Source organism: Parabacteroides sp. AM58-2XD, assembly GCF_003463685.1.
GTDB classification, from domain to species: Bacteria; Bacteroidota; Bacteroidia; order Bacteroidales; family Tannerellaceae; genus Parabacteroides; species Parabacteroides segnis.
The window spans coordinates 1-45,837 of sequence record NZ_QSDP01000050.1 but is presented as its reverse complement, the minus strand read 5'-3'; the positions used below and the strand labels follow the sequence as shown (position 1 = coordinate 45,837).

The following is a 45,837-nucleotide window of genomic DNA, read 5'->3' as shown; positions in this document are numbered from 1 at the left end:
AGTTACAAGGAGTAACTCTTTCCCCTCTGGAGAGGGGATAAGGGTAGGTGTTAAATTTAGTCTTATAACTGACATTAACACACCCCCTGCCCCCTCTCGAGAGGGGAAAAGTTACTCTTAATCTGGTAAACATGAAAAACAACAACAGTTATATTTTTGGTATCACCCTCGTTGCTACCCTCGGAGGGTTATTATTCGGATATGACACGGCAGTTATCTCCGGAACAGTAGAATCACTACGGAAATTTTTTATTGAACCTTACGGATTACCGCTCGACCAGGCCAATTCGCTGGAAGGGTTTGTTGTCAGCAGTGCGCTGATCGGTTGTATCCTGGGTGCCTCTTTTGCCGGATGGGTCAGCCAGCGTTACGGACGTAAGCCGACGTTGATCGTGGCGTCTATTCTTTTCCTGCTTTCGGCTATCGGTTCGGCCTGGCCCGAATTCGGTCTGGGATTACCTGGAAGCGGAGATCATACTTACATGTATTTATTTGTGGCTTACCGTATTCTTGGCGGTATCGGGGTCGGTCTGGCTTCGATGGTTTCGCCGATGTACATTGCCGAGGTTGCTCCGGCAGACCGTCGTGGTAACCTGGTTTCGTGGAACCAGTTTGCGATCATCTTCGGTATGCTGGTCGTTTATTTTGTGAATTACACGATTGCGTTGCAGGGCGATGCTTCCTGGTTGCACACGGTTGGATGGAGATGGATGTTCGCTTCTGAAATTATTCCTGCCGTATTCTTCTTTACCCTGCTGATGTTTGTTCCTGAAACGCCCCGTTACCTGGTAATGCGTGGAAAGACGGAAAAGGCATTGACCATCCTCGACCGCCTGATGGGAAAAGACGAAGCCGTGAAAGAACTGGGTGACATAAAAGAGAGTTTCAAGGAAAAAGCACCCTCCATGCGTCCTTACTTCCGTTTTATGGGAGCATGGCTCGTTTTGTTCCTGTTGGCTTACGGGGCATTGGAACTGGCGGGAAATACAAGTGCACTGGAGATCGCCTTGATCGGTAGTTTCTTCGTTTCGCTGGCGTTCCCGATTCGTTCTTACGGGGTACTTATTATTATGGTAGGTATTTTGCTGTCCGGATTTCAGCAGTTTGTCGGTATCAACGTGGTGCTTTATTATGCACCGGAGATTTTTAAGACGATGGGAGCCGCTACCGATGCCGCTTTGTTGCAGCAGATTGTGGTAGGGGCCGTGAACCTGTCGTTCACTGTGCTGGCAATCTTTACGGTCGATAAGTTTGGCCGCCGTCCGTTGATGATTATCGGTGCGTTGGTGATGGCTGTTTCCATGATTATCCTGGGAACAACATTCTATACACACTCTGTCGGCATAGGCTCGTTGGTTTGTATGCTGGTGTATACTGCCGGTTTCGCTATGTCATGGGGACCTGTTTGCTGGGTATTGCTGGCGGAAATCTTCCCGAACTCGATCCGTTCGACGGTGATGAGTATTGCCGTTGCCGGACAGTGGATTGCCAACTTCCTCGTATCGTGGACTTTCCCGATGCTTGACAAGAACCAGTACCTGACGGAAACGTTTAATCACGGTGTCGCTTACTGGATTTACGGCCTGATGGGTATCCTTGCCGCTGCCTTTATCTGGAAATTCGTTCCCGAAACGAAAGGTAAGACATTGGAACAGATGGAACAGTACTGGAAGAGATAATTTATTTTCCATATGAATAGAGGGGCTGTCATATCTTTTGGCGGCCTCTTTTTGTTTTCTCTTGCATAATCTTATCATCTGTTTTACCGCTTTTTTGTACATTTGTCTGCGTTAAAAAAGACTTTTAGTATGCCTATTATAAAACGGATCCTGATCTGGTGCAGGAATATCCTTCTATTCCTGTTTATATCCAGCATCCTGGCGGTGGTGGCCTATAAATTCATTCCTGTTTATTATACGCCGTTGATGCTGACACGGCTGTACGACCAGTATAAATCGGGGAAGCCTTTCAAACTCGAACATACGTGGGTTCCGCTGTCGAAGATAGCCCAACCGTTGGTGCAGGCCGTGGTCGCTTCCGAGGATAATCTGTTTCTCGACCACAACGGCTTTGATATCGAACAGATACAGAAGGCACGTGATGAGGCGGAGAAAGGAAAGCGTGTGCGTGGCGCCAGCACCATATCCCAGCAGACAGCCAAGAATGTCTTCCTGCTTCCAACGAAAAGTTATATACGAAAAGGTATCGAAGTCTATTTCACCCTGTTGATAGAATGGATATGGGGTAAAGAAAGGATTATGGAAGTCTATCTCAATTCGATTGAGATGGGAGACGGCATCTACGGAGCGGAGGCGGTAGCCAAAGTCCATTTTAAGAAGCAGGCCTATCAGCTGACCCGTGAAGAAGCGGCTTTGGTCGCTGCGTCCCTGCCGAATCCCCGTAAGTTTAATTCCGGCAAACCTTCCCCTTATATGTTGAAGCGGCAAGGGCAGATTCTTTCCTTGATGGGTAAGCTGCTAAAGATACAAATGGGTTACGGAGCCGGTGAAATAGAAAACACAAACAAAAAGATAAAAAAGAGAAAAAAATGGAGAGCTTCACTTTTCACGACCTCGGACGTATCGCTTATACCGACGCTTTAAAGGTTCAGACGGAAGCGTTTGAGACACTGCTGCATGCCAAAGTGTGGGGCGGACAAGGAGAGAATAAACTGTTTTTCTGCGAACATGAGCCGGTGCTGACAATCGGTAAGAGCGGGAAAGACACAAACTTGCTGATCCCTGCCGAACTGCTGCAGCTGCGGGGCATTTCCTTCTTTCATACGAATCGGGGCGGGGATATCACCTATCATGGTCCCGGACAGATCACCGGTTATCCGGTATTCGACCTCGAACACTGGCAACTGGGACTGAAACAGTATATCCATACTTTGGAAGAAGTCATTATCCACTTCCTGTCTCTCTACGGGATAAAAGGAGAACGGCTGGAAGGGGCGACCGGGGTCTGGATCGACCCGCTGGTAAAAGGCCGTGCCCGTAAGATATGTGCCATCGGGGTGAAGAGCAGCCGGTATGTCACTATGCACGGTTTTGCGCTGAACATCAATACGGATTTAAGCTATTTCTCCCTGATTAATCCTTGTGGCTTCACAGATAAAGGCGTCACTTCGCTGGAAAAGGAATTAGGCGAAAAGCAGGATTTCGAACTAGCTAAAACACAACTTCATTCATTATTCTCAGAACTGTTTCCCTGATGGATTATAAAATACATTTCGCTCCTTTGCAAGGATATACCGATGCCGTGTACCGGGAAGTCCATCACCGTATATTCGGTGGGGTGGAGAATTATTACACCCCTTTTGTGCGTGTGGAGAAAGACGGTTTCCGTAACAAAGATATCCGTGATATCGCTCCGGAAAGAAATTCGGAAACACCGGTGATTCCCCAACTGATTGCTGCTACTCCCGGTGAATTCCGCCGTTTGGCTGCATTGTTCCGGGAAAAGGGATACCGGCAGGCGGATATCAATATGGGGTGTCCTTTCCCTATGCAGGCGCGTTTGCACCGGGGGGCGGGGATTCTTCCTTTTGTAGAAGAGGCGGAGGCTTTGTTGCAGACGATCCGGGAGTTCCCGGAGATGAGCTTTTCGGTTAAACTCCGGTTGGGCTGGAATGCCCCGGATGAGGTCTTTGCCTTGCTTCCGGTTATGAACTCTCTGCCTCTGGCTCATGTTACTTTGCATCCCCGGATAGGCACGCAACAATACAAAGGGAATGTGGATACAGACAGTTTCGCCCGTTTCTATGAGGTATGCAGGCATCCGCTTTTTTATAACGGAGATTTGAACAGCCTGGAAGATATAGACCGGATTCTCTGCCGGTTTCCCCGTCTGGCAGGTGTGATGTCGGGGCGTGGCCTGTTATCCTCTCCCTGGCTGGCTGCGGAATATGCAGCAGGCAACAGTTTTACGGATGAAGAAAAGAAAGCTAAACTGCTTCATTTCCACACGTTGTTGTTTGAAAAATACAGCAGTGCGCTTGAAGGAGGCGACCATCAGATACTGGCCAAAATGAAAACCCTTTGGGATTACCTGTTGCCGGAGGCTGAGAAACGTCTGCGGAAGAAGATACTGAAAAGCAACCAACTGCCTACTTATCTCCAGGCCGTGAAGGAGTTGTTACAATAGTTGAATCAGCCTTCGCCGGCGCGATTGTATCGGCAGGGGCAAGCGGGATAATCGGTAATAACTTCCTTCTCCGGCGGAAAAACTCGGAGAGATGGGAGAAGTCTTTCTTGAACATGACACCTACGCCCTGAGTTGTTAACGCTCCGTTGAGGTATTTGTACATATCATTTGCATGATTGTATGCTTTCAGGCGGATTTCTCCGCTGGGAGTTAACTTGTATTCCAGGTCGAACTCACCGACAAAATCATTCTTTTGCTGATACGTATTGTTCCTGTATCCGAAACTGCCGTTGAACAGCAGGCGGTTGTCGAGCAATTGGCTGGAAAGTAACATTTCCACTTCCGTATCCTGTATGCCGTCTTCGCTGGTACGGATATTCGTTCCGATCTGTACCTTGTCGGTCAGGCTGTTCAGAATACTTGAAATCTGGGATGAGATGGCAGAAGAAGCTACTGCACTGAACTCGCTCGAACGGTAAGCATTCTGAGAATAGTCGGGTGTGTAGAACTTATTCAATACCAGCAAATAGATGATCTGACGCGTCATCATATCTTCGGTATCGACCAATGCCTTCATCTGTCGTTCTATCTCTTCGTTGGTGCCGGGCAGTTCCAGGTCGAATGAGATTGCCGGACTGCGCAACATACCATCCAGGTTAAGCACGCAGTTGACGGGGACGTTGGTTCGGGGACTTTCCCTGGCAAGCCCTTCATCCAGATCACGCAAGTTGGCTGTCAGGTTATAAATAGCATTTATATGCATCGTCGCATCGAAAGGATCGCCACGGAAGTCGATTGCACTGCCTTCACGTATCTTAAAGTCTTTATGGATAATCTGCTGTAAGCTGAAATTATAGTTACCGCTGACGATTCCCATGTTGCCATACATGCGTAAGTCCGTTTTTGTCCCGTATTCTATCTGCATGCTTCCGCTGCAATTACCGGTTATTTTGTCGCCGGCAATCGGTCCATAATCAGTTCGATTTTGGCATCGGGGGTGATATCGAGCAGGAAGTTCATGCGCATTTCGGCCCCTTCCTCTTCTTCATTGTTTACAATCTTCAGGGAATCCCGCGATAATGTTCCGTTGGCCAGATCTTTCAATTGTTTTTTATCTACAAAAGTGATAAAGTCATAGTCGGCAGCAGTAGTGTTGTTGATGAAGTCGAGGGTAATGGACGTCTTAGGATCGCTCCGCATATTGATATCGAAGTTGATTAGCTTGTCATTTCCTTTGATGGAAGCCGAACCACTACCGAAAACGGTACCGTAGATCAGTGGATTCAGTTTGCGGGTAGCGTTGAATACCAGCATATTCTTTGTCTTGACATTCACGTCGAAGCTGACATCTTTGAAGTGGTTATGATAGACGCTCATGTTGACGGTACCCGGATTACCGAACTCGTCGTGAACCGTCAGGTCGCGCATATTTATGGAACCGGCATCCATGTAGATGGAGTCGGAGAATGTATAATACGTATTGGTATATTCGATACCCAGGCCACCGTCCAGCACGTATGCGTCGCCCTCTACGGTCAGCGCTTTGAACGGGCCGTGCAGGTGGACGTTTCCGAATCCCCGTCCTTTCATGTTTTTGGCAACCTTTTCCACAAAAGGATGGAGGAATCCCAGGTTGATATCGTTGGCATCAAAGAACAGGGAGAGTCCGGCATTTTGTCCGACGGGGAAGATATAGCCGCTTACGTCGGTCCATGTCGTATCGTTTTTATAGATGCTACCCAGCATTAGGATACCTTTCTGGGCATCGTCCCACTCGCTGAACAGATTTAGCCGGCCGAGGGGAGTCTGGTTAAATGAAAAGTCATTTATTTCAAGGTCGGTGTTCAGCATGCGACTTCCGTAAAGGTCGCAGATATTGAATGTACCCGTTGCTTTCCCAGCAAACTGTAATACCGGAATGTTCAGTATATCGAATATATAACTGAGTTCAACCTGTTTCAGAGCCATTAAAAGGGTATCTGCCGGATTTTTGGAGATACTCCCGTCCAGCAACAACGATTGTTTTTCGTTGCCTACCCTGAATTTATGGATATCTATTTTACCGTCGGATATTCTGATATCGACGGATGGATGATCCATAGAGAATCGTTCAGCACCAGCTGGCTCTCTTTCACGGCAATATCGGTCCGTAGCATGGCAGGCTTCTTCTCCTGTTCCTCTTCCGTAAAGAGGCGGAAGCCGAAAGTTCGGCACGAAATTCTTTTTCCTTGTTGTTTGCCCATCCGATCAGCGTATTGATCCGGTTATCCTTGGCATCCACTTTCAGATCGAGGTAGTTGCGAAGTCCTTTCTGGTTGTAGTTGATCGCTTTTAATAGCAGATTGATGTTTTCCTGCGGGTTGTCGCATGTCAGATAGCCGGATTCGAACATGGACTTTCCCAGTCTGAACTTGGGGAGGAAGGCTTCGATGCGGAATTTGTTATACAGGTTGTTGTAATGTCCCGTGATACGTGCCTGGTTTACTACTGTTACCGGCAATTTGAGTGTTTCGGATATCTTCTCCGTATTTTCCACAGTCAGCAACAGCGAGAAATTGTTTTCTTCTACCTGCTGCTTTTTCTGCGTGGCATTGATAAGCGCCGGAATATATCCTTTGAAGGTATTCATGAAACTCGGGATGATCGTTTTGAACGAGTAAGCACCCGTCACTTCCCCGTTCAGAATGTCGGACGAGATCGTCAGATGGCGATCCAGCGAATGACCGGAGGCCGTTACCTGAAACTTTTTCAGGAAAAAGCTGCTGGGCGCTGTGATGAAGGAAAGACTGTCTATCGTGATGTTCCCCTCCAGGTTATCTATATTGTTACCGGTGAAGTCGGCGTTCAGGGATAACGAGATGTCCGGCGATTCGTATTTATCGATCAGGTGGAGGCTGTCCGGGCGGAAATGTTCCAGATTGGCGGTGAAGTTGAACATGGAGTTCTTTCCTTCGTGGCGGAACATACCCTCTGCATATAACTTACCGTTCGGATCGTTCACCTGTACCATCCCGTCAAAGCTGTTTTTCTTGAAATTTCCGGATAACTGAATATCTTCGTATTTGTATTTCTTGTATTCGAATTCGTCGATATTTGCTTTGATATTACCAAAGAAACTGCTGTTTTTATGCCGTTTGGCATCGACCGATATGTTCAGCTTGGCGTTACCGTAAGGGTTGCCTTCGTCGAAAAGTTCGTTCAGAAGCAGTCCGGAGGTGGAAACATGTCCTTTCAGGTAGGCTGTGATATTATTTTCTTTATCACTACCGAATATCATATCGGTTTGTACGGAGCCGATAGCCGAAGAGAACTTTCCGAAAGCCACCAGGTTATCGAAGAAGCCGGATATCTCTCCGGTAAAGTTGATTGTGCCCAGTCTGATAACCGGATCGGGCAGGACGACCGGTTTTTTATTGAAATTGTTTATCAGTCCGCTCAGTCCGTCGGTGGTAATATACATTTTGTTCACCTGTCCGAAGATATAGGCATCTTCCGGGTGGCTGATTCCTTTCAGGTCCATTTTCCCGATAAACAGCATCTTGTCGCTGTATCGTAATGTCAACTGTTTCAGGTTGATATTGTTGATGGCTCCGGAGGCTTCGGCCGAAAGTTCGATGGTTTCGGTGAAATTACTAAAGGCCGGAACGAAAGACGAAAGGTCTTTCAGGCAGATTTGCGACGGAGATATGTTCAGTGCCAGCGGCGCATGGTTCAGCAGCTCGGAAGCATTGCTGATTTCGCGCATGTCTATCCTGGCCTTGCTTATTTTCAAATCGGTTTCCGGCAACTTGATTTCGAAGTTATTGATAAACGTGCTGTCGCGGTTGCCGATGATATTCATCGAGAGTTTGTTCAACGTAAAGCCGGATGCCTCATCGAAACTCATCTTTTTGATGTTCGCGTTGAGACTGTCCTTATTGAACGCTTTCATGGAAATCTTGGCACTCAGGTTCTTGATGTCCACATGTTTGGCGTTGAACTTACCGGGCGTTTGCGCCTCGCTCTCCACATCGAACCGGAAATTCCCGCGGCGTATCAGGATGGAGTTGAAGCGCAGGTCGATATTCGGATTCTTCTTCATCGTATCTTTGCTGGCGAAAGCGTCGATAACGAACTGGAGGTTCAACGGACTGTCGGGAGTCTTTTTATTGAGATTGACCGAAAAGCCGAATAACCGGACCGTAGAGAATACAAATTTACCTTTGAGCAATGGGAGGACTTCGAAACCGACAGCCACATGATTTGCCTCGAATAAGGTCTTACCTGCCTTGTCTTCCAGGTATAAGTTGTCGAGTACCACGCGGTTGAACCACTCGATATTTACATTTCCTATCTTTACGGGCACACCGAGATGGCTGGATAATTCTGTCGATGCAATGCCGGAAACCTGAGATTGGATATAAGGTATCTTCAATAAAATGAAAGGCATTGCATAGAATATCCAGAACAAAACAAGTAGGGTAATGATTATGTATTTTAGTCCTCTGATATCTTTACTATATTTTAAACGCAAATCTACAACAATATCGCGATAGATTTCATTAAATTTGCACAAAAAAACGAGAGAAGAGTATGAGTGTAACAATATTGGGGATAGAATCATCCTGTGATGATACTTCCTCTTCCGTAATACGCGACGGCGTGATGCTGTCGAACGTGATAGCCAGCCAGGCCGTTCACGAGGCTTATGGCGGTGTCGTTCCTGAACTGGCTTCGCGGGCACACCAGCAGAATATTATTCCGGTGGTTGCCGAAGCCATCAAACGGGCCGGTATCGATAAATCGGAACTGAGCGCTGTCGCTTTTACACGAGGGCCGGGATTGATGGGTTCCCTGTTGGTCGGGACCTCTTTTGCCAAAGGATTTGCCGCCTCTCTGGATATCCCGATGATCGAGATTAACCATTTGCAGGCCCATGTGCTTGCCCATTTCATCAAGGAAACGCCGGAAGATGATCATGCGCCTTCTTTCCCTTTCCTTTGTTTGCTGGTGTCGGGTGGCAATTCGCAAATCATCAAGGTGAACGCATATAACGACATGGAGGTGATAGGCCAGACAATAGACGACGCGGCCGGCGAAGCCTTCGACAAATGTGCCAAGGTGATGGGATTGGGTTATCCCGGTGGTCCGGTGGTGAACCGTCTGGCCAACGAAGGAAATCCGAAAGCCTTCGCTTTCAGTAAACCGCATATTCCGGGATACGATTACAGCTTCAGCGGGTTGAAAACCTCTTTCCTTTATACGTTGAGGGATCGGTTGCAGGAAGATCCCGATTTTATCGAAAAGAACAAACAAGACCTCTGTGCTTCCTTACAGTCTACAGTGATCGATATCCTGATGGATAAGTTGCGCAAGGCAGCGAAAGACCTGAATATAAAAGAGGTGGCGGTGGCCGGAGGTGTATCGGCAAACTCCGGTTTGCGTGATGCTTTCCTGGATCATGCCAAGCGGTATGGTTGGAAGGTACATATCCCGAAGTTTGCGTTTACAACAGACAACGCGGCGATGGTCGCCATTACAGGTTATTATAAATACCTCGATAAGGATTTCTGCCCGATGGATGCAGTTCCTTTCTCAAGGGTTGTTATTTAAAGAAGAATACAAAGGTTGGAAGAAATATACTATCATACTATCATATTTCGATATAAGTAGTTGTATACATGTTTGTTATAGTATGATAGTAGCTGTTTTCAACTATCATTTATCTATCATACTACTATCATTTCCTGCTTAAAAAATGGGATAGACAGTATGCTGTTTTCACTAAGTATATAGCTAAAAGACAGACAGATAGTGACAAAAGTTGTTCGACACCCGGGTCTTGAAACCTTTGACACCCGGGTGTAGGCATCGTCGAGATGGGGGTGTAAAAAGGGGGGAAATGGGCATCCCGGCAACAAAAAGTCTGTGTTCGAGTGAAATTAAGTCATAGTTTTGGGATAAAAAGGTAGTAATCTGACGAATTATAAGATGCCATAGGCGGTTGTAACAAACGCCTTTGTCGGGTTAAAAAGACTGTCCGTTGGTTAAAATAGAGTTAAAATGATGGTTACATGATAGATAAATGATAGTATAAAAACGTACTGTCATAGTTTAAATGATTGCTATATAGTTATTTATATGTCGTAATGACAGTATGATAGTATATTCCGTGAAAACCTCTTGCGTTGAGAGGGATAATTCTATTTTAGAAAGAATTGAGTTGTCTATTTATAATGACTGGTTGTAACTGCTTCCCCTCTTGAGAGGGGGTAGGGGGTGTGTTAAAGCCAGTCAATAAAAACAGACCTTGTTACAGGTTTATTTGCCGTCTGCTTCAGCTGACGGATTGGTAAATTATCTATTTCTCCGGACTTTAGTCACATTTCTTACAAGTTTCTATCTAAGAGAAATGTGGCTGAAGCCAAAAATGAGAAACAACTTTTAAACCGTCAGCTGAAGCAGACGGCAAATGGACCTGTAATAGTCAAGTAACTCTGATTATGATAGTTGATAGGTGGGGATATGACACACCCCCTTCCCCCTCTCGAGAGGGGAATCAGTTACAACCAGCTACTATAAACAGACTCGTTTCTGATAATTATTAAAACATTTAAACCTGATAATAAAACGATATGAATAATAATAATTCGCTCAGCAAACAACTTGGCGAACTTTTGCGTTCGAAAGGTTTGGTAATGGGTACGGCGGAAAGCTGTACGGGCGGACGTATTGCCAATATGGTTACCCTGGTGGCTGGTAGTTCCGATTATTTTGTCGGAGGCGTTGTTTCTTATAGCAACGAGGTGAAACATAATGTGCTTGGAGTTTCGGAAGACAGTTTGCGTCTTTACGGTGCTGTGAGCCGTGAAGTGGTGGAACAGATGGCGCAGGGAGCTATCCGTACATTGGGATGCGATTGCTCGGTGGCGACGTCGGGAGTTGCCGGACCAGGCGGGGGAAGTCCCGAAAAACCCGTAGGAACGGTCTGGATCGCTGCCGCTTTGAAGGAACAGGCCGTTTCGCATTGTTATCATTTCGGTACGGTGCGGGCCGAAAACATACAGTCGGCAGCCGATGCCGCTTTGACAATGTTACTGGAACTTTTACAGAAGTCCGATGGATAAATTCATAGAACAACAGCGATTGATCTATCCGATGTCGGACGAAGCCATCCGGCTTCTGATCGATGAGATGGACGAGGTTTCTTTCCCGAAGGGCGATCTTCTTATCAGGGAGGGCGACCGTGATCCGTTTGTGTGGTTCGTCAGGAAGGGATTGATCCGTTCATATGTCGAAAGGGAAACGAAAGACATCACATTATGGTTCGCTTCGGATGGCGAAATGATAAATTTCGTTTACCGGGATATTGCCGCTTATAATATCGAGATGGTGGAAGATTCGGACTTGCTCCGTATCCCTGCCCGCAGGCTGGAAGAACTTTTCGAGCAGTCGCACGACATAGCTGTCTGGGGACTCAAACTGCTTGATTATTATCTTCGGGAGTATGAAAATTATTTTATTAATGATAGTTGGAGTGATGCCCGCGAGCAATACGAAGCCTTGTTGCGCAGCAATCCCGAACTTTTCCAGCGAGTACCTCTCAAGCATATTGCTTCTTATCTCCAGATCACTCCTCAATCGTTGAGCCGTATTCGTTCTTCTTCTAAATAAAAAGAGCGGACCGAAATTATCCTATGGTAATTTTTCTCTGAAAAGACCTCCCTACCTTTGCAGCCGGAAACCAAAAGTGAGTTGATTTATGAATAAAGACAAAGCTCTCTTCCGCCAGGAAAGGGAGAAATTATTGTTGACAGGTGAGATTCCCCGCTTATTTATGAAGTATGCACTTCCCGGTGTTGCGGGATTGTTGTTCTTGGGTATACAATCTGTGATCGACGGGATTGTGTTGGGACGTTTCGTAGGAGCCAATGCGCTTGCCAGTGTGAATCTGGTTTTGCCGTGTTACAGTTTGATTTCGGCATTTGCAATCGTGATGGGTATCGGGGGGCAAACCCTCGTCAGTATCAGCCTCGGAAGAGGGGATAAGCAGGAGGCTAATAACGCTTTGCGCTCAGTATTCGTGTTTTTGCTGGGGATGTCCGTGGTGGTGAGCCTGGTTATTTTTCTGTCAGCAGGAAAGATTGCTTCTTTTTTGGGGGCGAACGAAGTGTTGTTACCCGATGCGGTACATTATATACGGGTGCTCGTTCCTTTCTTCCCGCTGCTGTGTGCGATGTTTTTCGGTGACTACATAATCAAGGCGATGGGGCATCCGTTGTATGCGACCTCTGTTATGGGGATGACTGTGGTTCTGAATATTGTTCTGGACCTCGTGTTTGTTGCCGTTCTGGGGTGGGGCGTTATGGGAGCCGGACTGGCTACCGGTATTGCTTTTACGATGGGAGCCTGTTTTAACGTGCCCCGTTTGTTTTCACGTCATGAAGTGGTTGCCGTGCAGCGTGGACGCTATGACCAGCGGCTGGTATGGAATGCCTTCTATAACGGTTCGTCCGAAGGTATGTCGGAGTTGTCGGTGGCGATTACGGTATTTCTTTTCAATATTACCATGATGAGGTATCTGGGAGAGAGTGGGGTGGCTGCATTTACGGCAATCAATTATATATTGTTTATCGGAACGACCGTATTCCTTGGTATATCGGATGGGATCATTCCTATTATCGGGTATAATTACGGGGCCGGACAACAGGAACGTATCAAATCGATCCTGAAATTGGCGGCGCAGACTAATTCGCTGATCGGGATCGGTTTGTTTTTGCTGTTGTTGCTGTTTGGCGAGCAGGTGATCGGACTCTTTTTCAAGGATCATGGGAGCGAGGCTTTTGAGATTGCTTCGAGGGGTGTTTCGATTTATTGTTTCGCTTTCTTGTTGTGTGGACTGAATATATTGGCTTCCAGCTATTTTACGGCGATAGGGAATGCTAAGATATCTATTATTATCTCAGCTTTGAGAGGACTCGTATTTGTGGGAATCGGCATACTTGTCCTCCCTGCTGTGTTCGGTATCGATGCCATCTGGTATGATGTACCGATCGCTGAGATATGTACCTTGTCCGTTTCTTTCTGGCTGGTACGTAGGTCGTTATTTAATAATCGGAGCAATTAGCCGGTATCCTTTTTCATTCGGATGCAATCCGTCGGAGAAGAGGGATTCGTCTATCTTTCCGTTGGGTAGGAGCAAGGCTGGCCCTGCATCGCCGAACAGGCAGTTTTCCTCCTCGGCCATCGTCCGGATATTCCGGTTGATGTTTTTCACCCAGTCCTCATGTTCGCGACGGGGAAGGATACCCATTACCTGGATCGTTGCTTTCGGCTGGCGGTTATGAACGGCTGTGATAAGGAATCGTAGACCTTCTACAATGTCTTCGTCCGTACTGGAACTCATGTTGTTTGTTCCGATCATCAGGACGACCTTCTCTGCTTCGTAACCGTCCAGTTCATCGTGGTAGATACGCCAGAGTGCGTTTTCGATGCGGTCGTAACCATATCCCAGGTTCTGGAAATCGGCGGCTGCCATGTATTTCTTCCAACTTTCCGGACCTCTGCTTATCGGACCGGCTGGTTCGCCTCCCCAGAAATGCGTAATTGAATTGCCTATGATAACGGCTTTGGGAGGGTGCTGCTTGATATGGCTTATTATTTCGCGATGGCGTTTTTGCCATTCGTAATTGTTCGGTTCGCGGCGTTGGGTTACCGGTTGGCAGGTAGGGCGGTTACCTTCCGGGATACGGAGTATTTCACGTACTTTCTTTTCTACGGCTGTTGCCTGAGCCTGTGCGCCCAGGTCGGAGGGGTGTACGTAATCTACCCAGGCGTCCGGCGAGTAATCGAGCTCGTCGTGTGTCAGGTAGTAGAGGTCTTTCACACCTTCCGATTGTAGTATTTCGAACCCTTTTTGCGAACCTCTGTTGAGGCGGGTATATAGTTCATATTGTCCCTTGTCGGTCGGTGCATTGCTATATCCGGCGTGTTCGACAAGCAGGATGGGAGCGTTGCGGGTCGCCCTGATTTGTTTTACGGCGGCAACGACCAGGTCTGTAACTTCCTGTTCGGTGTTTGGTGTCAGGTTAGGCAGGCAATCCAGGATATATATACGTGCATCCTGCTCTATGATGTAGTTCAGCACTTCCTTTTCCAGTTTCCCGTTTCCGGAAAATCCCAGGTTGATAAGCGGATAGCCCAGCGAACGTTGCAGGATATTGGCCCAGGCCATAGCCGGACGGGAGGAACAGGCTCCTTGTGCGATGGAGGTACCATAGAGTACGACCGGCTTTTCCGGCGATTGCGGGATAAAGGTCAGTTCGCTGTCTTCGGGAGTGCCGATCTCCATCCATTCTACCGTATTATATAAAGGTAAGTAAAGACGGTATTCAAACCCACGGTTATGATAGCTGTCCTGACCTAAATTCCTGTAACTGTATGTTATGGTATCTCCGAAAGAATAGTTTCCGAAACAAAAGCCCCATTTCCCGTCGCTGTCAATACTGTACAGGTCAACGCCGGATACACCGGTACTTTGCATGTGCGGCATATTCAATCCGCCACTCACTTTGTAGCGGACGGTGATCTGTGGGGCATTACTATAAAAGTGGATCGCTAACCCGGCCGAGTTGCGGGAGAGGTTCCATACGGCAGGTCTTATTTCCTTCTCTGCCCGGTCAGGCAGGCGGACATATTTGTAACCTATTTCATCAGGCCAGCCCTGGTTTTGTACTACAGGAAAACCTGCATCCATCGGATTCTGCCATTTCCATTGTGCCCCGGCAGAAAGGCATGCCATACAGAAAAATAGTAGACAAAAGAGTCTTTTCATGGTCGTTATTATGTGTTTATGTTACTTTTTGATACGATATTGACAAAGATAAAACAATTTCAGGAATTCTATTTTTATTTATTCATGTATATTTGCCAGAGTTAAACAAAAAGTAAAAATACCATGAAAGTACAAGCACTGCTCGTATTCCTTCTAGCCGGAAGCATGTCGTTGATGGCTCAGAAGAGTTATCAGTTACAATCGCCGGACAGAAAACTGCAAACGGTAGTTACCGTAGGTGATAATGTAGAATTTTCCCTGACTCATGACGGGACAGAGGTCCTGGTACCATCTGCAATCTCCATGACTTTACAGAATGGAGAAGTTTTGGGAGTAAAACCGAAAGTATCGAAAGTAACCAAAGGGTCGGTAGACAAAGTGATCCCTTCTCCTTTCTATAAGAAGACGGAAGTAAGCGATATCTATAATGAAATGACGATTTCTTTCCGTGGAGATTACAGTATTGCCTTCCGCTTATATAACGATGGACTGGCTTATCGTTTCATTACCCGTAAGAAAGGGGAAATTGTCGTTGCAGACGAAGCGGCAACCTATAACTTCTCGACAGACCATAAGACATTTTCTGCTTATGTGAACAGTACGAAGCCGACATTCGAAGAACAGTTCTCCAACTCGTTTGAACAACCTTATGTGAATGAAGTTATCACCAAACTGAACGACAAGCGTTTGATGATCCTCCCTTATCTGGTGGATCTGGGTAACGGAAAGAAACTATGTATCACCGAAGCCGATTTGGAAGACTATCCGGGTATGTTCCTGAACAATGCAACAGATAAGCCCTCTCTGAAATCTGTGCATGCCCCTTATCCGAAGGTAAAACAGCAGGGGGGACATAACCGCCTTCAGATGCTGGTCAAGGAACGTGAAAATTTTATAGCTAAAACTAAAGGAAACCGTTCGTTCCCGTGGCGCGTATTTGTCGTTTCTGAAAATGACAAGCAACTGGTCGATTGCGATATGGTGTATCGCCTGGCTTCTCCTTCCCGTGTAAGTGATGTTTCCTGGATCAAACCGGGTAAGGTTGCCTGGGACTGGTGGAACGACTGGAACATTTACGGAGTGGACTTCCGTGCCGGCATCAATAACGATACTTATAAGTATTATATTGACTTCGCTTCCGAACATGGCATCGAATATGTAATTCTGGATGAGGGCTGGGCTGTTAACCTGGAAGCAGATTTGCTGAAAGTCATCCCGGAAATTAATATGGAAGAAATCGTATCGTATGCCAAATCGAAGAATGTGGATATTATCCTTTGGGCAGGCTTTTATGCTTTCGACCGTGATATGGAGAATGTGGTGAAGCATTATGCGGATATGGGTGTCAAAGGTTTCAAGGTCGACTTTATGGATCGTGATGATCAGGAGGTGATTAATTTTTTGTATCGCTCGGCAGAAACTTGTGCCAGATATAAGATGTTGGTTGATTTCCATGGCGTATGTAAACCGACCGGTTTGCAGCGTACTTATCCGAACGTAATCAATTATGAAGGGGTGAATGGTTTGGAACAATTGAAATGGTCGCCTGCCTCTTACGATATGGTTACTTACGACGTAACATTCCCGTTCATCCGTATGGTTGCCGGTCCGGTGGATTATACACAGGGGGCTATGCGGAATGCAACCCGTGCCAACTATCGTCCGGTCAACTCCGAACCGATGAGCCAGGGTACCCGTTGCCGCCAGCTGCTACTTATGTGATTTTCGAATCGCCTCTGAATATGCTTTGTGATAATCCGACCAATTATATGCGTGAAAAAGAATGTACCGAGTTTATCGCAAACATCCCGACCGTTTGGAACGAAACACAGGTGCTCGATGCAAAAGTATCCGAATATATCGCTATAGCCCGCCAGCACGACGATATCTGGTATCTGGGTACCCTGACTAATTGGGAACCGCGTGAGATGGAACTGGATCTTTCTTTCCTGGGCGACGGCAATTACAAACTGGAACTTTTCAAAGACGGTATCAATGCCGACCGTGCCGCCTGTGATTATAAAAAAGAAATCATCCCGGTTCCCGCCGACCGTAAACTGAAGATCAAAATGGCTCCGGGCGGCGGATATGCTGCAAAGATCTATAAATAACCGACTTCCCGGTGCATGGAATAAGCGTTCGAACCGTCCGCATAATAATTGTTTATTGTGCGGACCGGTTCGAATTTGTTTTTTTGGTAAAGACGGAGCGCTGCCGGATTTGAGACGTTTACTTCGAGCGTAATCTTTGGATGATTATGCTGTCTGGCAAATTCGATCGTTTTGTCTATCAGGTGCTGCCCCAGCTTCTGTCTTCTGAAACCGGGATGTACGGCTAAAGATAGATGCGCAGATTGGGGGTATGATCGTTTTGCAAGAGAGAAACATAGGCTACTATTCTCTCTTGGTATTCAACGATATAAAACATTCCTTTAGCTTTTGTGATCAGATAGACGAATTGTTTTTTGGAGAAACTGTCCGGACCGAAACAAGATGTCTCTATTCTCATAATCCCGTCCAGGTCTGCCCGGGTTGCCTGCCTGGTTATAATCTCCTGTTCCATCTTTTAGAAGTGTTTCATATCTAACATACGTCCGAAGTGATTCAGTATCCTGTAATACAGGTCATCGCCCAGTACAGCGTCTTCGATACCGTGGTCGATACTCGGATTATCGTTGATCTCGATAACCATGGCGCGGTCGTTGACCATTTTCATATCGACTCCGTATAATCCTTTTCCGATAAATGAAGTCGCTTTGACCGCCGTGTCGAGTACTTTACGGGGAACCTGATAAATAGGAATGGTATCGACCAGTCCGCACCGGCTTCTTCCCGAATCATAATGACAGTAGATTTGCCAGTGTCCTTTGGCCATATAATATTTGCAGGCAAACAACGGCTCACCGTTCAGGATGCCGATCCGCCAGTCGAACTCAGTCGGAGTAAATTCCTGGGCGAGGAGGATGGACGACTTTTCAAACAGCAGGTCGAGTGCTGCTTCCAGTTCCGCTTCGTTGGTTACCTTCTTCATCCCGAAAGAGAAAGAACCATCCGGAATTTTCAGGATGAACGGTGATCCTAACTGACTGCTGATCTGTTCGAATGTATTTTCGTTTGACTTGAATATCAGCATCGAGAGGGGAGCCGGTATCTTTTCCTTTTCAAATAATTCATTCAGGAATACTTTATTTGTGCACCGTATGATGGATAACGGATCGTCTATCACGACCATTCCGTTCTGCCTTGCCAATTGCGAAAGCCGGAAGGTGTAATGGTTCAGTGATGTCGTCGTACGTATAAATAATGCATCGAACTCCATCAGGCGGGTGGCATCTTCTTCCGTGATCAGTTCGGCATGTATATCCATCTTTTTGGCTACTTCCAACAGTTTGTTTATGGCCTGTTTGTTGCTGGGCGGGAACTTTTCCTCCGGATCGTATAATACAGCCAGGCTATACCGGGCGGATTTAACGGTTTGAGGCGCACGCCATACCTTTTTGTTGAAACGGTCGAGCGCTTCAGCGAAGAAACTTTGTTCTTCATCGTTCAGTTGTTCCAATGACAAGAGTTGAATGGATTCGATCTGGTTCTTAACCCGGGTATTAAAACTGATCCTAAGGAGGGGAGCAGGATAGTTTTCGAAGATGAACCGGGCAATTTTCTCCAGCCCTTTTTCCTGGCAAGTTCCGAAATAGAGGTTCAGATACCAGATATTATCGGTAATATTGTTTTTCTGTATCCATTGATAACAGAGCTTCTGTAAGTTCCGGTCCATGCGGACACCCGCCCCGGCTTCCAGCTTATTGATGATATCTACTCCGGGAATCACCTTGTGTCCTCGGGTTTGAGCCAGTAATGAACAGTAATATCCTTCGGAATTATAACTGTAGTCATTACTGAGGTTGATGACAAATTTACTCCCCTTTTCTTTTTGGAGAGATTTGTTTTTTAAATAATCGGAAACAGTTAAGATACTGCTTGTCTTGTAATACGGTTTCCAATCATTCAGACTGTCTAAAAGAATCAGCACATTATTCATATTGAATATTAAAATGAGTGCGCAAAATAGACAAATAAATCAATCTGTAATGCGAATAATCATTAATTATTAAAAGCACTTTTTGCTGATTGAGTCTCAGGGGGGTGTTTCCTGTCACATTTAACTTCCAATCACGTTGCTCATGTTGTTAAACATCTTGATTTTTACGGTTTGGATGTAGAAATGTTTACTTTTGTTGAAACATAAATATTATAATAATGGAAATAGATGAGTTGAACGCAGAGATAGAGAAGATGGAGAAGTCTATCGCTAATGCAAAGAAGAAAGTAGAATCATGTGAAAAGAAGAGAAAAAAGCTTTTGCAAGAGGTCTATAATAACAAGTATTTGCGGCTTTCAGAATTACAAATTTGTTATGTAAGAGAAATATACCGTTTGGATCTTGATAGGTATGACGTTATTGATTTTAAAGGCTTTTATGCTGGATTTAGATATGGTATATTTGAATATGAAAATTCTGATGAATATACAAACAGAAGAGAAAATTATTGTGAAATAATAATAAAGGATGAACCAGAAATAATCACTGAAGAAGAATTTTGTGATATACTTAAAATTATTCATACTAAGTTGGATGAAAAATTGTTTTCTAAATTTGCAAAGTCTAAGTAGATGGAGTATTATCACTTTGCAGTCAAAATGTCATTTTGTTATTTATCTGTCTTTTGTGTATCTTCTTGCAGTAGTGGCGTGGGAAGCGCCGGGGTGAAAGCGGTGCTCGACCGTTTGAATGTAGTACTGGTGCGCCATTTGCAGCATGGCCGCCGGGTGAGTGTGGGGGAATTGGGTACGTTCCGTTATACGATCGGTTCTCCCGGGGTAATTGATGAGAAAACTTTTGATACAAACCTGATTCGCGAACCTAAAGTTCGGTTTTATCCGGGAAAGGCACTCCGGGGACTATCAAGAGCCAGGCTAGTTTTGAGAAGCTGGTCGAGAAGAAAGACGAAGAGAAGGAAGAAGAGAATGGCGGAAGCAGCGATAGACCGGAGATCGAATAATTGAGAATTCATAATTAGAGATTCAATGTTTAGGTTATGAAACGTCTTCTGCTGTCCGTCAGTCGCTCTGTTATTTGGCCATTCATCTGTTGGAACCATTGAGGCAGTTCAATGGCAGGCCAATTGCAGTATTGAGTGGTTACCGTAGTGACTCTGTAAACCGTCTGGCCGGTGGTGTCAGTACCGGCCGGCAATATCCGGCAGAGATAGCTTTATTGCAAGGAAACAAACATCACAGCATAACCGACACAATCCGAAAATCAGTACAAACAGTCATCGTCAGTGAGTATTTGGATAGTAGCTTTCGTCCTGTTAGCCGGAGCATGCCTGGGGTTCGGAAACCCATCACAAACATGAGATTATTAGCCACTTCATTAGGGGTGGAGTGGCTTTGATATGGAGGATAGTATAGTAATCCAATTATTAAAGCGTGGACACTTAGCTTTTATTCCGGTTAAACCTATTGCTTCAGCCAGAATATTGCCGTATACGATTTTGTTATATCCTTTAATGATTCGTTTAAGTCTTTTGGACGGAGCCGTGTCCGGGCAGTTGTTAATCATCTCCGGATTATCAAATTCTCTGAAAATAGCTTCTAATTCTTCTCTGTCAAGAATCTCATCATCGTTGAATAGCAAATCAAAAATTTCGAGATTATAAAAAAGAATCCCTTCAAATTCGTGTAATTGCATATAAGGAATGAAACGATATCTGAGATTTTCCTCTATCGACTCGCTCATCTTATGTTCTAAAAAATCAAGTCTGGAATTCTTATCTGTAATCGCTAATGATTCTTCCCAGCCAGGAAATTCATATTTTTGATATAAGCCATAATAATCTATCAATAAAGTAACATATGCTGTTGTATCCTGTTTGAGATGATTCTCTATTTGTTTTTTCAGTATGTTCCATCTTACAATTCCGCCATTACTATGTTTGATTAATGGGGATTGAACATATATTTGTTGTTTCTGAAAGTATGGAGTCAATGTTTTTTTGCAGAACTCTTCTTCAGTAGGACCTTCGCATATAATTATAATTCGTTCCATGGTATTCAATAATTAGGTTGGCCTGACGTTATTATATTCCTTTTCCACAAATCATCTACCGTATACTCATCAAGCCATACAGACAGGGATTCAGAGTCCAGTCTCCTGAATACAGATTCACCGTTGATCCGGTCTACCGTTATAATGTCTTCAGGTTCAAAGTGACTTATTAAATCGGTCGATTGTGTTGCTAATATGACTTGGCATTGCTTGGATGCAACAGACTTTATTAAACCGGCTAATTTGGATATGGCAGCAGGATGCAGACCTAATTCGGGTTCATCGATAATAATAGTCTGAGGTAATTCCGGTTGCATAAAAAGTGTAGCTAAAGCGATGAACCTGATTGTTCCGTCTGATAAGTCATTTACACCATATATGACATTACTGAATTTATCCTTCCATTGTAATCTGATATAATTTTCCTTGTTAGGCTGGAAAAAGAAATCAGAGAAATAAGGAGCAACGCTTTGAATCGTTGAAATGATCCGTAGATAGACTTTGGGATTTTCTTTTTGTATATTATATAGAAATGCAGCCAGGTTTTCACCTTTCTCATATAAGAAGTAAATGTCATTTTCTATATGGCTCATTAATGTGAAAGGAGATTTTGCTCCGGTATCATGAAAGTGATATTTTCTGAAACCATTTAAATATTGAATGACATATTTTGCCCTGAAATTATCAGTTGTTTTAATTCTCGCTTCTGTTGAATATGCACTGATGTCGCTTCCTTTGTCTCTATTGTATATTAATCTTTCATCAGTGAATATCAATTTTTCTTCCCCAGCTTTTAATGTTGCAGAATAACCATTTACCCCTCCGTTAAACTCAACATTGAAATAAATCCGATCTGTTACATCTTTGCCTTCAAACAAGATTTTGTCTTCTCCCCCCCTTAAGGAAATGTATTCCTGCAAATTCCTGTTATATAGTCGGTTTAGAAATTCAAAGAAAGAAATGAAATTACTTTTCCCGCTACCATTTGATCCAATGAGTATATTAATGTCTTTAAAATCAACTTTTTGTTCTTTTATCGACTTATATCCTTTAATTTCTATATAATCCATTATATGTATAATTAATATTCAAATGATATCCTTTTCCTTTGTCTTGTAAGCACAGCCTGATATTACGGTGGTAATTAATGCGGCTGTGATATTTGCAAAGTTAATCATTTACTATGAACTGGACAATATATATATTTTATTGGAGTGATTAATTCATTTCGGGGTTCCTGCAATTACAAATTCAGGAAAATCTGGTGGAGTTTGGATTATTAAAAAAGGTGTGCCAATTCACGTTGGCACACCTACAAGCGAGAATTATATGTGAGTTGGGGTTAGGGTACATTTGTTTTCGGCGACAAATGTAGAAGTCCCTGATTTAACCACAAAATATATTTCACAGACGACATTAAAGTGCTGTTGAACGGCATAATTTCTTTTTGAGGAGTTGGTGGCAAGCGAAAATGGGTATAAAAAAACAGAAGGATTAGAAAAACTTTCTAACCCTTCTGTTCTGTGAGGTTCCTGGCGGATTCGAACCGCCGTACATGGTTTTGCAGACCACTGACTAAGCCACTCATCCAAGGAACCGGATATCAAATTCAATTATAAAGAGGTTCCTGGCGGATTCGAACCGCCGTACACGGTTTTGCAGACCGCTGACTAAGCCACTCATCCAAGGAACCATCTATTTCAAATAGCGTCTTATCGTTTTTGCGAGTGCAAAGAAAGGTATTATGTTTGAGATATGCAAATCTTTTTCATACTTTTTGCAGGCGTTGATTGTTGCAGAACTAAGGAAAAAGAAGTTACTTTGTCCCCTGTTAGTATAAATATAAAGGAATGAATTATATAGAAACGGAAATACCCGGTGTCTGGATCATTGAACCTAAGGTGTTTAATGACGCACGGGGATATTTTATGGAAGCATTTAAACAATCTGAGTTTGAACAACACATCGGTAAAGTGAATTTTATTCAGGATAATGAGTCCTGTTCTTCCAAAGGAGTACTTAGAGGATTACATTATCAATTGGCTCCCTATTCGCAGTCGAAGTTGGTGCGGGTGATCACAGGACGTGTTCTGGATGTTGCCGTCGATTTGCGTGCCGGATCTCCGACATTCGGAAAATATGTATCGGTTGAACTTTCGGCAGAGAATAAACGACAGTTCTTTATTCCGCAGGGATTTGCTCATGGATTCCACGTATTGAGCGACGAAGCGATTTTTACTTATAAAGTGGATAACCCTTATATGCCCAGCCATGAAAAAGGACTTCGTTTTGATGATCCGGCGATAGGAGTGGATTGGGGAATTACAGATATCAATGCTGTAAATTTATCAGAGAAAGATACAAAAGCGCCTCTGTTCAGTGAGGCGGAATATAATTTTACATTTAAATAATACGGACGATGAAGACTTATCTGGTTACCGGTGCTGCCGGTTTTATTGGTGCTAACTTTATCAAATATATGCTGGCAGAGCATCAGGATATAAAGATTGTAGTTCTCGACTTGCTGACTTATGCAGGAAATCTGGGTACGATAGCAGGAGATATCGATGGCGAACGTTGTGAGTTTGTGAAAGGCGATATCTGCGACCGTACGTTGGCTGATGAACTTTTTGCTAAGTATAATTTTGATTATGTAGTTAATTTTGCTGCAGAAAGTCATGTGGATCGTAGTATTGAGAATCCGCAGTTATTCCTTGTAACTAATATTCTGGGAACACAAAATTTACTGGATGCAGCCCGCAGAGCCTGGGTGACAGGGAAAGACGAGGCCGGTTATCCTCTGTGGCGTGAAGGCGTACGTTTCCATCAGGTTTCTACAGATGAAGTTTACGGAAGCTGGGTGCGGAAGGTTATTTCCATGAAACGACTCCGCTGGATCCGAGAAGTCCGTACAGCGCCTCCAAAACAAGTGCCGATTTATTTGTAAAAGCGTATTTCGATACTTATAAAATGCCGGTAAGCATTACCCGTTGTTCCAATAATTATGGTCCTTATCATTTTCCGGAAAACTGATTCCTCTTATTATAAAGAATATCCTGGAAGGAAAATCCCTGCCGGTGTATGGTGACGGAAAGAATGTAAGAGACTGGTTGTATGTGGAAGATCATTGCAAGGCTATCGATGCTGTTATTCATCGTGGACGGGTAGGAGAAGTCTATAATGTAGGTGGCCATAACGAAAAGCAAAACATTGAGATTGTAAAACTGACGATCAGTACAATCCATCGCTTAATGACCGAACAGCCTGAATATCGCCAGGTGCTGAAAAAGAAAGAGATTGGTCCGGACGGGGAAATTGCTGTCGACTGGATTAATGAAAGCCTGATTACTTTTGTGAAGGACCGCCTCGGACATGACATGCGTTATGCTATTGACCCGACGAAAATCTCTGAAGAGCTTGGCTGGACTCCTGAAACGACATTTGAAGTCGGCATCGTAAAAACAATCCGCTGGTATCTGGAAAACCAACAGTGGGTAGAAGACATCACGGGTGGCGATTATATGAAATATTACGACCGGATGTACTCCGGCCGTGAATTATAAAGCATTGGTTTCTCCTTCCGGAGGAGTTACCGTATGATTAGGAGAGAGGCTGCTCACCAGTTCGGGAGCAGTCTCTTTTATTTGGTTACGTATCGACTCCCGTATTTCTTTCCGGACATTTGTCCGAGTACTGTCCAGCTCCGCTTCTTTAGCCGGTTTAAAAAGGTCTTTGTAGCGGCACTTTACAATTTTATATTTGAAATCATCCAAATTACCGGTGATGTCGATTCCGAGTTTAAACGGAACCGGCGATTTGAGTACAGACAGATGATAGTTGAAAGTCATATCCAGGTTATGAGTTCCTCCGACGGCTACTTTATATCTGTCCATTTCCACCAGGAAGGGGAATACTTTTATTTTATTGTCTTTGATAGCCAGATCGACCGATATACTGTCTATTACATTCCGCTTCTTGTTTTTGAACATAAGCGTCTTGGATATTTCAGTAAAAGTTTCACCGTCCAGCAGCACCATGTTTTCCCCATGCAGATAGCAGGCTGAGTGCAGGGAAGGAAGTTCCAGCGACATGGTGGAATCCATCTTGCAGGTTGCCGTCACCTGGCAGTCGACTACTCCTTCGAAAGAACGTAACATCGGGACGAGTGTGTCGATGGCCGGATACAATCCGATCAGTTTCTCAACCATTACATCTTCCATATCGAGATCGAAACCGACGGATGCCCCGCTATAGTCTTTAGCCGTGTAGAACATGGTCATGTTTCCGCGGCCGATATTTGAATCCATCTTAAGGTTACTAAGATTGATGCTTTGATCGCGGATAATCACTTCACCGAGTACATTGGTAAGTTCGGCATCCTTGAAGTCGATCTTTTGAGCGTTTGTGTGAAGCGTTATGTCCAGATAAGCCGGGATGACAAATACCCGGTCTGTTGTATCCAGTGTCGCTGTTGCAATGGAATCCTGCAGAGTATGGGTATCCATGGTAACAAAACTTTCCTCGTCCATTACTGATTGACCGGTTGTAGCGAGGTGTTGTTCCGAATATTGCATGCCGGAGTTCATCGCTTTCATTAGCTGGTTACAATCGATATAATCGGATGTCAGTGAGAAGTTACCCCGTAGTTTCCCTCCCCGAAGCATGGCCTGGCGGATACGGTTTATTTCTCCGTTCAGCATAAAATCACTTTTTCCCAGATGCAGGTGGGCATTGGTCAATGTGATATCGTTAGTATTGAATTTCATGGTGGTCTGGTCTATTCGCATAGGGATGGGTAGCAGGCGGCTGAACCCCCTCATTTTGTTAAAGGAGAGGCTGCCTCGGATTTCCCAGCGACGTAATAATTGTGTTGTCACGTCGGTGGTATCCGTTTGGATTTGACCGGGTGTCCTTGGGCGGCGTGTACGTGCCTGCCTGGTTGTATTGGCCTGTGATGTTGTATCGGTCCGGGCAAGTCTTCGCTGGCGCACGGCATCCCGATAGGGGAGTGCTTCTAGATTGAATGTGTTTCCGGCAAGTATCATTCCGGTATGCATCGGCAGGATGAAGTATCGCAGGGTATCGACAGAAATGGTGGCACCTGTGGTGGGTATCCGTTTATTGGAGGCTGACGATTTGATGCCACCTTTCATGACGGTTTGTCCGGCTACCAGCCATACGGAATCGGGCAGGCGGGTACGCAGATAGTCAAACTTCAGTTGTGCAGTCATGGGGATAACGGCTGTCGTATCTATGACAGGCGATGTTTTTGCCTGTATGGCCAGTCGGCTGATATTTGTATTGATGTCATCCTGGTATTTGATGTTCAGGCTGTCTACCGACAAAGACATGCTTAACAGGTCTTTATTTTCCAGATAAGAACTGCCCTGTTGGGTGGAGTCGACCGAGAAACCGGCATTTGTTATAAAGACGTCCATACCCAACGGTTTGCTATAAGCCTTCAGCGTATCTATTTTTAACTGGCCTGAAGCGTGAACTTTGCCGTATTGGCTGTCCAGTAAGTCATCCACATTAAATGAAGCGGAAAGATCGGCATCCATTACTCCCTGGAGGAAGAGGGTGTCCGGATTCAGAAATTCCTGTGCAAGCCGTGTGAAGTCGATCTTACCTTTTATATTGGCGTCGACATTCGGTGAAGTCAGCAGGTTGGTTACTTTTCCACGCATATCCAAAGAGGTTGTCAGTCCTTTTAATCTCAGTTGTTCCAATGAGACAAAAGAAGAATCCGGATACATGCCGTTCAGATGGAGGTCCATATCCATCTGTATGGTGTCGATTCCTTGTTTGAGGCCTTTGACGTGGTAGGAGCCGTTCTCTATTTTACAACACAGGTTGACAGACGGAACAATACTGTCTCCCAGGTAACCGTGTATGTTCCCTTCCATGATGATAGCTCCTTTTGCCAGTGTTTTATCTCTGTTTTGGAAATAGGCATCGGGAATGAATTTCAATAAATCGTTCATGTCGGATATTTTGAGGCCGACTTCCATGTCTATTTTAGTCTGTTTCAGCGGCGGAAAACTGCTGACAGAGCCGTTGGCTGTAAAAGGAAGATTGTTAACGAGTAGTTCGGCATCATTCAACGTGATCGTGTTGAAGTTGTCAGAAAGTAAAAGCTGGCTTTTCAGTTTCAGGGCCAGTTTGTTTTCCAGTGTATAAGTCGGACTGCTGAACAGGATGGAAGTTGAGCCTGTTTCAATATCCAGTTTATTCTTTCCGTCGGTCAGTGAACCGTCCAGGTTGAGGAAGAAGCCGTTTATTTCAGCAAACAGATCGGCTTCGCGGTCATCATAAGTGAAACGGCCGTTTGTGATGCGCACTTTTTGCAGGTCGATGGGAGGCAACGGCTTTTTGCCGGTGTCGGCAGAGTCGGTCTCTGTGGAATAGATATCCCAGTTGGCAGCACCTTTCTTATTCACATAGCCATAGAAACGAGGTTCTTCGATACTGATTTCGCCTATTGTTATTTTGCCGTTAAAAAGATAATCGGTTGGCCGGAAAGAGATAACGGCGGATTTGAAAGCGATCAGGGAATCGGACGGAATGGCCAGTTCTACCTTGTGTGCCGTTGAATCTTCGGCTGTATGTGAGATTAGATGGCCGTTCGTGAGCCGGATGCCCAGATGCGGGTATGTTTCAAAATAAGTCAGTTCGATCCGCTCGCAATCCAGATGGGCGTCAAGAAACTTATTCGTTTGTTCGATGACGAGCGGGGTCAGTTTCTCCGGAGGAAGAACGCCCCAGTTCAGAATACTGAACCCTATGCCCGGAAGGATAAAGAACAGGGTAACAGTGATAACGACGATTGTCGTAATTAATTTTTTATTGATCTTCATATTGCCTTCATGTATTGGTTATACAAAAGTATGTAAATAAACCCATATCTTTGTACCTGATAAGTTTATTTAAAAGATTATAGGCATATGGATTTTCGTCTGAAGGTATTTTATAGCGTAGCGACTAACCTGAGTTTTACAAAGGCTTCGAAGGAATTGTATATCAGTCAACCGGCTATAAGCAAGCATATTCATGAATTGGAGATGCAGTATAAGACGCCGTTGTTCGACCGTACCGGTAGCCGTATTGTGCTGACCCGGGCCGGCGAATTGTTGTTGTCGCATACCAATACGCTGCTGGCTGCTTACCGGCAACTGGACTTCGAGATGAATCTGCTGACCGATAATATCTGTGGCGACCTGCGCCTGGGGGCCAGTACGACGATTGCCCAGTATGTATTGCCTCCCATCTTGTCTTCCTTTATCCGGAAATTTTCCGATATCCGGGCTTCCCTGCTGAACGGAAATAGTCATGATATTGAAAAAGCCTTGTGTGAAGGTAAGATCACTTTGGGACTGGTGGAGGGGAATGCCCGGCAGAGTTCTCTTCATTATACGCCTTTTATGAAAGATGAACTGGTCGTTATTACACATACCGGGAGTAAACTGGCCCGGTATGAAGAACTGACGTTGGACCAACTTTGCACACTTCCGCTGGTGCTGCGTGAAAATGGTTCAGGGACGTTGGCTGTTTTGGAGTCCACATTGGCCGAACATCAGGTCAAGCTATCCCAACTGAAAGTACTGATGCAGTTGGGAAGTACTGAAAGTATTAAATTGTTTCTGGAAAATTCGGATGCACTGGCAATCGTGTCGGTACGTGCCGTTACCCGTGAACTGATGTCGGGAGTGCTGAAAGTGATCGATATCACAGATTTCTCTGCCGAACGTATGTTTTCCTTTGTGCAGCTACAGGGACAGAGCGGGGGACTGGAAGAGAGTTTCATCCGGTATATGCAAGCCTATAAGTAAATCAGATGTGGATGCCGTAATCGTGTTTCACTTCATCCATCACAAAAGTACTTTCCAGTGAACCGAGGCTGTCTATTGTTCCCAGAACATTGAGGATAAACTCCTGGTAGTATTTCATGTTTGGGGCATGGATCTTTAACAGATAGTCGTAACTGCCTGATATGTTATAACATTCAGTTACTTCGGGGATATCTTGTATGATCCGTGTGAACTCGGTCGCAATCTCCCTGTTCAGTTTGCTGAGTTTGACGCGGCAGAAGACGACAAAACCCAGATTCAGTTTTTCTGCATCCAATACGGCTATATACTTCTTTATATATCCTCCGTTTTCCAAACGTCTGAGGCGTTCGAAGACCGGGGTTGATGAAAGATTCACCCGGGCGGCAAGTTCTTTTGTTGTCAGCCGGGCATTTACCTGTAGCGTGCGGAGGATCTGCAAATCCTTTTTGTCTAAAGTCTCCATAGAATAAAATTCTTTTATCTGATTCTTTTTAACTGTTGTATAGTTGACTCTGTCTGTATGACGGTGTAAAAATAGTATTATTTTCTATATTTATATGATTTCTTGTTTGATATTTCTTTGTATGATACTTTTGCTGGAAAATAATACAGTAATAAGTCAAATAAAAAAAGAATAAGATCATGGCAAAAAGAGAATTACATTTCGAGACTTTACAGCTTCATGTAGGACAGGAACAGGCGGATCCGGCAACAGATGCTCGTGCAGTACCCATTTATCAGACGACTTCCTATGTGTTTCATAACTCGGCGCATGCGGCAGCCCGTTTCGGTTTACAGGATCCGGGAAATATTTACGGTCGTTTGACTAATTCAACGCAAGGTGTTTTTGAACAGCGTGTGGCGGCTCTTGAAGGAGGCGTTGCCGGGTTGGCTGTCGCTTCGGGCGCAGCTGCCATTACCTATGCATTCGAGAATATTACACGTGCCGGCGACCATATTGTAGCGGCAAAGACAATTTATGGAGGTAGCTATAATCTGCTGGCACATACCTTGCCGGTTTATGGGGTAACTGCCACTTTTATTGATCCGGCTGACTTGTCTAATTTTGAAAAGGCTATCCGGGAAAATACGAAAGCGATCTTTATCGAAACCTTGGGCAATCCGAATTCAAATATTATATCTATAGAAGAGGTGGCAGCCATTGCCCATCGTCATAAGATTCCCCTGATTGTGGATAATACTTTCGGAACACCTTATCTGATACGTCCGATCGAACATGGTGCGGATATTGTAGTGCATTCGGCAACAAAATTCATCGGTGGACACGGTTCATCGTTAGGAGGTGTCATTGTCGATTCCGGCAAATTCGACTGGGTGGCTTCCGGTAAGTTCCCGCAACTGACAGAACCTGATCCGAGTTATCATGGGGTACGTTTTGTGGAGGCTGCCGGACCTGCGGCTTATGTGACCCGTGTCCGTGCTGTCTTGTTACGTGATACGGGGGCTTGCATCAGTCCGTTCAATGCATTTATTTTGTTACAGGGATTGGAAACTCTCTCATTGCGTGTGGAACGTCATGTTGAAAATGCTCTGAAAGTAGTTGACTTCCTGCAAAATCATCCGAAGGTGAAAAAGGTGAATCACCCGTCTTTGCCGGAACATCCCGATCAGGCGTTGTATAAACGTTACTTCCCGAAAGGCGCCGGTTCAATCTTTACTTTCGAGATACAAGGAGGGCAGGAAGAAGCACATCGTTTTATCGACAGCCTGGAGATCTTTTCCCTGCTGGCAAATGTAGCCGATGTAAAATCTTTGGTTATTCATCCGGCCAGTACTACACATTCGCAGTTGAATGCAGAAGAACTGGCGGAACAGGAGATTTATCCGGGAACAGTGCGCCTTTCGATAGGAACGGAGCACATAGAAGATTTGCTTGTAGATCTGGAGCAGGCACTGGCTAAAATCTGAACAATCGGAATGAAAAGGGTGTTATAACTTCAAGTTATCAGCTATTCCATAATGTGATTGGTTCGATATCTTTTTAAAGCTTACCTTTGCGCCGTCAAAAACAAAGGATAACTAAATGATATTATAAGAAATGAACACAATTGAACAAGTGCTGACGAAGTACAACAAACCCCTTTTCATTCTCCTATTCGTTCTTTGTCTGATGCCTTTTATTTCTCCGGCTATAGCTCTGTTTCTGGGTCTTGCGCTGGGAATGACAGCCGGACAACCTTTCCCGAAATTCAGTAAGAAAACGTCTAAATATTTATTGCAGTTCTCTGTAGTAGGCTTGGGATTCGGTATGAATCTGCATGAATCGCTGAGAACCGGAAAAGAAGGGATGCTCTTTACGGTCGTATCGGTTGTTGCCGTGTTGGCTTTAGGTATGTATCTGGGTAAGAGATTGATGATGGACCGGAAAACGGCTTATCTGATCTCCGCCGGAACTGCGATTTGCGGAGGAAGTGCCATAGCAGCCGTTGCCCCGGTAGTAAAAGCCAACGACAATGAGATGTCGATGTCGCTCGGAACAATCTTTATTCTGAATGCGATCGCATTGTTTATTTTCCCGCCTATCGGACATTTGCTGGGAATGAGCCAGGAGCAGTTCGGTATGTGGGCGGCTATTGCCATACATGATACGAGTTCTGTCGTGGGGGCCGGTGCCGCTTACGGTGAGCAAGCGCTTGAAATAGCTACAATGGTCAAGTTGACACGTGCTTTATGGATTATCCCGGTAACGATTGCTACCATGTTTATATTCAAACAGAAAGGTGCAAAGATCAGCATACCCTGGTTTATTTTCTTCTTTATTCTGGCTATGGTTGCAAATACTTTCCTGACAATTCCTGAAACGATAACAGGTTCACTGGTTTGGTTGGCAAAGAAAGGTTTAACGGTTACCCTGTTTTTGATCGGTGCCGGATTATCCCGGAAAGTAATCAAACAGGTAGGCGTACGCCCGATGGTGCAAGGTGTTGTCCTTTGGATATTTATCGGGTTGATCAGTTTAGGAGTAATAATGTTGGTTTAAAACGAGCAAAATCTTGTTTAAAACGGGGGTAAAGTTCGTTTAAAACGAGATTTTGCCCGTTTTAAACGAAGTGGAGGCCCGTTTTAAACAAGAATAACTGTACTTCTCCTTTTTATGGAATGTAATCAATCCTGAAAAATATGAAACCCATATCTCTTACTTCCCTCTTATTGAATTAATTTCCTATCTTTGCGGTTTCTAAGTGAATAATAAAGATGGCATCTAAGATTACAAAAGGCATTATAATTTCATTTTGGGTACTGTTCGTTGCAGCAGTGGGAGCTGTGTTTCTGATATTTACAGCTATTGCAAATGGTTCAATCGGGTATGTCCCCCCCGTAGAACAGCTAGAAAATCCGATCGATAAATATGCATCCCAGGTTATTTCGGCAGATGGAAAGACGCTGGGTAGTTATGCGCATAGTAAAGATAACCGTATTTTTGTGAATTATCGGGACCTTTCACCCGATTTGGTGAAGGCTTTGATTGCAACTGAAGATGTTCGTTTCACCGAACATAGTGGTATTGATGCTCAGGGACTTTTCCGTGCTGTTGTAAAACGCGGTATCCTGATGCAGAAAAGTGGTGGTGGCGGTAGTACTATCACTCAACAGCTGGCAAAACAGCTTTTCTCACCGAATGCAGATAATTTGATGGAACGTCTTTTCCAGAAGCCGATCGAATGGGTGATTGCTGTTCAGTTGGAACGTTATTATACAAAGGAAGAGATTATTAATATGTATCTGAATAAGTTTGACTTCCTGTATAATGCGGTAGGAATCCAGTCGGCTGCCCGGGTTTATTTCGGGACTACTCCGAAGAATCTGAAGATAGAGGAGGCTGCGACTTTGGTCGGTATGTGTAAGAACCCTTCTTATTTTAATCCGAAGCGTCAGAATGAACGTACACGCGGACGCCGTAATACGGTACTGGAACAAATGCAGAAAGCTGGTTATATCACTCGTGCCGAATGTGATTCGTTGAAGGCTTTGCCGCTGGTTCTTCATTTCACCCGTATGGACCATAAGGATGGTCCGGCTCCTTACTTCCGTGAATATCTACGTCTTTTGATGACTCGCAAAAAACCAGATCGTAGTGAGTACAGAGGTTGGCAGAAACAGCAGTTTTATGAAGATTCCCTGGCTTGGGAAACCAATCCTCTTTATGGCTGGTGCAACAAGAACAAGAAAGCTGATGGCGAGTATTATAATCTTTATACTGATGGTCTGAAAATATATACGACGATCGACTCCCGTATGCAGCAGTATGCGGAAGAGGCTGTCCGTGAGCATTTCAGTAAAGATCTGCAACCGGCTTTTTTTAAAGCCAACCAAAAGAAGAAACAGGCTCCTTTCTCAATTGACCTTCGTCCGGGTGAAGTGGATACGATTCTGATGCGTGCCATGCATCAGACCGATCGTTACCGGGCTATGAAAAAGGCAGGGGAGAAGGAAGATGAGATACGCAAAGTGTTCAATACACCTGTCGATATGCGTGTATTCTCCTGGAACGGGGCTGTCGATACGATCATGTCGCCGATGGATTCTATCCGTTACCATAAAAGTTTCCTGCGTACCGGCTTTATGTCGATGGATCCGCGTAATGGTTATGTGAAGGCTTATGTGGGTGGTATCGATTATAATGACTTCCAGTATGATATGGTGAATGGCGGACGCCGTCAGATCGGTTCTACTATCAAGCCGTTCCTCTATTCTCTGGCGATGATTGAAGGTTTTAGTCCATGCGACGAAATGATGCATGTACAAAATACATATTTTGACGAGAACGGTATCCCCTGGACTCCGCGTAATGCCAGCGCCAAACTGGTTGGTCAGCGTGTTTCTATCCAATGGGGATTGCAAAATTCGGATAACTGGGTGACGGCATGGCTGATGAGCCAGATGTCTCCGTATACTTTCGTACGTCTGCTTCATTCTTTTGGTTTGAAGAATCAGATGGATCCTGTAATTTCGATATGTCTCGGTACTCCTGACGTTTCGGTAGGCGAGATGGTAAGCGGTTATACTGTTTTTGCAAATAAAGGTATCCGTGCTGAACCGATCTATGTGACCCATATCGAGGATCCGTATGGAAATACGATTGCCTCCTTTAATTCACAGATGAGTGAAGTGCTGACGGAAGATGCTTCTTATAAGATGCTTCATATGTTGAAGAATGTGATCGATGGCGGAACAGGTAGCCGTGTCCGTTTCCGTTATGGAATCAAGGCTCCGATGGGCGGTAAGACCGGTACGACGCAAAATAACTCCGACGGTTGGTTCATGGCCTTTACACCTAGTCTGGTGTCGGGTTGCTGGGTTGGAGGCGAAGAACGTTCCATCCATTTCGACCGTTTGTCTGAAGGTCAGGGGGCCAGTATGGCGTTGCCGATCTATGGTTTATTCATGCAGAAAGTATATGCTGATAAGACGCTTGGCTATTCGGAAGAGGAAGATTTCGATATTCCGGAGCAATATGCAAATCCTTGTAAAACCATCACGGAGGAAGAACGCAAGCATATCCCGGCAGATACCGGAGGCATTGATAAAATGTTTGAATAGTAAACAAGATTGATTATATGAGACTCCCGCAAATCTGAATAATTTATTAGATTTGCGGGAGTTTATTTTTTAAGAAGATCTGAACTTATTCCAAAGGAAAGTGGTTTACAGATTATAAAGTGATATAACATGAATTTCAGACATAAATATGTATTGGCTATTGATCAGGGAACAACTACTTCCCGGGCCATCCTGTTTAATCGTCAGGGACAGGTCATCACACTCTCTCAGAAAACGTTCCAGCAATATTTTCCTAAGCCGGGTTGGGTAGAGCATGACCCGAACGAGATATGGTATACACAGTCGCTTGCGATCAAGGAAGCGATGGCGAAAGCCGATGTGACGGATGACCATATTGCCTGTATCGGCATTGCCAATCAGCGTGAGACGACGATTGTGTGGGACCGTGATACGGGTTTTCCAGTTTACAATGCGATTGTGTGGCAGGACCGCCGCACAGCAGATTATTGTGAGGAGTTGAAAGCGGAAGGTTATTCCGATTTTATTCAGCAAAAGACCGGACTGGTCATCGATGCCTACTTCTCGGCAACTAAAGTAAAATGGATACTGGATCATGTAAAAGGTATCCGTGAACGGGCGGAACGGGGTGAACTTTGCTTTGGAACAGTCGATTCCTGGCTGATCTGGAAGCTGACACGGGGTACACAATTCATTACGGATATTACAAATGCCTCCCGGACCATGTTGTTCAATATAAATACCATGCAATGGGATCAGGAGTTGCTCGATCTGTTTACAATCCCGGCTTCCATGTTGCCGGAGGTGAAGAGTAGCAGCGAGGTTTATTGTGAGACTTCTACCCCGATATTTAAAGCTGGTATTCCTGTTTCGGGAATGGCAGGCGACCAGCAGGCGGCTCTGTTCGGACAGCTGTGTCTGGAAGAAGGTATGATGAAGACGACCTATGGTACGGGCTGTTTTATGATCGTAAATACCGGGGACAAACCGGTGCTTTCACAAAACAACCTGCTGACGACTATTGCCTGGAAGCTGGGTGATAAAGTAACTTATGCATTGGAAGGCAGTGTGTTTGTCGGTGGTGCGGCTATCCAGTGGCTCCGTGACGGTATCGGGTTGATACCGAATGCTCCGGTCACGGAACAGATGGCGAAGTCGGTTCCGGACAATGGCGGTGTCTATTTCGTACCTGCGTTGACCGGTTTGGGAGCTCCTTATTGGGACCAGTATGCACGGGGAGCTATTATTGGCATTACCCGCGGTACGACAGCTGCGCATCTGACACGTGCTGCGTTGGAAGGTATTTGTTACCAGGTATATGATGTACTGATTGCGATGGAGAATGATATTCACGCCAAGCCGAAGGAGATTCGGGTGGATGGCGGTGCGATTGCTAATAATTTCCTGATGCAGTTTCAGGCGGATATCAGCCGCTGTCCGGTAGTCCGTCCCAGTATAATTGAGACAACAGCTTTAGGAGCTGCTTATCTGGCTGGGTTGGCTGTGAACTACTGGAAAGATATGGATGAGTTGAAAGAGCAGTGGTCGCTGGATACCATCTTCACTGCCAAGATGAAACCGGAAACAGCTTTGGCTTTACTTTCCGATTGGCATAAGGCGGTCGGACGGACAATGAACTGGGCGATGGATAGCGAAATATAAAGAGTATGCCTGGATACCCGGAATTGCACCGCTTGCAGGCTTTGCGCTGGCAGCGATGCTTTATTATATTCTGAAATAGAGCATTTAAACGTTTTTTATCTAATCTAAAAAGTGGTATATTCGTGGTATTATTCTGGAGAGAAAGAATAGCCAGAATCAATTTAAGCCTATTGAAATGAGTAGAATAACCACTTTACTTTTAGTATTTTGTTTGATATTGTCCGGATGCGGAAACCATAAATCTCGAAATAATCAGGTTACATTGGAACCGGATTCATTATCCGGACCTTACAGCCATGCGCAAGAGTTGTTTGACAAAGCCCGTGAACTGCAAAAAGGGGAGGATTATCCCGCTGCCATATCGGTTTATCAGCAATTAATATCCCTGGAACCAACGGATGATGACATAAAATCTGTCGCCACCCTAATGGATGAAGGATTCCTGCAATTGGTCTATTGCTATATCTTTGGCGGGCAACGGAAAGACGGGGCAGACTATTTCAGCCATATATATAAAGAAAACAAACTATGGTTTGTACGGAATTATCCCCGTAGTGTGGAAATCAGTACAGCTTATTCCCTCTATGAAGCTACGCGCCTGGAAGAAGCCGTTGCTCTGATAGACCGTGCCTTGTCGCGGCAAGAGGAAGGCAGGGAGAATGAGCAACTTTACGTGGACAATGGCATTGCATCCGTCATTTATAACCAGGCTGGCGAAATACGCAAGGCGATTGCCTGTGGCGAACGGAGCCTTGAGATTATAAAAACACTGGAAGACCAGTCGAAGATCGTGTTTGTGCTGGGTAACTTGATTTTTCAGTATCAGCAGGTGGGAGAATTTGAACAGGCCCTTGCAGCTTATGATGCTCTGCTGGCTTCCGGTGAAGGGGAAAAGAACCCGTATGGATTGTGTGCTGCCGAGACAAATGTTGTCCAGCTCTACGATGAATGGGGTTTGGAAGAGGAAGTAATGCTCCATCTTAATAAAGCCCGTGAAGCTGCCGACCGGAGCGGTGTTCCTGATGCCTTTCTCCGGGTAGATAATTTATCCGTTTATTATGCTCTTCAATGTAAAGAATATGAAAAGGCTGCCGTTTTGCTGGACAGTATGCAGGTTCGTATGCCGGACCGTTCACAAAATTCGTTCTATCATGAATTTTATGATAATTACACCTGTATCCTGGCTGTAAGCGAGACGAAAGGGCAGGGCGGAATGGCTATTGCTTCGGCTCGCCAATTAATCGGGCAGTTGAAAGATAGGCCGTTGAATAACTTGTCGGTCCTGACATACCGCCTGTTGGGGGATGTGTTGGCAGAGGTAGGGGAGACGGCCTTATCCATAGAAGCGTATCAGGCCTGTTGTGACTATATAGAGAAGAACCAATTGGTGAATCAGCAGCGTCTGGTCTATTATGCGTTGGGAAAACTGTATGCAGAAACAATGCGCCCAGCCGAATCGTCCCGCTATCTGCTGATGGCTCATCAGGCTAACCAACAGTTTACCGAACGCCGGAATGCCGGATTAATTTCGCAATTCCGGGTTAAATATGAAACAAGGGAAAAGGAGCAGGATAACCGGTTGTTGCGTTCCGAGTTGCAGTTGCAGAAACGTACCCTGCAATATTATATCCTGATTGGCATCTTATCCTTTTTATTGGGCGTTGCTTTTTTGCTTTGGCTGAGTATGCGTCATAAGAAATCTCTCCGGCTGATTGAGGAAAAGGAAGGTCAGCTCCGGCAGATGCTGACCGAGCGGCAGAACCTGAACCGTAAAAACGAAGAACTACGTATGCAGATTGAAACGGCAGATGCCCAGCATACAATGCAGGAGGTGATAAACAGTCTTTCTCCCCGTTTGCTGACTGCGGAAGAGGAGCAGGAGTTCCGTCGCCAGTTCTGCCTTCTCTACCCGTCGTTCCTGTCGGGGTTGCGGAAGGCTTGTTCGGCTGTGACTCGTAATGATGAGTTGCTGGCTATGCTGATTCGTCTGAATCTTTCGTCGGAAGAAATAGCTTTTGCTCTCGGAAATAACCGGGCAAGTGTGAATACTTCCCGTTTCCGTTTGCGGAAAAAGTTGGAGCTGGACAAAGACGTATCGTTGGAGGATTATGTGAGTCGATTCTGAAAAGTCTGTAAATCAATCCATGTTGGTACAGGGTGACAATGCGGCTGCCAGTAAAAATGCCGCAGTTCGTATCCTGGCCGATGACCCGTCGGTGGATGCTTTTTATGCCCTGGATGACGAGGTGGCATCGGGGGTAATCGGTTCGGGCGCAGGATTAGCAGATTCTTTCTGTTAATTCTGCGCTTGAGTAACAGGGTTTCTCTATAAATCCTTATATTTGCCCATCACCAATAAAAAGATAATCGATATGACGACAAAGCCTTATAGCACAGATGAAACTCCACAGTCTCAGCCTGTCTCCGAACCTGCTGTTTCTTATGGTCTGCCACAGGATACCGCCAGCCTGAAGCTGGCAGCAATCAATGAATTGATGAATATCTTCGATCCGGAGCGCCTTTCACAGGCGGTTGATTATTTGCGGTCGCTGGGAAAGGAGGAGGTTGGAGAATATCCTTATTACCCATCTTCCTCCAATGAATTAAGACAGGAGTTGGCAGAAGCAGAAGATGATTTTGCCAACGGGCGGGTGTATTCAACTGATGAGTTACGTAAAGAAATGCGTATATGGTAACACATTTAGACTGGTCAGCCAAAGCCCGACGAAATCTGAATCAGATATTTGTATATTATAAAAAGAAAAGTGGTCAGGCAGCAGTGCGCTTATTCAATAAGATTTTAGATGAAGCAGAAACATTACTGATCTTCCCCGAGGCTGGAAAAATAGAACCTTTGGGGGAAGATATGCAGATATGTTACCGTTCTTTAGTTATAGAAAAACATTTTAAGCTTATCTATTATAGTAAGAATGATGCAATAAGAATCGTTGCTATTTGGGATTGCAGACGAAATCCGTCTAGCTTCAAGCAATTTGTAGGAAAATAGATTAATCAAATCAATCCCCATATAACCTTTATCACCTCCGGAATAGAAGCCTCTACTTCCGGGGTCAGTTCCATATTGACCTCGTTCAGGTTGGCGGCGGAGACGACAATCAGGTGGACTTCCGGCAGGTCGCCGGTCAGAATCATTGTTTCAATCATGTCGCGGAGACCTATTTCGTGTGCACTCATCAACGGAGGATAATCGCTGGCGTATTTCGGATAGATGAGGCGGACGGTGCCTGGAGGATTGCTGTCGAGGGTGGCGTCTACCATGATGATATGGTCGTAACCAGTGAGCCAGCTGATAAGATGCAAGCCTCCCGTTCCGCCATCCATTAGGGTGACGTGGGCGGGAAGCGTTTCTTTTTCCAGGGCGCGGATGACGTGTATACCGACCCCTTCATCTTTCAGCAACAAGTTGCCGACACCTAATATAAGAGTTTTCTTTTCCATCATTTGCTTTTCTTTGCCGCTTTCGTGATTGTTTCGGCTGTCTCTGTTATTTCTTCCTTGTCGGCTATCTCTTCTTCGATGAACTTCCAGCCACCGATGATGGAGGAGGTTTCACCGCGCTGTTCGATGTAGTCGTGATAGAATACCAGATATACATGGACGATGGCGAACAGAATGAAGAACCACATCAGGAAATGATGTATCTGCCGTGCCATCAGGTCGCCGCCCATCAACGGGACGGTCCAGGCAAACAGCTGGGGGAAGGCAGACTGGCTCATTTTGGCATACAGCCCGAAACCCGTAATGCTTTGCAACAGGAAGGCCCAGAACGTGCCGAAATAGATTAAACTCGCCAACGCATTATGCCCGATACTGTCGACCGGCTTGTTCTTTATCATCAGTATATCGACTTTGATTACCTCCAATACTTCCTGCCATTGCGATTTCTTCAACGGGATGAAGTTGTTCCAGCGGGCAAAGCGGTTTCCCACGAATCCCCAGTACAGGCGGAACACGAAGTTGAAGAAAAACACGAAAGCCGTTACAAAGTGGATGAAACGGACCACGCCGAACCAATAGCTGAAATAGGCTTCCGAAGCATTCAGCATGGCCGGAGGGTCGGCAATGATAAACCCGGTAATGCAAAGTATGACGATACACAATGCATTCACCCAGTGATAAATACGTACGGGTAACTCCCATACGTATACTTCTCTCAGACGTTTCTTACGACTTTTCATAGCAATACTTTTTAAAACGTATCCATTTGGTGCACATACTTCCTTTCCTCGTCATATAGGTGTACGGCACAGGCCAGGCACGGGTCGAAGGAATGGATGGTCCGGAGGATTTCAAGCGGTTGATTGGCATCGTGTATCGGTGTGCCGATCAGGGCTGATTCGTAGGGTGACAGGTTGCCGTTCTCGTCTCTCGGCGAAGCGTTCCAGGTGGTCGGGACTACCATCTGATAATTCTTCATCCGGTTGTTCTCGATGACGGCGAAATGAGCCAGGGCGCCGCGCGGAGCTTCGCAGAGGCCGACCCCTTGCGCTTGTTTCGGCCAGTTCTCGTTTTCCCACATGACCGGGTTGGCCATGCGCGAGTCGCCATTTTCCAGGTTCTTCATCAACTGGTCGAAAAATTCGAGCGACCATTGAGCGACCAACTGGGTTTCGATGCCGCGGGCAGCGGTGCGGCCCAGGGTGGAGAAGAGGGCCGAGGCGGGGAGGTCGAGTGCCTTCAGCACATTGTCGACAGCTGTTTTCTGCGGTTCCTTTCCGGCGGCATAGGCTACGACGAGGCGGGCCAGCGGGCCGACTTCCATAGCATGTCCTTTCCAACGGGGCGTTTTAATCCAGCTATATTTATCGTCTACGTTCAGATACTTGTAGGGCGGTTTCGGGCCGGTATATTCGAGGTTCGTTTCTCCTTCGTACGGATGGAGGCCGGCTTTATCGCCTTCGGTGTATTTGTACCAGGAGTGATAGATATATTCTTTGATTTCTTCAGGCGAGTTGGCGTCTACCGGATGAACCTTGCTTAGGTCGCGGTCGAGGACGATGCCGCGCGGACTCATGTAATCTTCTACACCGGCGTATCCATGCAGGGGGAAATCGCCGTAAGAAAGGTAATTGCTTACGCCACCGCCTATCTTGCTCCATTCGTCTTTATATACACCGGCAATCATCAGGAGGTCGGGGATATACACCTGGTCGATGAAATCCTTGCCTTCCTGCAACTTCTGTTTCACCAGTGCGAGACGTTCGGCATTGATGGCGTTCGCCTCGTTCAGGTCGATGCTGCACGGCATACCGCCGACCAGGAAGTTGGGATGCGGGTTCTTTCCGCCGAAGACGGCATGTACTTTGACAATCTCTTTTTGCCATTCCAATGCTTCGAGGTAATGGATGGTGGCAATCAGGTTCTGCTCCGGCGTCAGTTTGTAGGCCGGGTGCCCCCAATACCCGTTGGCGAAGATGCCCAGTTGACCGCTGGCGACGAACTTCTTGAGCTTGTTTTGCATTTCGGTGAAATAGCCTTCCGTGTTTTTGGGCCACGGCGACAGCTGCTGGGCGAGGAGGGCAGCCGCTTTCGGGTCTGCCTTGAGGCCGGAGACAATGTCGACCCAGTCGAGGGCATGTAACTGGTAGAAATGCACCGTATGGTCGTGCATGTAGAGCACCGCTTCCATGATGTTGCGCACCATTTCGGCATTGGGCGGAACACTGATGCCGAGTGCATTCTCAACGGCGCGGACCGAGCAAAGCGAGTGGATGGAGGTACACACGCCGCAAACACGGCCTACGAACACCCAGGCATCGCGCGGGTCGCGGTCGCGTACTATGTTTTCGATTCCGCGTACCATCGTACCGGAACTGTATGCATCTTTGATTTTGCCATTTTCGATGGCGGCCTCTACCCGGAGATGACCTTCGATACGGGTAATAGGGTCTATAACGATTCTTTCAGACATGGTGTTGCTAATTTAGTTAGATGGTAGATTTGCTTTCCGGTTCTTCGTTGTCGATAAGTTTCTTCTTCCGGATGTTGGTGGCTACGGCATGGACGGCGATGCCGGCTGCTGTCGCGGCTCCCAAGGCAAGGCCAATCTGGTCGGCTGTCGCTTCGATGCCGAACCCGTGTACGTCGGGCATCCGTTTATAGAACGGGCTGTTGTCCCAGAAGTTTTCTTCGCTGCAACCGAGGCAGGGGTGACCGCTCTGGATGGGGTAGCTTGTCCCTTCGTTCCATTTGATGATGCCGCAGGAGTTGTAGGTGCTCGGCCCTTTGCATCCTACTTTGTAGAGGCAATACCCATGCTTTGCGTTCTCGTCGTCGAAACTTTCCACGAAAAGGCCGGCATCGAAGTTGGCACGGCGGTAGCAGGTGTCGTGCACGCGGCGCGAATAGAACATCTGCGGACGTCCCAGCCCGTCGAGTTGCGGCATACGCTCGAATGTCAACATATAGATGATTACACCTGCCATGACGTCGGCGATTGGCGGGCAGCCTTGTACATTGATGATAGGTTTCCCTTTGATGACCTTATGAATAGCTTTTGCCCCGGTCGGGTTTGGGTTGGCCGCTTGTACGCAACCGGCGCATGCGCAGTTTCCCCAGGCGATGATGGCTTTGGCGCCTTCGGCAGCCTCGCGGGTGATTTGCAGGGCGCTTTTGCCGCCGACACAGCAATAACCTTCGTCTTTCGTCGGAATCGAACCTTCAATCATAAGCAGGTATTCACCTTTATATTTCTTCATGGTCTCTTCCTTGGCAGCTTCGGCCTGTTCGCCGGCGGCAGCCATCAGGGTTTCCGTATAATCGAGTGAGATTTTGTCGAGAAGCAGGGTCGCCACGATAGGGTGGGCGGCACGGATGAACGATTCCGTACAGCAGGTGCATTCTTGCAGGTGAAGCCAGATGACCGGCAGGCGCGGCTTGGTTTCGAGCGCGTTGACAACCTGGGCAACACCGGAGGCTTCCAATCCCATAAAGGCGGCCATGGTGGTACAGAATTTCAGGAAATCCCTTCGGGAGATGCCTTTCTGCCGGCATTCCTCGTAGACGGTTGGTCTTTTGTTATCCATATTTTCGTAATTTATTGGTTTCTTTGTTTTCTTCCGATGACTGGAAGAGTACTCTTCCGATAGTCGGAACAACACTCTTCCGATGGTAGGAACAGTGCTTTTCCGATAGTCGGAATAACGCTCTTCCGATGATCGGAAATTTCAGCAGATACGCGGCAGTTGTTCCCCGCTCAGCATATCGACTATCCGGTAGTTGCCGTAAAGTGTCCTCATCTTCACCACTGCGTTGCCTTTCTTTTCCACCCGTCCGATGACGGTGGCTTTTTCCCCCTCCGGAAAACTGCGCATGACGGCCAGTGCTTCTTCCACCAGTGCTTCGGGGAGGATGACCAGCACCAACCCTTCGTTGGCGACATACAGCGGGTCGAGTCCCAATATCTCCGAAGCGCCTCTTACGGCATCGGGGATGGGGAGGGCCGCTTCATCCAGTATGATTTCAACGTTGGCCGCTTTCGCAATTTCGTTCAGTGTTCCGCTCACCCCGCCACGTGTCGGGTCGCGGAGCACATGTACTTCCTCTATATTTTTTAACAATCGGGAGAGCATATTGTTTAACGAAACGGTATCACTTTTCAGATTTGTTTCGAATCCGAGGCTTTCGCGGGCGGAAAGGATGGTGATGCCATGCGCTCCGATGGGACCGCTGCAAATCACTGCGTCTCCGGGTTGTACGCGGTCGGGGGCGATGCGGATGCCTTCGGCGACGACTCCGATGCCGCTGGTATTGATAAAGAGTTTGTCGCATTTGCCGCGTTCCACCACCTTGGTATCACCGGCGACAATCTGCACGCCGGCTTTGTCGGCCGCCTTCCTCATGGACTGCACGATGCGTTGCAGGTCGGCAAGCGGCAGGCCCTCTTCGAGTATGAACCCGGCTGTGAGGTAAAGCGGGCGGGCACCGCAGCAGGCCAGGTCGTTCACCGTCCCGTTCACCGCCAGGTCGCCGATATCCCCTCCGGGAAAGAAAATCGGGTCGACCACGAAAGAGTCGGTCGAACATGCCATGCGCCCTTCCTGAACGGGAAATACGCAGCCGTCGTGGTCCTGTTCCAGCAACGGGTTGCGGAAGGCGGGGTAGAAGATGTTGCTTATCAGTTGATGCGTCATCCTCCCGCCGCCGCCATGCGCCATCAGCACACAGTCGGCATCGTTCAACGGTATCGGGCAGTTAAAATCTTCGTTCTTCATACATTATATTTATAGTAAGCCGCACAAACTCCTTCTGATGAAACCATCGGGGCGCCTTTCGGTCGTTCCGGCGAGCAACTCTTTCCGAAGAAAGGGCAGTCGGCGGGTTGCTTTACACCCCGCATGATGTCTCCGGCAATACATTCGGATGGGATTTCTGTTCCATTCGGATGGAATGGGAATTTCTCCCGGGAGGAGTAGGCTGCATATGTTTTCTTTAATCGTAAACCGCTGTGGGGAATGATGCCGATGCCTCGCCATTCCTGGTCGCATGCTTCGAGCGTTTCGTCCATCAACGCGCGGGCGGCCGGGTTGCCCGTTTCGGGGACGGCACGCCGGTAGGCATTCTCTACAACGTGGCTTCCGCCTTCTAACTGGAGCAGGCAACGATAAATGCCGTATAGCAGGTCGACCGGCTCAAAGCCTGTCACGACCATCGGTGTTTTATATTGTTCGGCTAGCTTGTGGTAAGCTGAGTTTCCTGTGATGGCACAGACGTGTCCGGCGGTCAGAAATCCGTCTACCTTACTTCCCAGGTCCGAAAGAATCGCGTCTATGGCCGGAGGAACTGTGAACAGTGACGTGAGTAACGAGAAATTGCTTAACTTTCGCCGTTGTGCCTCTTTTAACGCCATCATATGAACAGGGGCGGTTGTTTCAAAGCCAATGGCGAAAAAGACAACTTCTTTCTCCGGATTTGTTTCCGCCAGTTCGACCGCATCGAGCGGGGAATAAAGCATTCGAACATCTGCGCCGTGTGCTTTTGCCTGCAATAAATCTTCTTTTGTGCCCGGCACACGCATCATGTCACCAAATGAAGCCAGAATAATATCGGATTGTCTCGCCAGTTCAAGTGCCTGGTCAATCAGACTAACCGGAGTCACACAAACCGGGCATCCCGGCCCGTGAAGTAGCCGGATTTCCTGTGGTAGCATCTCTTCCAGGCGGTAACGGGCAATGGCATGTGTTTGCCCGCCGCATATCTCCATGATGTGCCACGGCCGGGTCGTTACCTTTCGGATAGCCCGCAGGAGTGCTTGTACCTGTTCGTTATTTCTATATTCATCGACGTACTTCATAAGCGTTGGAGTTTCTTTAAATCTTCCAGTGTTTCTTCTGCCTCTCGTGTATTCACTACGGAGATCGCCATTCCGGCATGCGCCAGGATATAATCGCCTTCCGTCACATCGACCCATTGGATGCAAATGTTCTTGGTGATGCCGCTAAAGTCGACTCTGCCATGGCCAGCTCAGGCTCGGAACGGTCTATGCTTATAATTTTACCAGGTATTGCCAGACACATAAGCTGATTTGTTTTTTATTAACAACTCCAAAAGTAGGCAATATGTTTGGGAAAAGGTGTGTTAAATGATACATATTATCTATTAATTTATTTCATTACTGTCCCGTAAAAGTGGATAAATAGTTCTTTGAAATAATTGAAATATAGTCTATTAGATACTACTTTTTAGGCGCGACGATTTGAAATCATACCTTTGAGGTCA

General features: G+C 46.1%; 33 protein-coding genes, 2 tRNA genes and 5 pseudogenes. 23 read left to right on the top strand and 17 right to left on the bottom strand.

Going from position 1 to position 45,837, the window contains the following annotated elements; genetic code table 11:
* Positions 1 to 131 precede the first annotated feature (131 nt).
* The 4 genes from xylE (at position 132) to DXA15_RS13445 (ending at position 4,146) form a co-directional block, all read left to right on the top strand.
* A complete protein-coding gene (gene xylE, locus DXA15_RS13460) occupies positions 132 to 1,679 on the top strand; it encodes a D-xylose transporter XylE (protein WP_128134369.1) in 1,548 nt (515 codons plus the stop codon).
* Between the two features lie 129 nt (positions 1,680 to 1,808).
* Positions 1,809 to 2,603, top strand: a complete 795-nt coding sequence (gene mtgA / locus DXA15_RS13455) for a monofunctional biosynthetic peptidoglycan transglycosylase (RefSeq protein WP_128134368.1) — start codon at positions 1,809 to 1,811, stop codon at positions 2,601 to 2,603.
* Positions 2,549 to 3,214, top strand: coding sequence for a lipoyl(octanoyl) transferase LipB (gene lipB, locus DXA15_RS13450; protein ID WP_128134367.1), 666 nt, complete (start codon positions 2,549 to 2,551; stop codon positions 3,212 to 3,214). The genes mtgA and lipB overlap by 55 nt, the downstream gene beginning before the upstream one ends.
* Entirely contained in the window at positions 3,214 to 4,146 is a 933-nt protein-coding gene (locus DXA15_RS13445) for a tRNA-dihydrouridine synthase (RefSeq protein WP_128134366.1), read from the top strand. The genes lipB and DXA15_RS13445 overlap by 1 nt, the downstream gene beginning before the upstream one ends.
* Here the strand turns inward: DXA15_RS13445 and DXA15_RS13440 are convergent.
* Positions 4,109 to 8,575, bottom strand: a pseudogene (locus DXA15_RS13440) (translocation/assembly module TamB domain-containing protein). The gene DXA15_RS13445 and the pseudogene DXA15_RS13440 overlap by 38 nt on opposite strands.
* 143 nt (positions 8,576 to 8,718) lie before the next feature.
* Here DXA15_RS13440 and tsaD point away from each other — a divergent pair.
* The 4 genes from tsaD to DXA15_RS13420 all read left to right on the top strand — a co-directional run bounded on the left by tsaD (position 8,719) and on the right by DXA15_RS13420 (position 13,252).
* Positions 8,719 to 9,738, top strand: coding sequence for a tRNA (adenosine(37)-N6)-threonylcarbamoyltransferase complex transferase subunit TsaD (gene tsaD / locus DXA15_RS13435; RefSeq protein WP_128134365.1), 1,020 nt, complete (start codon positions 8,719 to 8,721; stop codon positions 9,736 to 9,738).
* Between the two features lie 1,022 nt (positions 9,739 to 10,760).
* Positions 10,761 to 11,252, top strand: a complete 492-nt coding sequence (locus DXA15_RS13430) for a CinA family protein (RefSeq protein ID WP_128134364.1) — start codon at positions 10,761 to 10,763, stop codon at positions 11,250 to 11,252.
* Positions 11,245 to 11,799 (top strand): Crp/Fnr family transcriptional regulator, encoded by a 555-nt coding sequence (locus tag DXA15_RS13425; RefSeq protein WP_007653179.1) that lies wholly within the window; start codon positions 11,245 to 11,247, stop codon positions 11,797 to 11,799. Before DXA15_RS13430 ends, DXA15_RS13425 begins: the two co-directional genes overlap by 8 nt.
* A gap of 88 nt (positions 11,800 to 11,887) precedes the next feature.
* Positions 11,888 to 13,252 carry an MATE family efflux transporter gene (locus tag DXA15_RS13420; protein ID WP_128134363.1) on the top strand — a complete coding sequence of 455 codons (1,365 nt, stop codon included), beginning with the start codon at positions 11,888 to 11,890 and terminating at the stop codon, positions 13,250 to 13,252.
* Here the strand turns inward: DXA15_RS13420 and DXA15_RS13415 are convergent.
* A complete protein-coding gene (locus tag DXA15_RS13415; RefSeq protein WP_128134362.1) occupies positions 13,229 to 14,959 on the bottom strand; it encodes an SGNH/GDSL hydrolase family protein in 1,731 nt (576 codons plus the stop codon). The genes DXA15_RS13420 and DXA15_RS13415 overlap by 24 nt on opposite strands.
* A 123-nt stretch (positions 14,960 to 15,082) precedes the next feature.
* Here DXA15_RS13415 and DXA15_RS13410 point away from each other — a divergent pair.
* Positions 15,083 to 17,070, top strand: a pseudogene (locus tag DXA15_RS13410) (glycoside hydrolase family 97 protein).
* On the opposite strand, the pseudogene DXA15_RS13405 reads toward DXA15_RS13410, so the two are convergent.
* Both DXA15_RS13405 and DXA15_RS13400 read right to left on the bottom strand, forming a co-directional pair.
* Positions 17,061 to 17,521 (bottom strand): annotated as a pseudogene (locus DXA15_RS13405) (GNAT family N-acetyltransferase). The pseudogenes DXA15_RS13410 and DXA15_RS13405 sit on opposite strands and share 10 nt — an antisense overlap.
* 3 nt (positions 17,522 to 17,524) lie before the next feature.
* The gene (locus tag DXA15_RS13400) at positions 17,525 to 18,997 is read right to left on the bottom strand and encodes a RimK family protein (RefSeq protein WP_128134361.1); all 1,473 of its coding nucleotides are present in this window, start codon (positions 18,995 to 18,997) and stop codon (positions 17,525 to 17,527) included.
* A 218-nt stretch (positions 18,998 to 19,215) separates the two neighbouring features.
* Here DXA15_RS13400 and DXA15_RS13395 point away from each other — a divergent pair, with 218 nt between their 5' ends.
* The 3 genes and pseudogenes from DXA15_RS13395 (at position 19,216) to DXA15_RS13385 (ending at position 20,413) form a co-directional block, all read left to right on the top strand.
* Positions 19,216 to 19,629: a hypothetical protein gene (locus DXA15_RS13395; protein ID WP_128134360.1), complete on the top strand. Its 414-nt coding sequence runs from the start codon at positions 19,216 to 19,218 to the stop codon at positions 19,627 to 19,629.
* A gap of 63 nt (positions 19,630 to 19,692) precedes the next feature.
* Positions 19,693 to 20,018: pseudogene (locus DXA15_RS13390) on the top strand (DNA-binding protein); the annotation flags it as partial.
* A gap of 89 nt (positions 20,019 to 20,107) precedes the next feature.
* Positions 20,108 to 20,413 carry a D-Ala-D-Ala carboxypeptidase family metallohydrolase gene (locus DXA15_RS13385; RefSeq protein WP_233567264.1) on the top strand — a complete coding sequence of 102 codons (306 nt, stop codon included), beginning with the start codon at positions 20,108 to 20,110 and terminating at the stop codon, positions 20,411 to 20,413.
* Here the strand turns inward: DXA15_RS13385 and DXA15_RS13380 are convergent.
* The 4 genes from DXA15_RS13380 to DXA15_RS13365 form a co-directional block, all read right to left on the bottom strand.
* A complete protein-coding gene (locus tag DXA15_RS13380; RefSeq protein WP_128134359.1) occupies positions 20,393 to 21,067 on the bottom strand; it encodes a DUF4276 family protein in 675 nt (224 codons plus the stop codon). The genes DXA15_RS13385 and DXA15_RS13380 overlap by 21 nt on opposite strands.
* 5 nt (positions 21,068 to 21,072) lie before the next feature.
* Positions 21,073 to 22,137, bottom strand: coding sequence for an AAA family ATPase (locus tag DXA15_RS13375; RefSeq protein ID WP_128134358.1), 1,065 nt, complete (start codon positions 22,135 to 22,137; stop codon positions 21,073 to 21,075).
* A 456-nt stretch (positions 22,138 to 22,593) separates the two neighbouring features.
* A tRNA-Cys gene (locus DXA15_RS13370) sits at positions 22,594 to 22,665 on the bottom strand.
* A 23-nt stretch (positions 22,666 to 22,688) separates the two neighbouring features.
* Positions 22,689 to 22,760 (bottom strand) — tRNA-Cys (locus DXA15_RS13365).
* A gap of 157 nt (positions 22,761 to 22,917) precedes the next feature.
* Here DXA15_RS13365 and rfbC point away from each other — a divergent pair.
* Entirely contained in the window at positions 22,918 to 23,478 is a 561-nt protein-coding gene (rfbC, locus tag DXA15_RS13360; protein ID WP_128134357.1) for a dTDP-4-dehydrorhamnose 3,5-epimerase, read from the top strand.
* 8 nt (positions 23,479 to 23,486) lie between these two features.
* A pseudogene (gene rfbB, locus DXA15_RS13355) lies at positions 23,487 to 24,630 on the top strand (dTDP-glucose 4,6-dehydratase).
* On the opposite strand, the gene DXA15_RS13350 reads toward rfbB, so the two are convergent.
* Positions 24,625 to 27,924, bottom strand: coding sequence for an AsmA-like C-terminal region-containing protein (locus DXA15_RS13350; RefSeq protein ID WP_048316883.1), 3,300 nt, complete (start codon positions 27,922 to 27,924; stop codon positions 24,625 to 24,627). The pseudogene rfbB and the gene DXA15_RS13350 overlap by 6 nt on opposite strands.
* Before the next feature lie 87 nt (positions 27,925 to 28,011).
* Here DXA15_RS13350 and DXA15_RS13345 point away from each other — a divergent pair, with 87 nt between their 5' ends.
* On the top strand, positions 28,012 to 28,896 hold the full coding sequence (locus DXA15_RS13345) for a LysR family transcriptional regulator (RefSeq protein ID WP_128134356.1): 885 nt from the start codon (positions 28,012 to 28,014) through the stop codon (positions 28,894 to 28,896).
* A 1-nt stretch (position 28,897) separates the two neighbouring features.
* Here DXA15_RS13345 and DXA15_RS13340 read toward each other — a convergent pair whose 3' ends face one another.
* Positions 28,898 to 29,359: an Lrp/AsnC family transcriptional regulator gene (locus DXA15_RS13340; protein ID WP_128134355.1), complete on the bottom strand. Its 462-nt coding sequence runs from the start codon at positions 29,357 to 29,359 to the stop codon at positions 28,898 to 28,900.
* A gap of 179 nt (positions 29,360 to 29,538) precedes the next feature.
* On the opposite strand from DXA15_RS13340, the gene DXA15_RS13335 reads away from it, so the two are divergent.
* From DXA15_RS13335 to DXA15_RS13305, 8 genes are all read left to right on the top strand, one after another.
* Positions 29,539 to 30,825, top strand: coding sequence for an O-acetylhomoserine aminocarboxypropyltransferase/cysteine synthase family protein (locus DXA15_RS13335; RefSeq protein ID WP_128134354.1), 1,287 nt, complete (start codon positions 29,539 to 29,541; stop codon positions 30,823 to 30,825).
* Between the two features lie 130 nt (positions 30,826 to 30,955).
* Entirely contained in the window at positions 30,956 to 31,897 is a 942-nt protein-coding gene (locus DXA15_RS13330) for a YeiH family protein (protein ID WP_007653224.1), read from the top strand.
* A 215-nt stretch (positions 31,898 to 32,112) separates the two neighbouring features.
* The gene (locus DXA15_RS13325) at positions 32,113 to 34,458 is read left to right on the top strand and encodes a transglycosylase domain-containing protein (RefSeq protein ID WP_128134353.1); all 2,346 of its coding nucleotides are present in this window, start codon (positions 32,113 to 32,115) and stop codon (positions 34,456 to 34,458) included.
* 129 nt (positions 34,459 to 34,587) lie between these two features.
* Positions 34,588 to 36,099: a glycerol kinase GlpK gene (glpK, locus tag DXA15_RS13320; RefSeq protein WP_007653228.1), complete on the top strand. Its 1,512-nt coding sequence runs from the start codon at positions 34,588 to 34,590 to the stop codon at positions 36,097 to 36,099.
* Positions 36,100 to 36,274: 175 nt separating this feature from the next.
* On the top strand, positions 36,275 to 38,224 hold the full coding sequence (locus tag DXA15_RS13315) for a hypothetical protein (protein WP_128134352.1): 1,950 nt from the start codon (positions 36,275 to 36,277) through the stop codon (positions 38,222 to 38,224).
* Positions 38,225 to 38,243: 19 nt separating this feature from the next.
* Positions 38,244 to 38,399 (top strand): hypothetical protein, encoded by a 156-nt coding sequence (locus tag DXA15_RS25270; RefSeq protein ID WP_158579662.1) that lies wholly within the window; start codon positions 38,244 to 38,246, stop codon positions 38,397 to 38,399.
* Between the two features lie 72 nt (positions 38,400 to 38,471).
* Positions 38,472 to 38,795, top strand: coding sequence for a hypothetical protein (locus tag DXA15_RS26540; protein WP_233567263.1), 324 nt, complete (start codon positions 38,472 to 38,474; stop codon positions 38,793 to 38,795).
* Positions 38,789 to 39,106 (top strand): type II toxin-antitoxin system RelE/ParE family toxin, encoded by a 318-nt coding sequence (locus tag DXA15_RS13305; RefSeq protein ID WP_046146802.1) that lies wholly within the window; start codon positions 38,789 to 38,791, stop codon positions 39,104 to 39,106. Before DXA15_RS26540 ends, DXA15_RS13305 begins: the two co-directional genes overlap by 7 nt.
* 5 nt (positions 39,107 to 39,111) lie before the next feature.
* Here DXA15_RS13305 and DXA15_RS13300 read toward each other — a convergent pair whose 3' ends face one another.
* The 7 genes from DXA15_RS13300 to DXA15_RS26535 form a co-directional block, all read right to left on the bottom strand.
* A complete protein-coding gene (locus tag DXA15_RS13300) occupies positions 39,112 to 39,558 on the bottom strand; it encodes a HyaD/HybD family hydrogenase maturation endopeptidase (protein WP_128134370.1) in 447 nt (148 codons plus the stop codon).
* Positions 39,558 to 40,298: a Ni/Fe-hydrogenase, b-type cytochrome subunit gene (cybH, locus tag DXA15_RS13295; RefSeq protein WP_010803650.1), complete on the bottom strand. Its 741-nt coding sequence runs from the start codon at positions 40,296 to 40,298 to the stop codon at positions 39,558 to 39,560. The genes DXA15_RS13300 and cybH overlap by 1 nt, the downstream gene beginning before the upstream one ends.
* An 11-nt stretch (positions 40,299 to 40,309) precedes the next feature.
* Complete coding sequence (locus tag DXA15_RS13290) at positions 40,310 to 42,031, bottom strand: nickel-dependent hydrogenase large subunit (RefSeq protein WP_128134351.1); 1,722 nt, start codon at positions 42,029 to 42,031, stop codon at positions 40,310 to 40,312.
* Positions 42,032 to 42,047: 16 nt separating this feature from the next.
* On the bottom strand, positions 42,048 to 43,145 hold the full coding sequence (locus tag DXA15_RS13285) for a hydrogenase small subunit (protein ID WP_046146805.1): 1,098 nt from the start codon (positions 43,143 to 43,145) through the stop codon (positions 42,048 to 42,050).
* 141 nt (positions 43,146 to 43,286) lie between these two features.
* Entirely contained in the window at positions 43,287 to 44,333 is a 1,047-nt protein-coding gene (hypE, locus tag DXA15_RS13280) for a hydrogenase expression/formation protein HypE (RefSeq protein ID WP_128134350.1), read from the bottom strand.
* The gene (gene hypD, locus DXA15_RS13275) at positions 44,330 to 45,412 is read right to left on the bottom strand and encodes a hydrogenase formation protein HypD (protein ID WP_128134349.1); all 1,083 of its coding nucleotides are present in this window, start codon (positions 45,410 to 45,412) and stop codon (positions 44,330 to 44,332) included. The genes hypE and hypD overlap by 4 nt, the downstream gene beginning before the upstream one ends.
* The gene (locus DXA15_RS26535) at positions 45,409 to 45,519 is read right to left on the bottom strand and encodes a HypC/HybG/HupF family hydrogenase formation chaperone (protein WP_233567262.1); all 111 of its coding nucleotides are present in this window, start codon (positions 45,517 to 45,519) and stop codon (positions 45,409 to 45,411) included. The genes hypD and DXA15_RS26535 overlap by 4 nt, the downstream gene beginning before the upstream one ends.
* Positions 45,520 to 45,837 lie beyond the last annotated feature (318 nt).

What these genes read in the sequence shown, in the direction of transcription:
- xylE (WP_128134369.1), top strand. Translation starts at nt 132, where the DNA reads ATGAAAAACAACAACAGTTATATTTTTGGTATCACCCTCGTTGCTACC.
- mtgA (WP_128134368.1), top strand. Translation starts at nt 1,809, where the DNA reads ATGCCTATTATAAAACGGATCCTGATCTGGTGCAGGAATATCCTTCTA.
- lipB (WP_128134367.1), top strand. Translation starts at nt 2,549, where the DNA reads ATGGAGAGCTTCACTTTTCACGACCTCGGACGTATCGCTTATACCGAC.
- DXA15_RS13445 (WP_128134366.1), top strand. Translation starts at nt 3,214, where the DNA reads ATGGATTATAAAATACATTTCGCTCCTTTGCAAGGATATACCGATGCC.
- tsaD (WP_128134365.1), top strand. Translation starts at nt 8,719, where the DNA reads ATGAGTGTAACAATATTGGGGATAGAATCATCCTGTGATGATACTTCC.
- DXA15_RS13430 (WP_128134364.1), top strand. Translation starts at nt 10,761, where the DNA reads ATGAATAATAATAATTCGCTCAGCAAACAACTTGGCGAACTTTTGCGT.
- DXA15_RS13425 (WP_007653179.1), top strand. Translation starts at nt 11,245, where the DNA reads ATGGATAAATTCATAGAACAACAGCGATTGATCTATCCGATGTCGGAC.
- DXA15_RS13420 (WP_128134363.1), top strand. Translation starts at nt 11,888, where the DNA reads ATGAATAAAGACAAAGCTCTCTTCCGCCAGGAAAGGGAGAAATTATTG.
- DXA15_RS13415 (WP_128134362.1), bottom strand. Translation starts at nt 14,959, where the DNA reads ATGAAAAGACTCTTTTGTCTACTATTTTTCTGTATGGCATGCCTTTCT.
- DXA15_RS13400 (WP_128134361.1), bottom strand. Translation starts at nt 18,997, where the DNA reads ATGAATAATGTGCTGATTCTTTTAGACAGTCTGAATGATTGGAAACCG.
- DXA15_RS13395 (WP_128134360.1), top strand. Translation starts at nt 19,216, where the DNA reads ATGGAAATAGATGAGTTGAACGCAGAGATAGAGAAGATGGAGAAGTCT.
- DXA15_RS13380 (WP_128134359.1), bottom strand. Translation starts at nt 21,067, where the DNA reads ATGGAACGAATTATAATTATATGCGAAGGTCCTACTGAAGAAGAGTTC.
- DXA15_RS13375 (WP_128134358.1), bottom strand. Translation starts at nt 22,137, where the DNA reads ATGGATTATATAGAAATTAAAGGATATAAGTCGATAAAAGAACAAAAA.
- rfbC (WP_128134357.1), top strand. Translation starts at nt 22,918, where the DNA reads ATGAATTATATAGAAACGGAAATACCCGGTGTCTGGATCATTGAACCT.
- DXA15_RS13350 (WP_048316883.1), bottom strand. Translation starts at nt 27,924, where the DNA reads ATGAAGATCAATAAAAAATTAATTACGACAATCGTCGTTATCACTGTT.
- DXA15_RS13345 (WP_128134356.1), top strand. Translation starts at nt 28,012, where the DNA reads ATGGATTTTCGTCTGAAGGTATTTTATAGCGTAGCGACTAACCTGAGT.
- DXA15_RS13340 (WP_128134355.1), bottom strand. Translation starts at nt 29,359, where the DNA reads ATGGAGACTTTAGACAAAAAGGATTTGCAGATCCTCCGCACGCTACAG.
- DXA15_RS13335 (WP_128134354.1), top strand. Translation starts at nt 29,539, where the DNA reads ATGGCAAAAAGAGAATTACATTTCGAGACTTTACAGCTTCATGTAGGA.
- DXA15_RS13330 (WP_007653224.1), top strand. Translation starts at nt 30,956, where the DNA reads ATGAACACAATTGAACAAGTGCTGACGAAGTACAACAAACCCCTTTTC.
- DXA15_RS13325 (WP_128134353.1), top strand. Translation starts at nt 32,113, where the DNA reads ATGGCATCTAAGATTACAAAAGGCATTATAATTTCATTTTGGGTACTG.
- glpK (WP_007653228.1), top strand. Translation starts at nt 34,588, where the DNA reads ATGAATTTCAGACATAAATATGTATTGGCTATTGATCAGGGAACAACT.
- DXA15_RS13315 (WP_128134352.1), top strand. Translation starts at nt 36,275, where the DNA reads ATGAGTAGAATAACCACTTTACTTTTAGTATTTTGTTTGATATTGTCC.
- DXA15_RS25270 (WP_158579662.1), top strand. Translation starts at nt 38,244, where the DNA reads ATGTTGGTACAGGGTGACAATGCGGCTGCCAGTAAAAATGCCGCAGTT.
- DXA15_RS26540 (WP_233567263.1), top strand. Translation starts at nt 38,472, where the DNA reads ATGACGACAAAGCCTTATAGCACAGATGAAACTCCACAGTCTCAGCCT.
- DXA15_RS13305 (WP_046146802.1), top strand. Translation starts at nt 38,789, where the DNA reads ATGGTAACACATTTAGACTGGTCAGCCAAAGCCCGACGAAATCTGAAT.
- DXA15_RS13300 (WP_128134370.1), bottom strand. Translation starts at nt 39,558, where the DNA reads ATGGAAAAGAAAACTCTTATATTAGGTGTCGGCAACTTGTTGCTGAAA.
- cybH (WP_010803650.1), bottom strand. Translation starts at nt 40,298, where the DNA reads ATGAAAAGTCGTAAGAAACGTCTGAGAGAAGTATACGTATGGGAGTTA.
- DXA15_RS13290 (WP_128134351.1), bottom strand. Translation starts at nt 42,031, where the DNA reads ATGTCTGAAAGAATCGTTATAGACCCTATTACCCGTATCGAAGGTCAT.
- DXA15_RS13285 (WP_046146805.1), bottom strand. Translation starts at nt 43,145, where the DNA reads ATGGATAACAAAAGACCAACCGTCTACGAGGAATGCCGGCAGAAAGGC.
- hypE (WP_128134350.1), bottom strand. Translation starts at nt 44,333, where the DNA reads ATGAAGAACGAAGATTTTAACTGCCCGATACCGTTGAACGATGCCGAC.
- hypD (WP_128134349.1), bottom strand. Translation starts at nt 45,412, where the DNA reads ATGAAGTACGTCGATGAATATAGAAATAACGAACAGGTACAAGCACTC.